This is a genomic window from Modestobacter lapidis (assembly GCF_054780755.1).
Window position 1 is genome coordinate 1 of the sequence record NZ_BAAGVS010000030.1, and the last position, 51,017, is coordinate 51,017.

Sequence of the window (51,017 nt, forward strand, 5' to 3'; positions counted from 1 at the left end):
CTCGGCCTTGAACTGCGGGCTGAACCTTCGCCGCTGCTCTGGCATGGACAGATCCTCTCAGCAGCGAGTCACTGTCCAAGATCATTGGTACACCCCAAACCGGGCCGGCCGCACGTCCATGACGACCGCCGCCTCCGGCACCACCACCTGCGCCGACCCCACCAACCCCGGGACCACCCCGGTCAGCACCGTCAACTACACCTACGACACTGCCGACCGGCTGGTGTCCGACACCGCCACCGGCGCGGCGGGATGGGTCTATGACCCCCTCGGGCGGATCACCGACGCACCCGTCGCCTCCAACCCCGGCGCCCGAGTCGCCAACGGCTTCTACGTCAACGACCTGATCCACACCCAGACCAGCGACGGCGTCGCCCGCCAGAACTGGGAGCTCGACCCGATCCAGCGCTTCAGTTCCTACACCTCCGAAACCTGGACGACCGGCGCCGACGGAACCCCGGGGTGGCAGCAGGCCGTCACCAAGATCAACCACTACGACTCCGACTCCGACTCCCCGGCCTGGATCGTCGAAGACGCCTCCCTGCCCGACGAGGTCACCCGCTACGTCGACGGCCTCGACGGCGCCCTCGCCCAGCAGACCGGCAAGACCGGCGACCGGGTGTTGCAGCTGATCGACCTGCACGGCGACGTCATGACCACCCTGCCCATCCCCGACGGGCCGACAGCCACCGCCGACTGGGGTGCGGTGCGGCACAAGGCGGCCGACGAGTTCGGCAACCCCACCGACCTCACCAGCGGCGGCAAGCTGGCCTCTACCGGCGCCGCACCGGGCAGCAACGACCGCTACGGCTGGCTCGGCGGCGCCCAACGCTCCACCGACGCCCTCGCCGGCGTCACCCTCATGGGCGTCCGGCTCTACGACCCCGCCACCGGCCGGTTCTGGTCGACCGACCCCGAACCCGGCGGCAACGCCACCGCCTACGACTACTGCTCCGCCGACCCGGTCAACTGCACCGACCTCGACGGGCGCTGGTCATGGAGCGGGGTGCTCAAGAAGGTCGCCGTCGTCGCTGAGGTCGCCTCCATCGTTCCCGGCCCCATCGGCGCCGCCTCCGCGGCCATCTCCGCCGGCGCCTACGCCGCCACCGGGCAACGCGGCAGAGCCCTGGTGATGGGCGTCACCGTAGCCGCCGCCATGGTCGGCGCGGGCGCGGCAGTCAAGGCCGGCGCCCGCGCGATCCGCGCAGCAGGATCCACCGCTGCCAAAGCCGGGCGAGCCACGGTCAAAGCCAGGAAGGCCAGTAGCTGCGCGGCGAAGAACAGCTTCGCGCCCGAGACCGGCGTGCTGCTGGCAAGCGGCGCCACGATTGCCATCAGCGCCGTACGAGTCGGGGACCTCGTCGCCGCCCATGACCCGCTCACCGGAGAACTGACCGCCCAACCCGTGCTCGACGTCATCGTCGGGCACGGCGACAAGCACCTCATCAAGGTCCACACCACACCCGCGCCGGCCAGCGCCATGGACGAGGGGCAGGTCCCCGACGACGATCCGCGGGCCGACACCTGGACCGCCACGGCCAACCACCCGATCTGGGTCGAGGACGAGGGCTGGACCGACGCCGACGACCTGGCCATCGGTGACCTCCTCATCGGCGCAACCGGCGAGTTCCGCATCGTCCAGGACATCGACGACGAGGGCCGGCTTCCCGGACAGACGGCCTACAACCTCAGCGTCGCCAACATCCACACCTTCGTCGTCGGCGACACCGGCGACGGAACGCTCGTCCACAACTGCTCTAAACCTCGGCTTACCGGCGAGTTCGCCAAATCCGTGAGTGAGGCACGCGGCATAGCCAAGCGAGTCGCGACGCGAGCTAGGGCAGATGGCCGAGACGCGACCGTGCTGCCAGTTCGCACAGGGAAGTACAACTCGGCGAAGTTGATCCGCAAGGACGTGGTGGTCGTCATTTCTCGCGTCCGGAGCAACGGACCTCGGGTGGTTGAGCAGATCCACCATGTAAGGGTCAAGAGCGGGCGAAGGCGATGAGAAGGGACCCTGTCACTCATGAAGGTCTGGAAGATCGTGGCTCGTGACGAGGTGCAGGCAGTCGCCGAGTTCATCGTTGCGGCAGAAACGAAAGCCATGGCTCGAGCGGCCTTCTTGGCAATGGGTTTGAGAGGTGCCTGGGAGCCGCCGGCCACAGTAAAACCCGTCCAGGAAGCGCTGGATAGGCCTGGAGTGGTGCTTCGGCGAGACTGGCAGGAAGGCACCTGGACTGTCGTGTAGGACTCGCCGGCGCCTGCGGCCACAGACGGCCGATCTCCGCGAGCCGGAGGACGGCGACGGCCACCGGTCGTATGCTGGCACTCGGTCCGTGTGAGTGCCAGCGCTGCCCGGCGGCGTGGCGCAGTCCGCGCACGGATCCGTCGACCCGTACGGAGGTGTCAGCCGTGGCGCACGACGACCGGCGCCTGCAGGTGCTCCGGGCCATCGTCCAGGACTTCGTCTCCACGAACGACCCGGTGGGCAGCAAGGCCCTGGCCGCCCGGTACGACCTGGGGGTCAGCCCCGCCACCATCCGCAACGACATGGCGGTGCTCGAGGAGGAGGGCTACATCACCCAGCCGCACACCAGTGCCGGCCGGGTGCCCACCGACAAGGGCTACCGCTTCTTCGTCGACCGGCTGAGTGCGGTCAAACCGCTCTCGGTGGCCGAGCGCCGGGCCATCGAGAAGTTCCTCGACGGGGCCGTCGACCTGCACGACGTGCTCGGGCGCACGGTGCGCCTGCTGGCCCAGCTGACCCGGCAGGTCGCCGTCGTCCAGTACCCGACGCTGTCGCGCAGCGCCGTCCGGCACCTGGAACTGGTGCCGCTGACGGCGCACCGGATGCTGCTGGTGCTCATCACCGACACGGGCCGGGTCGAGCAGCGGGCGGTCGAGACCCCGGTGGACACCGACACCGAGACCGTCGCCGAGCTGCGCGCGCTGCTCAACACCGCCTTCACCGGTGCCAAGCTGGCCGAGGCCAGCGGCAAGGTCGGTGATCTGGTGGAGCACGCGCCGCCACACCTGCGCGGCCTGGTGGCCGCGGTCAGCGCCACGCTGCTGGAGCTGCTGGTCGAGCCCACCGAGGACCGGCTGGTCATCGGCGGCACCGGCAACCTGGCCCGGGGCAACGCCCTGGACTTCCCCGGCAGCGTGCGCCCGCTGCTGGAGGCGCTGGAAGAACAGGTGGTCGTCCTGCGGTTGATGGCCGAGGTGGGCCCCAGCACCGTGCTGGTGAGCATCGGCGAGGAGAACGAGCACGAGGCGCTGACCGGCGCCTCGTTCGTGTCCGTGGGGTACGGCTCCGGTGACCAGGCCCTGGGGGGCCTGGGCGTCGTCGGACCGACCCGGATGGACTACGCAGGCAACATGGCCGCGGTACGAGCCGTGGCCCGCTACGTCGGCCAGTTGCTGGCCGAGAGCTGAGGACGAGATCACTTCGATGGCAACCGACTACTACGGCGTGCTGGGCCTGGCCCCGGGCTCCAGCGACAACGACATCAAGCGCGCCTACCGGCGGCTGGCCCGGGACCTGCACCCCGACGTGAACCCCGACCCCGGGGCCAAGGAGCGCTTCCAGGAGGTCAGCCGCGCCTACGAGGTGCTGACCGACCCGGAGAAGCGGCGGATCGTCGACCTGGGCGGCGACCCCTACGACACCGGACGTGGCGGCGGTGGGTTCGGCCAGGGGGCCGGCTTCGGCGGCCTGGGCGACATCATGGACGCCTTCTTCGGCGGCGCGGCGACCCGCGGGCCGCGCAGCCGGGCCCGCGCCGGCGGTGACGCGCTGATCCGTGTCGACCTCGACCTGGACGAGACCGTCTTCGGCACCGCCACGGACATCACCGTCGACACCGCGGTGCTCTGCGACACCTGCACCGGCGCCGGCACGGCCCCGGGCACGCACCCGACCACCTGCACCACCTGCGACGGCCGCGGCGAGGTGCAGAGCGTTCAGCGATCCTTCCTCGGCCAGGTCGTCGCCACCCGGCCCTGCCCCACGTGCAGCGGCACCGGCCAGGTCATCCCCGAACCGTGCGCCAAGTGCGCCGGTGACGGGCGGGTGCGGGCGCGCCGCACGATCCCGGTGAAGGTTCCCGCCGGCGTCGAGGACGGCATGCGCATCCGGCTGGCCGGCCACGGCGAGGTGGGCCCCGGTGGAGGGCCGGCCGGCGACCTCTACGTCGAGGTGCACGAGCGGCCGCACGACGTGTTCACCCGCGACGGGGAGGACCTGCACTGCCGGGTCACCCTGCCGATGACCGCCGCGGCGCTGGGCACCACCCTCAAGCTGCAGACCCTCGACGGCGTCGAGGACCTCGACATCAAGGCCGGCACCCAGTCCGGCAGCGTGCTCACCCTGCGCGCCCACGGGGCACCCCGGCTGCGCGGCACCGGCCGGGGCAACCTGATGGTGCACGTCGACGTCCAGACCCCCGGCCGGCTCGACGACCGGCAGCGCGACCTGCTGCGCGAGCTCGCGACGCTGCGCGGGGAGGAGCTGCCCGACGGCAGCGGCGCGCCCCAGGGCGGGTTGCTGTCCCGCGTCCGCGACGCGTTCAAGTGACCGGGGCGGTGCCCACGGACGCCGCCGCACCCGAGCTGGACGGCGCCCCGCTGTTCCTGGTCGACGAGGTGCCCGACACCCATGTGCTGACCGTCGCCGGGGCCGAGGGTCGGCACGCCGTCGAGGTGCTGCGGCTGACGACGGGAGAGCGGGTCCGGGTCGGCGACGGCCGCGGCCTGGTCGCCGACGGCACGGTGGTCTCCGCGGGGCCCGGCGGTCTGCAGGTGCAGGTGACGGTGCGGCACGAGGTGCCCGCCCCCACGCCATCGCTGGTGCTCGTGCAGGCGCTGCCCAAGGGCGACCGTGGGCCGCTGGCCGTCGAGCTGGCCACCGAGCTCGGCGTCGACCGGATCGTGCCGTGGACGGCGGCCCGCTGCGTCACCCGCTGGCGCGAGGATCGCACCGAGAAGGGCCTGGCCAAGTGGCGCGCAGCGGCGCGCGCGGCCAGCAAGCAGGCCCGCCGTCCCCGGCTGCCCGAGGTGACCGAGCCGATGAGCACCCGGCAGGTGTGCGGCTTCCTCGGCGACGTCGACCTGGCGCTGGTGCTGCACGAGCAGGCCCGCCGTCCCCTGGCCGGCGTCCCGGTGCCCGCCGAGGGCACCGTCGTGGTGGTGGTGGGACCCGAGGGCGGGCTCACCGACGGCGAGGTGGTCGCCTTCCTCGCCGCCGGCGCTGAGCCGGTGCGGCTGGGTGCGGAGGTGCTACGGACGTCGACCGCCGGCGCCGCCGCGCTGGCCGCGATCTCCACGAAGACGAAGTGGGTGTAGGTCGGCCCTCCGCCGAGTGAGCAGTTCGGGTCGTCGACACGGCCGGACACGCCGCGCGGAACGCCCATGACTGCCCACTCGAATCGATGGGGAGGACAGCGGGGTTACCGCAACGCCTGGCGGGCGCGGGCGCTGACCAGGTCGACGGCGAGGGTCAGCAGCACCAGCGCCACCAGCGTGGTGGCCACCGCGCCCCAGTCGAAGGTGGCCAGCTGGGTGGCCAGCAGTGCGCCCAGCCCGCCGGCGCCGAGCACCCCGACCAGCACGCTGTCCCGGATGGCCACCTCCCACCGGTACAGCGCGAACGCCAGCACCGGGCCGGTGGCCCGGGGCAGCACCCCGTACAGCCAGCCCGCGGCCGGCCCGGCGCCGAGCGCGGCCAGCGCGGCCCGGGGCCGGGGATCGAGCTCCTCGGTCGCCTCGGCCGCGAGCCGCCCCAGCACGCCGAAGCTGTAGACGCCCAGCGCCAGCGCCCCGGGCAGCACCCCGGGCAGCAGCACGAACAGCACGACCAGCGCCCACACCGGCGCCGGCACCGCGCGCAGCAGCAGCAGGCCCAGCCGCACGACGGTGCCCAGCAGCCGGCGGCCCGGGGTCATCCGGCCGGGCGGCCGTGCCGCGACCCCGGCGACCAGCACGGCGCCGACGGTGGCAACGGCGATGGCGATCACCGACATCTGCACCGTGTCGACCGCCAGCGAGGCGACCGAGGCCAGCAGGTCGGCGTCGGTGTCCGGGGGCCAGGCGGCCCCCAGCACGTAGCCGAGCTGCTCGCGGGTGCGCTCGGCGAACAGGGTGGCGGGGGTGACCGCCAGGTACCACCACGACCAGGCGACGAGCGCCAGCGAGCCCAGCACCGCCGCTGTCAGCACCCGGTCGCGGGCCAGCCGGGTGGGGGACGAGCGCGGCGCGGCCAGCCGGCGCCGGACGGCGCGGCCGGTGACGTCGGCCAGCAGGCACAGCAACGCGAGCGCGTACACGCACGACCACACCTGTTCCCAGCGCAGCGAGCTGAACGACAGCGACAGCTGGTAGCCCAGCCCGCCCGCGCCGATCAGCCCCAGCACGACGGCCGAGCGCACCGCGCACTCCAGCCGGTAGAACGAGTAGGAGAGCAGCCCGCCCGCGGCCGGGGGCAGCAACTCGTACAGGACGGCGGAGCTGCGGCCGGCTCCCGCGGCCAGCAGGGCGTCGTGCCCGCCGCGGGGCACCTCGTCGAGCAGATCGGCGAACACCTTGGCGGTGACCGCGCCGTAGGGCAGGCCGATGGCCAGCACCCCGACCCAGGGGTCCAGGCCCAGCACGTTGACCAGCAGCAGCCCCCAGACCGCCTCGTGCAGGCCGCGGGGGACGGCCAGCGCCCCGCGGGTCAGGGTCCAGCCCAGCCGGCGTCGTCCCCACGTCGTGCGGGCGACCGCCACCGCCCCCAGCGCGCCGAGCAGGACGGCGAGCGCGGCGCCCAGCGCGGCATAGGCGAGGGTCACCAGGGCGCCGGTGACGAGGACGCGGAGGAACTCGGCGTCCAGTGCGGGGGACAGCGCGGCGGAGGCGAACCGGCCGAACTGCGCGCGGCCGGCCGGGTTGACCACCTCGCCGGCGAAGAGACCGGCGCCGGCCAGCGACCAGACGACGACGGCGACCGCGCCCAGGCCCCACCCCCAGCGGGCCCGGACCCGGTGCAGCCGGGGCCGGGCAACCGGCGGGGCGTCGAGGACGGCGGTCACCGGGGCGCGCCGTAGAAGTCCGCCAGGTCGCGGACCGACAGGGCGGCGGTCGGCGCGTCGAGCACCACCCGGCCGGCGACCAGGCCGACCACCCGGGTGCAGTGCCGCAGCGCCAGCGCCGGATCGTGCAGCGAGGCGACCAGCGCGCCGCCGCGGTCGGCCGCCAGCCCGGCGAGCAGCCCGAGGACCCGGTCGGCCAGCGCGGGGTCCAGCGCGGAGGCCGGCTCGTCGGCCAGCACCAGTTCCGGTCGCTGGACCAGCAGCCGGGCGACCGCGACCCGCTGCCGCTGCCCGCCGGACAGCCGGTCGGTGCGCTCGTACACCCGGTCGGCCAGCTGCACCCGGTCGAGTGCCTCGAGCACCGCGGGCAGCCCCTGGGGACGCACCAGTGACCAGGCCGCCCGGGACGCCGGCCAGCTGCCGAGCCGGCCGGCGTTGACGTTGTGCACCACCCGGAGCTGGCCGACCAGCTCCAGCTGCTGGTGCACCGTGCCCACCCGGGAACGAAGCTGCCGCAGCGTCCGGCCGCGCAGTGCGGACGGGTCGGCGCCCAGCAGCTCGACCGTGCCGCCGGTGGGCGGCACGGCCGCGTTGGCGAGGCCGAGCAGCGTCGACTTACCGGCGCCCGACGGGCCGACCACGGCCACCCGCTCGCCGGCGTCCACCGTCAGGTGGACGCCGGCGAGGGCGGGCGTGGTGCCGTAGTGGACCGAGACGCCGGACAGCCGCAGGACGGCGGTCAGCTGATCAGCCCGAGCCGGCGGCCGATCTGCTCGATCCGGTCGTAGTTGCCTGCCTCGGTCGGGATGAAGGCTCCGGCGCCGAACAGGTCGAGGACCTCGGCGTCGGCGGGGTCGTCGGCGGACAGCCCGGTGAAGTACCCGGTCAGCCGGCCGGGCAGCTCCTCGCCCAGCCGCTCGGTCGCCTGCGGGCCCAGCAGCCAGTGGTAGTCGTAGTAGGCCGGCGTCCGGGAGTACCGCACCACCGCCGGGTCGACCGCACCCTCCTCGCTGCGTGCGGTCCACACCTGTTCGTTGAGCACGCCGGCCTGGTAGCTCCCGGAGGCGACCAGGGCGAGCGTCGCGTCGTGCGAGCCGGAGAAGCCCGGCCCGCCGGGGAAGCCCGCGGGGTCGACGCCCTGCTCCTGCAGGAAGTACGCGGGCATCAGCCGGCCGGACGTGGACGTCTCGCTGCCGTAGGTGAAGCGCAACCCGGCCAGCGGCGTGAGGTCCTCCGACGGCGGCAGGCCGGTGGCGGTGTTGACCACGAAGATCGAGTGGAAGTCGGCGTCGATGTCGCGCTGGGCGAGCGGCCGGGCGCCGGGTGTCTGCAGCCGGGCCTGGACCCCGGTGAGCCCGCCGAACCAGACGAGGTCGAGGTCGCCGGTGCGGAAGAGCGAGACGGCCGCGGCGTAGTCGGTGACCGGCTGGTAGGCAACGTCGAGGTCCAGGGCACCGGACATCGAGTCGGCGACGGTGCGGTAGAGCCGTTGCAGGACCTCGGGGTCCTGGTCGGGGATCGCGCCGATGCTCAGCCGGCCGGTGGAGCCGGACGGCGCGGCGGCGACAAGGGAGGTCCGGTCGCCGCAGGCGGCGAGCCCGGCGGCGAGGACGGCGGCACCGCCGGCGAGGAAGCCGCGCCGCGAGAGCGGGGTTCGTGCTGCTGGACCACCCGACCGGACGGTGCGACGGGTGCTCACTACGTCCTCGGGTGGGGGTGGGGACGGGACACGACAGGCCTCCAGGAGGGGTCGGGGCGACGGGACCGGGACATCGTGGCCCATCGGCCGCCGCGCCGGTCGCCTAGGGTCGGCACCGTGAGCGATTGCCTGTTCTGCCGGATGGTGACCGGGGAGATCCCGGCCGACGTGGTCCACGAGACCGGGCGCACCTTCGCCTTCCGGGACATCAATCCGCAGGCGCCCACCCACGTGCTGGTGATCCCCAAGGACCACCACGCCACCGCCGGGCTGCTCGTCGGTGCCGATCCGCAGCTGCTGGGCGAGGTCGTCGCCGCGGCGCACGCGGTGGCCATGCAGGAAGGCCTGGTGACGGCCGACGGCCCGGAGCCCGGCTACCGGCTGGTCGCCAACACCGGCCCGGCCGCCGGGCAGACCGTCCACCACGTGCACCTGCACGTGCTCGGTGGCCGCGACCTGGGCTGGCCGCCCGGCTGACGCGCCTCCGGCGGTGGTCCACGACCCGTTCGACGAGTGGTTCGCCGTTCGCCAGGCGCTCCGCGCGGGTAGACTCGGCCGGGTCACAGCCCCGTCGCAGGAAGGCAGGGTCGAGCGTACTTGCCCGACACCGCACCAGACGCCGTTCCCACCGGTACCAGCACGTCCCTGCAGAGCTCGGCACGTGCCGCCGCTCTCGGGAACGCCACCGCGGGTGCGTCTGCTCCCGCGGACGGGGCAGCCGCCGCCGTCCGCACCGCCATCACCGTCCCGGAGACCGTCTCGATGGTCGCCCTCCTCGGCTCCGGGGACGAGCTCCTCCGGCTGGTCGAGGCCGAGCTCACCGCCGACGTGCACGTGCGCGGCAACGAGATCGCGATCACCGGCCAGCCGGCCGACAACGCCTTCGCCGTCCGGGTGTTCGACGAGCTCATCGCCCTGCTGAACACCGGTCAGGCGTTGCGCCCCGACTCGGTCCGGCGGGTCGTCGGCATGCTGCGCAGCGGCGGGTCCGAGCGCCCGGCGGACGTGCTCAGCCTCGACATCCTCAGCCGCCGGGGCCGCACCATCCGGCCGAAGACGCTGAACCAGAAGCGCTACGTCGACGCGATCGACGCGCACACGGTCATCTTCGGCATCGGTCCGGCCGGCACCGGGAAGACCTACCTCGCGATGGCGAAGGCCGTGCAGGCGCTGCAGACCAAGCAGGTCAACCGGATCATCCTGACCCGGCCGGCCGTCGAGGCCGGAGAACGGCTGGGCTTCCTGCCCGGCTCGCTCTCGGACAAGATCGACCCGTACCTGCGGCCGTTGTACGACGCGCTGCACGACATGGTCGATCCCGAGTCGATCCCGCGGCTGATGGCGGCCGGCACCATCGAGGTGGCGCCGCTGGCCTACATGCGTGGCAGAACCCTCAATGACGCATTCGTCATTCTCGACGAGGCGCAGAACACCACGGCCGAGCAGATGAAGATGTTCCTGACCCGGCTGGGCTTCGGCTCCAAGATGGTGGTCACCGGCGACGTCACGCAGGTCGACCTGCCCGGTGGCGCGCAGAGCGGTCTGCGGATCGTCCGCGACATCCTCGACGGCGTCGAGGACGTGCACTTCTCCCAGCTGACCAGCACCGACGTCGTCCGGCACCGGCTGGTCGGCGACATCGTCGACGCCTACGAGCGCTGGGACGCGACCAAGCAGCCCGTCTCCGCCGCGGCGCCGGCCCGGCCCGCCCGGCCACGCCGGCAGCAGGGGAGCTGACCGTGGCCGTCGAGATCGCCAACGAGTCCGAGATCACCGTCGACGAGCAGGCCCTCGCCGGGGTCTGCCGCTACGTGCTGGGCGAGCTGGACGTCAGCCCGCTCGCGGAGCTGTCCGTGCTCTGCGTGGACGTCGACTACATGTCCAGCCTGCACGAGCGGTGGATGGGCGAGAAGGGCCCCACCGACGTGCTGGCCTTCCCGATGGACGAGCTGGACACCGCGCGCCCCGACGACCCCGATCCGGGGCCGGCGCTGCTGGGTGACGTCGTGCTGTGTCCCGCCGTCGCCGTCCGGCAGGCCCGCGCGGCCGGGCACTCGATGGGCGACGAGCTGCTGTTGCTGGCCACCCACGGCGTGCTGCACCTGCTCGGCTACGACCACATGGAACCCGCCGAGGAGAAGGAGATGTTCGGCCTGCAGCAGAAGCTGCTCGACGGCTGGCGCTCCACCCCGCGGGACAAGGTCACCGGCGAACCTGCCGGCGCGGCTCCGCCCGTCGAGGAGCCACGAACCCGATGAGCCCCACAGCGGTGGTCCTGCTGGTGATCGCCGTCTGCCTGGTCCTGCTGGCCGGTGTCTTCGCCGCGCTGGACGCCGCCCTGCAGCGGCTTTCCAAGGCCCAGGTGGACGAGATGCGCCGCGACGGCGTGAAGCGCGCCGCGGCCCTCGTGCGCGTCGTCGAGGACCGGGCACGGCATGTCTCCCTCCTCCTGCTGCTCCGGATCGCCTGCGAGATGACCGCGGCGGTCCTGGTGGCCGTGGTGCTCTTCGTGTTCTTCGACGGCATCGCTCTGGGCGTGGTCACCGCCGCCGCGGTGATGACCGTGGTCAGCTACGTGCTGATCGGTGTCGGGCCGCGCACGCTGGGCCGGCAGCACGCCTACAGCACCGCGCTGGCCGGCGCCCCGCTCATCCGGCTGCTCGGCCGCATCCTCGGGCCGCTGGCCACGCTGCTGATCCTGGTCGGCAACGCGATCACCCCCGGCCGCGGTTACCGCGACGGCCCGTTCTCCAGCGAGGTCGAGCTGCGCGAGCTGGTCGACATGGCCGAGGAGCGCGGTGTCGTCGAGGCCGGTGAGCGCAACATGATCCACTCGGTGTTCGAGCTGGGCGACACCATCGCCCGCGAGGTCATGGTGCCCCGCCCCGACGTGGTGTGGATCGAGAGCACCAAGTCGCTGCGGCAGGCGCTCGCGCTGGCGTTGCGCAGCGGCTTCAGCCGCATCCCGGTCATCGGCGAGAACGTCGACGACGTGCTCGGCATCGTCTACCTGAAGGACCTCGTCCGCCGGTCGCAGGGCACGGCCGACAACCGCGGCGGCCCGCGGGTCGACGAGCTCATGCGCCCGGCCAGCTTCGTCCCCGAGTCCAAGCCGGTCGACGAGCTGCTGCGCGAGATGCAGGCCCGGCGCACCCACATGGCCGTCGTCGTCGACGAGTACGGCGGGTTCGCGGGGCTGGTCACGATCGAGGACATCCTCGAGGAGATCGTCGGCGAGATCGACGACGAGCACGACACGGTGCAGCGGCCGCCGGTGGAGGAGCTGCCCGACGGATCGGTGCGGATCACTGCGCGGCTGCCGGTCGGCGACCTCGCCGACCTGTTCAAGGTCGAGCTGCCGGAGGACGACGACGTCGAGACGGTGGGCGGGCTGCTGGCCCGCGAGCTCGGCCGGGTGCCGATCGAGGGCTCGGCGGCGGAGGTCGGCGGCCTGCGGCTGGTCGCCGAGAGCACCGGTGGGCGGCGCAACCGGATCGACACGCTGCTGGTCTGCCGGGTGGGAGATCCCGGGTCCGAGGAGGACGGCGCCGACCGGGCTGCCCAGGACGGTGGCGACCGGGACGCCGCCGAGGAGGCGTCCGAGCACACCGGTGCCACCGCGTCCGGCGGCAGCGCGGCCGGGCGGCGGCCCGAGCACGCAGCCGTGGAAAGCTGAAGAAGGACCCTCCCGCCCCCCACCGCTCGCAAGCTCGCGGCGGGCCCCTGCGGAAGGGCCGGACCGACTGACAGGAGAGTGATCCGGTGGCTGAGGTGGACCCCGAGGACGCCAAGCTCGTCACCCTGGCCCGTTCCGCGCGCGGCCGCACCGGTGCGCCCGAGGGGGCCGCCGTTCGCGACACCGACGGCCGCACCTACCTCGCGGCCACCGTGGCGCTGCCCTCCCTCCAGCTCACCGCGCTGCAGGCCGCGGTCGCCGCCGCGGTGTCCAGCGGGGTCACCGGGTTGGAGGCCGCCGCCGTCGTCACGCCCGCCGACGCGGTGGAGGACGCCGGGCTGGCCGCCGTCCGTGATCTGACGCCGTCCGCGCCGGTCCACCTGGCCGGCCCCGACGGCACCGTCCGCACCACCACCTGAGAAAGGACCCCGTCCTCCCCACCCCTCGCACGCTCGGGGCGGTGCCCTGGACGGGGCCTAGATGACCTATTCCAAGGGGTCGTGTGCCTCAGCGACGTTCCCGCGGGAACGTCGGCGGTACCAGTTCGGCGTGCCGTGATCAGGTGAGGGGCGAGGGTGCCCAGGCTCGGCGTTGGAACCCAACGTCGAACCGCGGAGGTCCTCGTGGACGCCGATCTGGACACCCTCGCGACCGCACTCTACGTACGAGTCGATGACCTGTTGAAGGAGTTCCCGCAGCGGGCTCCGGCCCGGCCGAAGGTCGGGATCGCACCGAGAATCACCGACGCCGAGCTGATCACGTTGGCGGTGATGCAGGCACTGGCCGGCCGCCCCAGCGAGGCCCGATGGCTGCGCTACGCCTGCTCCCACCTGCGGCATCTGTTCCCCTACCTGCCCGGCCAACCCGGCTACAACAAGCGGTTACGACACCTCGCCGACACCATCGCCTGGCTGATCACGGTGCTGGCCCGCGACACCAGCCTGTTCACCGACAACGTGTGGGTCGTCGATTCCACGCCGGTGGAGTGCGCCCGCTCCCGGGAAACCGTCCGCCGCTCGGACCTGGCCGGCTGGGCCGAGTGCGGCTACTGCGCCAGCCACTCCCGGTTGTTCTGGGGCCTGCGACTGCACCTGCTGTGCACGCTGCACGGGCTGCCGGTCGGCTTCGCCCTCACCGGCGCCAAGGCCGACGAGCGCACGGTGCTGCTCGACATCCTCGACACCGACCCCACCCTGACCGCCGACCGCCGCCAGCAGGTCGTGATCGCGGACAAGAACTACTACGGCCGCGAGTTCGAAGGCATCCTCGCCGACGCGGGGTTGAACCTGCTGCGCCCGGCTCGCAAGGGCGAACCCGAGCGCCCGGGGACGCGCTTCTTCAAGCCATTACGCCAGGTCATCGAGTCGATCAACGACACCTTCAAAGGTCAACTCGACCTCGAACAACACGGTGGACACACCCCCGGCGGGGTCTGGGTCCGTGTCCTACAACGCGTCCTGGCACTGACCGCCGCCATCTGGCACAACGACCGCACCGGCGCGCCCGTCGCCCGCTGCCTCACCGCCTACGACCACTGACCCCTTGGAATAGGTCATCTAGGAGAGCGGCGAGTTCAGCGCCTCGGCGAAGGCGGCCGGGTCGCGCACCCACACGGTGAACGCCTGCTCGGTGAGCGCGTCGCTGCCCAGGTGCCGCACGGTCACCCTGGTCCGGCCGGGCCACCAGCCGCCGCGTCGCTTCGGCCGCGGCCAGCCGGCCGGTGCGGTGCCGCGCACCACGTCGGTCACCAGGACCCGCGGCACCACCCCGAAGGACGACGTCTGCCGCAGGCCGGCGATGTCGGTGGACACGCCGTGGTCGGAGGCGGTGAAGCGACCGGTGGAGCCGAGGAGCACGAGCGCGGCCAGCGCGATGGCCAGCGGCACCTCCGCGGTGGCCGCCGCCGACCCGTCGCGCCAGCCGAGGAAGCCCAGCCAGGCCGCGACGGCGAGCAGGGTCAGCCCCACGACCAGCGGGCTGGCGGGGTTGTACTGCCAGTACCGCAGCGGTGGCGGGACGATGGTCACCGACCGCCTGGGCCCGCGCCGGGCGAGGAACCCGTAGCTGGTCACCTGGCTGATGTGCCGCTCCCGGTCGCGGGCCGCCCGGACGACGAGCGGCTCACCCTGGTCACGTCGGGAGCGGGGAGGCATGCCGACCATGATCCCAGGCCGGTGCTGCGGTAACGGCCGGACCGTCGGACATGGGTGGGACACTTCCCCCGTGAGCAGCCCCGAGCACCCCTCGCACCGCAGCGGTTTCGCCGCCCTGGTCGGGCGCCCCAACGCCGGGAAGACCACGCTCACCAACGCGCTGGTCGGTGAGAAGGTCGGCATCGTCAGCAACCGGCCGCAGACCACCCGGCACGCCATCCGCGGCGTCGTGCACCGCCCGCAGGGCCAGCTGGTGCTCGTCGACACCCCCGGTCTGCACAAGCCCAAGAGCCTGCTGGGGCAGCGGCTCAACGACGTCGTCCGCGACACGCTGTCCGACGTCGACGTCATCGTCTTCTGCATCCCCGCCGACCAGCCGGTCGGCGCCGGCGACGCGTACATCGCCCGCCAGCTCGCGGCGGTCTCCACCCCGGTGGTGCTGGTGGTCACCAAGACCGACGTCGCCAGCAAGAAGGCCATCACCGCGCAGCTGATCGCCGCCAGCCAACTGGTCGAGGCCCGCGAGGTGGTGCCGGTGAGCGCGGTGGCCGGAGACCAGGTCGAGCTGCTCGGTGGCCTGCTCATCGGCATGCTCCCGGAAGGCCCGCCGCTGTACCCGGAGGAGCAGACCACCGACGAGGACGTCGAGCGGCAGATCGCCGAGCTGGTGCGGGAGGCGGCGCTGGAGAAGGTCCGCCAGGAGGTGCCGCACTCCCTGGCGGTCAGCGTCGAGGAGATCATCCGCAAGCCTGACCCGCGCGATCCGGAGGCGGTGTTCACCGAGGTGCACGCCCTGCTGCACGTCGAGCGGCCCAGCCAGAAGCCGATGCTGCTGGGCAAGGGCGGGCAGACGATCAAGGCCATCGGCAGCGAGGCCCGGGTCGGCCTGGAGGTCCTGCTCGGTGGGCGGGTGCACCTCGACCTGCACGTCACCGTGCTGGGGGAGTGGCAGGACGACCCGAAGAAGCTGAACAGGTTGGGGTATTGAGCACCACCCCGCAGTCCCTCTACCGCGACGAGGGAGTCGTGCTGCGCACCCAGAAGCTGGGTGAGGCCGACCGGATCGTCACGGTGCTCACCCGCCGCACCGGCAAGGTGCGCGCGGTGGCCAAGGGCGTCCGCCGGACGAAGAGCAAGTTCGGCGCCCGGCTGGAGCCGTTCAGCCACGTCGACCTGCAGCTCTACACCGGCCGCAACCTCGACATCGTCAGCCAGACCGAGTCGATCCGCGCCTACGGCACCGACATCGTCGGCGACTACCGGGCCTACACCGCCGGCACCGCGGTGCTCGAGACCGCCGACCGGCTGACCGTCGAGGAGAAGGAACCGTCGCTGCGGATGTTCCTGCTCGTCATCGGGGCGCTGCGCACGCTGGCCGACGGCAGCCGGCCGCCCTCGCTGGTGCTCGACGCGTTCCTACTGCGGGCGATGTCGGTGGCCGGCTGGGAGCCGGCGCTCGGCGACTGCGCGCGCTGCGGGGAGGCCGGGCCGCACCGGCACTTCTCCGTCCCGGCCGGCGGCACGGTGTGCCCCGCCTGCCGGCCCACCGGCTCGGCGATGCCCAACCCGGTCACGATCGAGCTGCTGGAGGCACTGCTGAGCGGCGACTGGGAGCACGCGGAGGCCAGCCAGGGCACCCACCGCCGCGAGGGCAGCGGTCTGGTCGCCGCGCTGCTGCAGTGGCACCTCGAACGCGGGCTGCGTTCCCTGCCGCTGGTGGACCGAACGTGAGCGGACAGGATCGTGAGCATCGCAGCGAGGAACGAGCGAGGAGCGGAGCGATCCGCGGGAGCGAACCGGTGACAGGGTGAAGCGCGAGGTCAAGCAGCCGAACCCGCACCCGTCGGGGGCCCGGCCACCGGAGATCCCGGCCGACAAGGTGCCGCAGCACGTCGCGATCGTCATGGACGGCAACGGCCGCTGGGCCAAGTCCCGTGGGCTGCCGCGCACCGCCGGGCACGAGGCGGGGGAGTCTTCGCTGTTCGACTGCGTCGAGGGCGCGATCGAGCTGGGCGTGCAGGCGATCAGCGCCTACGCCTTCTCCACCGAGAACTGGCGGCGCAGCCCGGAGGAGGTCCGCTTCCTGATGGGCTTCAACCGCGACGTCATCCGCCGCCGCCGCGACGAGATGCACGACCTGGGGGTGCGGGTGCGCTGGGCCGGGCGCCGTCCCAGGCTCTGGCGCAGCGTGATCAAGGAGCTGGAGGTCGCCGAGGAGCTGACCCGCGACAACGACGTCCTCACCCTCACCATGTGCGTGAACTACGGCGGGCGTGCGGAGATCGCCGACGCGGCAGCCGCGATCGCCCGCGAGGTGGCCGCCGGTCGGCTGAAGCCGGACAAGGTGGACGAGAAGACCGTCGCTCGGTTCCTCGACGAGCCGGACATGCCCGACGTCGACCTGTTCGTGCGCAGCTCGGGGGAGAACCGCACGAGCAACTTCCTGCTCTGGCAGTCGGCCTACGCCGAGCTGGTCTTCCTGGACACCCTGTGGCCCGACTTCGATCGCCGGCACCTGTGGGCGGCCTGCGAGGAGTACGCCTCCCGGCAGCGCCGCTTCGGCAGCGCCTGAGCACCCCGCCCGGCGCCGGCGGGGTGTCCGGCTACTTCATGGCGGCGAGCTGGATTAGGTTGCCGCAGGTGTCGTCGAGGATGGCCGTCACCACCGGCCCCATGTCGGTCGCGTCCTGGGTGAACTCCACGCCCAGCCCCTTGAGCCGCTCGACCTCGGCATACACGTCGTCGACGGCGAACTGGGTGAACGGGATGCCGTCGGCGACCAGGGCCTCCTTGAACGGGCCGGCCGCCGGGTGGCCGTCCGGCTCCAGCAGCAGCTCGACGCCGTCCGGGGCGGCGGGGGAGACCACCGTCAGCCAGCGGTACTCGCCGGCGGGCACGTCGGTCTTCTTGGTGAAGCCGAGCTTCTCGGTGTAGAAGGCCAGCGCCTTGGCCTGGTCGTCGACGAACACGCTGGTGATGTTGATGCGGATCACGGGGGGTCCCCTCGGTCGATGGGCCACCGCTCGACGATCGACCGCAACGGTCTCGTGTCGACGTGGTGGAACTTGTACCGGCCCTGCCGCCGGGTGTGCACCAGACCGGCCTGCTCGAGCACCGCGAGGTGCTGGGAGATGGCCTGCCGCGAAGAGGCCAGGCCGTACCGCATGGTCAGGCGGCCGCAAATCTCGAAGAGCGTCTGACCGTCCCGGTCGATCAGCTCGTCCAGGATGGTCCGTCGTGTCGCGTCGCCGAGCGCCTTGAACAGGTCGGCGCCCGAATCCACGGACACCGTTATAGGCAACCCGCTACTTGCCTGTCAAGAGGTGGGACCGGCCGGGCTCAGGGCGTCGGGACCCGGCAGTCGGCGCAGGTGCCGAAGATCTCCAGGGTGTGGCTGACATCGGCGAAGCCGTGCTCGCCGGCCACCCGGTCGGCCCACTGCTCGACGGTCGGACCGGCCACCTCGACCGTCCGCCCGCAACTGCGGCAGACCAGGTGGTGGTGGTGCTGGGTGCTGCAGCGGCGGTACAGCGCCTCGCCGGAGTCGGTGCGGATCGAGTCCAGCTCGCCGTCGTCGGCCAGCGCCTGCACCGCCCGGTAGACCGTGGACAGGCCCACCGTGTCACCGGCGGTGCGCAGCCGGGCGTGCACCTCCTGGGCGCTGTGGAAGCCCTCGAGCTCGTCGAAGACGGCCGCCACGGCGGCGCGCTGGCGGGTGGGGCGGACCATCACGCCATCGTGACACGGGCCGGCGACCACGCATCCTGCGGTGCATCCGGCGCCGGCCCGCCGTGCCCCGCGTGGGCCAGCGCGGCGCGCACGATGTGCGCCACGTGCCCGTCGACCAGCCGGTAGTCGACCTGCCGGTGGTGCCGGACGCCGGTCACCAGGCCGGCGCCGCGCAGCACGCGCAGGTGCTGCGAGACCAGCGGCTGCGGCACGCCGAGCGCGTCGACCAGCTGGTGCACGCAGCGGGTGCCGTGCTGGTCGAGGAGGGCGACGATCGACAGCCGCAGCGGCGCGGCCAGCGCACTGAGCAGCTCGCTGGCGGCCTGCACCTCGGCCGGCACCGACCGGCCGGCGGAGGGCGCGGCGGGCGGCATGCCACCATCGTCGGAGCGCCTGAGAACCATTGTCAACTCTGGTCCGGTCCACCCCGACCGTCGCCGGGGAGGAGATGCGGTGTTCGCCGTCACCCGATTCCGGGCCACGGAGGCCGACGTCCCCGGCCTGCTGGCCGACGCGACCACGTTGCTGGGCCTGCTGCGGCAGCGGCCCGGCTTCCGGGACGGGCAGCTGGGCCGGTCCACCGATGAGCCCGGTCTGCTCGCCCTCTGGACGGCGTGGGACGGCGTGGGCGCCTACCGGCGGGCGCTGTCGGCGAGCGAGGTCAAGATCGCCGGCGCCCCGGTCTGGCTGCACGCCGTCGACGAGCCCGGCGCCTACCTCACCGACTGAACCGGGCATCAGCGGCCGGACGGCGGGGTACCCGGCGAGCCGAACGGCCCGAGAATGTCCGGCGCGAGGAGGCAAGCCATGAGCACGAAGGTGGAGCGGTCGATCGAGGTCGACGTACCGGTACGGACCGCCTACGACCAGTGGACCCAGTTCGAGGACTTCCCGTACTTCATGGGCGGCGTGCAGGAGGTCCGGCAGCACGGTGACCAGCGGCTGCACTGGGTGGCCGAGATCGGCGGCGTCCGCCGGGAGTGGGACGCCGCCGTCCTCGAGCAGGTGCCCGACCAGAAGATCGCCTGGGCGGCCACGAGCGGGGCGACCAATGCCGGCGCCGTGCGGTTCGAACCCATCGGGGCGGGCTCGACGCTCGTCCAGCTGACCCTCGAGTACGAGCCCGAAGGCGTGGTCGAGCAGGTGGGCGACAAGCTCGGCATCGTCGAACGGCAGGTGACCTCCGACCTGAAGCGCTTCAAGGCGCTGGTCGAGGACCAGGGCTACGCCAGCGGCGCCTGGCGGGGATCGGTGACGCCGGGCATGGCCGTCGGCACCCCCGGGGTCGAGGACGCCGGGACCTCCCGGGGCGACAGCGGCAAGGCGGGTGTGTCGGGGAAGGTGGTCGCGGCCGGTGCGGCGGCCGCGGTCGCCGGGGTCGCCGCCGCCGTGGCGTCGAAGAAGAGCGGCGAGCAGGAGGAGGAGGTCGTGGTGGAGACGGCCGTCGTCCCGCCGCCGACCGCGGTCACCGACACCGTGGTCGAGCCGGCGGCCCCGGTCGCCCCGGCGGCGGACCCGGTGACCGGGGCCGCCGCCGCCCCTGTGGCCGCCCCTGTGGCCGACCCTGCGGTCGATCCGGCCGACGACCCGCTCGACGACCCGGCCCTCGTCCGACGGCCCCCGGTCTGATTCCTGCCGCCGGTGGGAGCCCGTCCTCTCCCACCGGCGGATCGGGGGCCCGGTGCGCCCGGAGGCTCCTGACGGGCGGCGACTAACGTCTCGAAGGACCTTCCTGCCCCCCGCCACTTGCAAGCTCGTGTCGGGCCCCTGCAGGAAGGCCGCCGCCGACCGCCAGCCGGATGGAGCCCCCGTGCCCAGCGACGCCCCCCAGACCACCCGTACCGCCGACCCGGCCCGCCTGGAGAAGGTGGTCAACCTCTGCAAGCGCCGGGGGTTCGTCTTCCCGTCCGGGGAGATCTACGGCGGTACGCGCTCCGCCTGGGACTACGGCCCGCTGGGCGTGGAGCTGAAGGAGAACATCAAGAAGCAGTGGTGGCGCACGGTCGTGCAGAGCCGTGACGACGTCGTCGGCCTGGACTCCTCGGTCATCCTGCCCCGTCAGGTGTGGGTCGCCTCCGGTCACGTCGGGGTGTTCACCGACCCGCTGACCGAGTGCCAGAACTGCCACAAGCGGTTCCGGGCCGACCACCTGGAGGAGGAGTTCGAGGAGAAGAAGGGCCGGGCGCCGGAGAACGGCCTGGCGGACATCGTGTGCCCCCACTGCGGGGTGAAGGGGTCCTGGACCGAGCCCCGGGACTTCAACATGATGCTGAAGACCCACCTCGGCCCGGTCGAGGACGAGTCGGGGCTGCACTACCTGCGCCCGGAGACCGCCCAGGGCATCTTCGTCAGCTTCGCCAACGTGATGGGCGCGGCCCGGAAGAAGCCGCCGTTCGGCATCGGCCAGATCGGCAAGTCCTTCCGCAACGAGATCACCCCCGGCAACTTCATCTTCCGCACCCGCGAGTTCGAGCAGATGGAGATGGAGTTCTTCGTCCAGCCCGGCACGGACGAGGAGTGGCACCAGTACTGGATCGACGAGCGCACCCGCTGGTACACCGGCCTCGGCATCTCCCGGGACAACCTGCGGCACTACGAGCACCCGAAGGAGAAGCTGAGCCACTACTCGAGCCGCACCGTCGACATCGAGTACCGCTTCGGCTTCACCGGGTCGGAGTGGGGTGAGCTCGAGGGCGTCGCCAACCGCACCGACTTCGACCTGAAGACGCACAGCGAGCACTCGGGCACCGACCTGTCCTACTTCGACCAGGCCTCCGGTGACCGCTGGGTGCCCTACGTCATCGAGCCGGCGGCCGGGCTGACCCGCTCGCTGATGGCCTTCCTGGTGGAGGCCTACACCGAGGACGAGGCGCCCAACGCCAAGGGTGGGGTCGACACCCGCACGGTGCTCAAGCTGGACCCGCGGCTGGCGCCGGTGAAGGCCGCCGTCCTGCCGCTGTCGCGCAACGCCGACCTCTCGCCGAAGGCCCGGGACCTGGCCGCCACGCTGCGCCGGAACTGGAACGTCGACTTCGACGACGCGGGCGCGATCGGCCGCCGCTACCGCCGCCAGGACGAGATCGGCACGCCGTTCTGCCTCACCGTCGACTTCGACACCCTCGACGACGACGCGGTGACCGTGCGGGAGCGGGACTCGATGAGCCAGGAGCGGATCGGGCTGGACGCCGTCCCCGGCTACCTGGCCGCCAAGCTGCCCGGTTGCTGAGGAGGGACGTGGTCGGGGGCACTCGGGTCGGCCACCTACCCTGGATGGCGTGACCACCCCCACCCTCGAGCGTGCGACGACCCCGCGGGCGCTGCAGCTGGGGCGGCTCACGGTCGACCCAGCGGTGGTGCTGGCGCCGATGGCGGGCATCACCAACCCGGCGTTCCGCACGCTGTGCCGGGAGTTCGGGGCCGGCCTCTACGTCTGCGAGATGATCACCACCCGCGCGCTGGTGGAACGCAACGAGAAGACCCTGCAGATGGTGCGCGCCACGACCGACGAGGCCGACGCCTTCAGCGTGCAGCTCTACGGCGTCGACCCGGCCACGGTGGCCCGCGCGGTGGGCATGCTCGTCGACGAGCGGGTCGCCGGCACCCGGCCGGCGCACATCGACCTCAACTTCGGCTGCCCGGTGCCCAAGGTGACCCGCAAGGGCGGCGGGTCGGCCCTGCCGTGGCGCCGCCGGCTGCTCGCCGACATCGTGCGGGCCGCCGTCGGTGCGGCCGGCGACGTCCCGGTCACCGTCAAGACCCGGGTCGGGATCGACGCCGACCACGTCACCTACCTCGAGGCCGGCCGGATCGCCCAGGACGAGGGCGCCGCGGCGATCACGCTGCACGGGCGCACCGCCGACCAGCTGTACAGCGGCACCGCCGACTGGTCGCACATCGCCCGGCTGGTCGAGGAGGTCAACATCCCGGTGCTGGGCAACGGCGACCTCTGGGAGGCCGACGACGCCCTCCGGATGGTTGCCGAGACAGGGTGCGCCGGCGTCGTCGTCGGCCGGGGCTGTCTGGGCCGGCCCTGGCTGTTCGGTGACCTGGCGGCCGCCTTCGCCGGCTCGCCGTCCCGCGCGCTGCCCGGGCTGCGGGAGGTGGCCGCGGTCATGCACCGGCACGCGACCCTGCTGTCGGCCGACCAGGGCGAGCTGCACGGCTGCACCGACTTCCGCAAGCACGTCGCCTGGTACCTGAAGGGCTTCTCGGTGGGCTCGGACGTCCGCCGGGCGCTGGCGATGGTCAGCGGCCTAGACGAGCTCGCCGAGCTGCTCGACCGCATCCCCGACCAGCCGTACCCGCTGGCGGTGCTCGGTGCGCCGCGCGGCCGCACCAGCCCGCCCCGCCCGGTCGCGCTGCCCGAGGGCTGGCTCGACGACCGGGACGACCCACGACCGCCGAAGGGCGCCGAGCTGATGGTGAGTGGCGGATGAGCACCGGCCCGTTCCTGTACGACGACGACCCTGCCCCGCTGCACACCGGGGAGCCCCGCCAGCGCAGAGGGCTGCTGGTGGCGCTGCTCGGGTCGACGGTGCTGATCGCCGTCCTGATGGTCGGCGGGATCCTGTTCTTCAAGGGGTCGGGGGAGGAGCAGTCCCGCGAGGTCGCCACCGTCTTCACCGCGGCGCTGTCGCAGGGCGACGTCGAGACGGCCTACGACCTGCTGTGCGACGACGAGCGGGCCCGGCTGCTGCCGGAGGAGCTGGCCGACGCGTACCTGCAGGAGGGCACCCCGGCGGTGGTCGGCGCTGCGGAGACCGAGCACGACGACGGCCCGGCCCAGCTGGTCGACGTCCGGTGGGGCGAGGGTGCCGGGGCGGTCACCACGGAGCTGCTCGTGGTGCCCGAGGGCGGCACCAAGGTCTGCGGCACGAGCGCCGGCTGAGCACCTGCGCGGGGACGGCGACGCACCGTCCCCAGGAGTCGGCGCCGGTGCCGTGGGTCCGTGGTACCCATGACCTGTGGTGGTGATCGGGGGACGACTGGTCGGCCGGCTCGTGGGTGCGGCGGTGACCGCCGTCGTGCTGCTGGTCGGCTCGACCGGGCTGGCCATCTGGTGGACGGCACGGCAGGACGCCCGGCCGTCGTCGGATGCGATCGTGGTGCTCGGCTCCGCCCAGTACAACGGTGTCCCGTCGTCGATCTTCGAGGCCCGGCTGGAGCACGCGCTGCGGCTGTACGAGGCCGGGGTCGCGCCGGTGGTGGTCACCGTGGGCGGCAAGGCCGCCGGTGACGCGTTCACCGAGGCGGAGGCCGGTCGCGACTACCTCGCGGCGGCGGGGGTGCCGGCCGACGCACTGCTGGCGGTGCCCGAGGGCGGCGACACGCTGGAGAGCATGCGGGCGGTCGCGGCGGCGTTCACCGAGCGGGGCTGGTCCACGGCCGTGCTGGTGACCGACCCGTGGCACGCGATGCGGGCCGAGCGGATGGCCGAGGACGCCGGGATCGACGCGACCAGCTCGCCGACCCGGCAGGGTCCGGCCGTGCAGACCCGCGCCACGCAGTTCCGTTACATCGTCCGGGAGACCGCGGCGTACCTGCTCTACCGGGCCACCGGCGAGAGCGTCGCCGGCGCCCCAGGGATCGGCTGAGGAGGAGGCGTGCTCGAGCTGGGCAGGTCCGGGGCGCACGGCACCGCGAAGGGGACGGTGCCGGTGCTCTCCGACGGCGTTGGGGTGGCCACGCTGCGCGCGTCGAGCTGGAAGGATGCCGCGACGGCCGAGGTCGGGTCGCGGTCGTGGATGTTCACCAAGCGCGGACGGGAGCTGACCGGCCGGTGGGCGGCCGAGCCGGAGGACGCCGTCCGGCTGCGCGCCCGGGAGGAGTCGTTCTGGAAGGGCGCGTGGTCGGTGGAGTTGGACGGCGTTCCGGTGGAGGTCGACACCGTGTCGAGGTGGAAGGGCACGCGCCGGTTCTCCGCCAGTGGACGCAAGCTCGCCGAGAGCGGCCGGACCCGCGGCTGGAACCCCAGGCCGACCCTCACCGCCGATCCCGCACTTCCGCTGGACTCCCAGGTCTTCCTGCTCTGGCTGGAGCTCGTGGCCATCCGGCGCAACGCTGCCGCGGCGGCGACCTGATGGCCGGGCGGGGGCGCATCCGGGCCGCGGACATCGCGCTGGTCCGGGAGCGGTCGAAGATCGACGACATCGTCGGCGAGCACCTGCAGCTCAAGCGCGCCGGCGGCGGCAGCCTCAAGGGGCTGTGCCCGTTCCACGACGAGAAGTCACCGTCGTTCCAGGTCACCCCGACGAGAAACCTGTTTCATTGTTTTGGCTGTGGGGAAGGCGGCGACGTCATCTCCTTCGTGCAGAAGATCGACCACCTGTCCTTCTCCGAGGCGGTCGAGCTGCTGGCCGGCCGGGCCGGGGTGCAGCTGCAGTACGAGGACGACGGTGGCCGCCCCACCGGCGGACCGGACCGCGCCGGCGTCGGGCAGCGCGCCCGGCTGGTCGCTGCCAACACCGCGGCCGCCGAGTTCTACGCCGCGCAGCTGATGACCCCCGAGGCGTCGCCGGCGCGGACGTTCCTGGCCGAGCGCGGCTTCGACAAGCAGGTCGCCATCGACTTCAGCTGCGGCTATGCCCCGGCCGGCTGGGATTCGCTGACCAAGCACCTGCTGGGGAAGGGCTTCACCCAGGCCGAGCTGGTCACCGGCGGCCTGGCCAAGGAGTCGTCCAGGGGCAGCCTGATCGAACGGTTCCACCGCCGGCTGCTGTGGCCGATCCGCGACATCACCGGCGACGTCATCGGCTTCGGCGCCCGCAAGCTGATGGATGACGACCCCGGCCCCAAGTACCTGAACACCCCGGAGACCCCGCTGTACAAGAAGAGCACGGTGCTCTACGGCGTCGAGCGGGCCAAGCGCGACATCGCCCGCAGGCACCAGGCCGTCGTCGTGGAGGGCTACACCGACGTGATGGCCTGCCACATCGCCGGTGTCACCACCGCGGTCGCCTCCTGCGGCACCGCGTTCGGCGCCGAGCACATCAACGTGCTCCGCCGGCTGCTGATGGACCAGGACGAGTTCCGCGGTGAGGTCGTCTACACCTTCGACGGCGACGCCGCGGGGCAGGCCGCGGCCATGAAGACCTTCGCCGAGGACCAGCGCTTCGTCGCACAGACGTTCGTCGCCGTCGAGCCCGACGGGCGTGACCCCTGCGAGCTGCGCCAGGCGCACGGGGATGCCGCCGTCCGCGACCTGGTCGCCCGGCGAACGCCGCTGATCGAGTTCGTGTTGCGGACGACGCTGGCCGGCTACGACCTGGACACCGTCGAGGGCCGGCTCGCCGCGCTGGACAAGACCGCGCCGCTGCTCGCCCAGGTTAAGGACCACGCCCTGCGGCCCGCCTACGCCCGGCGGCTGGCCGGAATGCTCGGCCTGCCCGACGAGGGCGAGGTCATCGAGCGGGTCCGGCGGCTGGCGGGGGGTGACGGTGGCGGGGAGCGTCCGCGGCCGCGGCAGCGGGCCGCCCAACGGACGCCGGACGACGCCGCCCTCGAGGTCGAGCGGGAGGCGGTGAAGGCCGCGCTGCAGTGCCCGGAGATCGCCGGGCCGCAGTTCGATGCCGTCGACGCCCACGCCTACACGAGCCCGGACTACGCGGCGGTGGCGGCGGCGATCGCCGCCGCGGGCGGAGCGGCAGGTGCCGCGGTGACCGGCCCCGCCTGGCTGGACGAGGTCTCGGCGCACTGCGCCCAGGACTCGGCGCGGGGCATGCTCACCGCGCTGGCGGTCGAGCCGCTGCGGTCGGTGGGGGAGAACGACGTCATCTACGTCAACGCGCTGATGGCCCGGCTGCAGGAGATGGCCACCGTGCGGGAGATCGCGGCGACCAAGGGCCGGCTGCAGCGGATGAACCCGGTGGAGCAGGCAGACGAGTACATGAAGCTGTTCAAGAAGCTGATGGACCTGGAGCAGTTGGCGATATCGCTGCGCAAGCGGGCCGCGGGCGGACTGACGCCGTGACGCTCATCGAACGGGTGCGGGCCCGGTTCGCTCGGCCACCGGAGCCGGTCCGGGCCGTCGTCGCCGCGTCACCGGACGCCGACGAGCGGGTGCTCGCCTGGGGGGTGCTGGCCGACGGCGGCTGGCTGGTGGCCACCTCGCGCGGGCTGCGGAGCGTGCCGGCGGACCTGGACCTGCCGGCGGCGGGGAAGGTCGCCGTCCTGCCGTGGCACGAGGTCGGGACCGCCCGGTGGGCAGCGGCCCGGGACGGCGGGACGCTGACGGTGACCCCGCTGGCCGAGGTGGAGCCGGGGGTGCAGGCGCGGCTGGCCGCCCGGAAGTACGTGCTGCGCGAGGCGGGGGAGCTGCCGAGGACACTGCGCTCTCGGGTCGACCGCACGGTGGTGCACAGCCAGCGGCACCCGCTGCCCAACGGAAGCTCGGTGCTGCTGGTCGCCCGCCGGGTGCCCGGTCAGGCGGCGCGCGAGTGGACGGTCGTGTTCGACGACGACGCCGACCGCGACGACCCGGTTGCCCGGGAGACCGCCCGGGAGCGGCTGGCGGCCGCGCTGGCCGCCGACGACCCCAGCCGCTGACGGGCGTGCCACGCCTCGGCTGCGCCGAGCGCCCACCCGTTCCGCCCGAGCAGCCACGGAACGCGTCGCATGCCGTGGCGCTCGGGCGCTCGAGTGGTCAGCGGGGGCCGGGCTCCTGGCCGGGGCGGGGGCTCGGCTCCTGGCCGAGCCGGGACTTGGCCGAGTCGACGGCGGCGTCGGCGCGGGCCTGCACCATGCCGGCGACGCTCTGCAGGCGCGGGTCTTCCTTGGCCGAGTGGTAGGTGCGGCGGATCTGCTCGTAGCGCTCCCGGCCGGCGCGGGCGCCGAGCACGTAGCCGGCGCCGAATCCGGCGAGGAAGGACAGCTTGGCCACGGGGGGACCTCCAGGGTGTCGGGCGGAGTGGTCACGCTACCGGCGGAGCGGGGCGGCGACCCGCCGAGAGACCCCTGCCCGGACCCAGCGCCCGGTGGGGTAACCTCTCTGACGCGTGCGGGTCACCCCGCCGTTCCCCCGTAGCTCAATTGGCAGAGCATGCGACTGTTAATCGCAGGGTTAGTGGTTCGAGTCCACTCGGGGGAGCTTCATCAAGGCCCTGACCAGCAAATTTGCCGGTCAGCGCCTTGCTTCTGGCGTCATTCCTGTCGGTCGGGCATCCTTTAGGCATCCAAAACGGATGAGGAGGATGCCGTGGGCCGGCCACCGTTACCGCTCGGCACGTACGGCAAGGTCCTGTTCATCGCCCAGCCCAGCGGTCAGGTCAAGGCCCGGGCGAAGTTCCGCGACTTCGACGGCCGGGTCCGGCTCGTGTCCAAGGTGGGCCCATCGCGCGCCGCCGCCGAGCGGGCGCTGAAAGCCGAACTCACCAGTCGCCAGGCGCCCGGTGGCGTCGGCGCGATCACCGCCGGAACCCGAATGGCCACGTTGGCCGAGGCGTGGATCGAGGCCGACCATGGCTGGTCGACCGGGACGCAGCGCACCTACAGGTCGGTGGTCAACAAGCAGGTCAAGCCTGCCTTCGGTCAGCTCTGCATCCGCGAAGTGACGTCCGGCGTGGTCAGCCGGGCGCTGGCCGCCATCGCCAAGAGCAGCGGACCGGGGGCGGCCAAGACAGCGCGGGCATGCCTCTCCGGGATGTTCGCGCTGGCGATCCAGGACGGCGCTGTCGCGGTCAATCCGGTCCGTGACGCCACTGCCAAGATCAGTACCGGCAAGCGAGCGCCGCGCGCACTGACTGCAGCAGAGACAGGTCGACTCGTCGAGCTGTTTCGGACCAGCGACCGCGCGACCGAGCTCGACCTGCCCGACCTCGTCGACTGGATGCTTGCCACCGGCTGCCGGATCGGCGAAGCGCTGGGTCTGCGGTACGGGACCAACGGCGACGGCAAGCCAATTCTCGACCTCGACGCTGGGACGTGGGAGGTTAACGCCACCGTCGTCCGCCTTCCAGGCGCAGGGCTGACGATCCAACCGCGGCCGAAGACCACCGCCGGTTGGCGGATCATCGCGCTGCCCGAGTTCGCTGTCCGGATGCTGGAGGACCGGCGGGCGAGTGCTCGCCGGCAGACGGACGCTCAGGTCGTCTTCCCGCCGCCGCTGACCGGCGCCCTGCGGGATCCGTCGAACGTCTCAGGAGACCTCCGCCAGTTGCTCGATTCGTTCGAGTGCGAGACCTGCGGCGGAACGGGCTATCAGCTCGACGAGGACGGCTCGTTCAGGGCGGGGGCAGGCGGGCGACGCATCCGCTGCGAGGAGGGGCCTTGGTCGTGGGTCACCTCGCACACCTTCCGCAAGACCGTCGCCACGCGCCTCGACGAGGCCGGCCTCAGCCCGCGCCAGGTAGCCGACCAGTTGGGCCATGCCAACCCGTCGATGACGCTCGACGTCTACTTCGGCCGGCAGGTCGTCAGCGCCGAGGCGGCGAAGGTGCTGGACCGCTGAGCTGCGTCGCCGTGAAGTCCTGGCACGACGGCGGGGCGGCGCTCACTCCCGCCGCTCACCCCGCTCGTTCGGCGCGCCCTGCTTCCGCCTGCTCATGTAGCCACGCGGTCACGTCGGCGCGCCGGTAGACCACGCGTCGTCCCACACGGAAGCTTTGCGGCCCGGTGCCGAGATGCCGCCAGTACCTCAGCGTGGAGACGGGCGAGCGCATGATCTGGGCAACCTCGGCCGTGGTCAGCAGGTCATCGGGGCTGTCCATGGCGCACTCCTTGGGGCTCGTGACGCGGGCCGGGTGGGTCACAGCGCAAGGTAGGCCGAGGTATCGACAGCTCATCTGGATCGCGTATCGGTAGGAGACTGCGAACCCGACACGACCGCACCGGGGCTTCTGCGCCGGCAACAATGGGACCGGCCGGGGTGCGCTCATGGTCACCGGCGCGTGCGCGCAAACTCATCTGGCACAGGTTCCAACACCAGCACGTGGTGACCAGGTCAGCCGTAGCTGGGGTCGACAGGCGTTGAGGGGTCCACCGCCACGGCGTCGAGCGCGGGGGCTGTGAGGATCGCGTCGATCGCTGCGCGGCTCCCGCCGACGTAGGTCAGATAGTTGTCGGTCTCGGTGGCGACGAACCAGGCCCGATCGGCCGGCCACCAGCGGCTCGCGCACCGCCACTCCAGTGGCGTCGGCAGCACCGGGGTGGCGGAGACCGGTCCGGCGAGCAGGTGGCAGGCCCGGTGAGGGACCCGGACGCGCATCGGCCGGTCTTTCCAGGCTTCGGTCTCCTCGAGGGCGAAGCCCTCCAGAGGCAGAAGTAGGCATCCTCCGGTGTCCCGGTGAAGCCGGAGAGGATGTCGGCGAGGGCCTCGGTCTCCCGAGCGTCGAGGCCGCCGTCGGACGGCCGACCCCAGTGGTCTGACCCGGCTACGAGGGCGTCGAAGTGTGTCTCGGCGGTGAGCGGCACGCCGGTGTGGGCGGCGATCTCCGACCACCTGTGCCGCGGCTCGCCGTGCTCGTCGTCCCGGTTGTAGTAGGAGGGAGCACACGGGCGTAGGCGGCGAACACGGACGGCACCATCGTCGCCACGGTCCAGTTACGGGTGCCGGCGGTGGACGCCAGCGCCCTCTCCACCCAGGCGGCCGGCCCCGTGTCAGCCAGCAATGACATCCCCGGCGCCCAGGCAACAGGCTCCCTCAGTTCCATCTCGTTTCCTCCCAGGAGATTGACCGCCGCAGGCCTGACCGCCGTCGGGGCGTCCCAGTTCACCGTCACTGACTCGGACCCGGCCATTGCAGTGTTGGCCGCCGTTGATGTCGTAGACCCCTACCTCCTACTCGATGTGGTGGCCGACCTTGAGTTGGGAGTCGCCCTCGACCTCGGTCTCAGCTCCCTGCCGCCAGGCCGCTGGTGAGCATGCCCGCGCTCCTCGCGGCCACCCTCTACGCCGCCCGAAGCCGCCGGCCCGGCGGCGAACAACTGATCGCCGCAGTTGAGTGGGGAATCGGCACGTATCCGACCCGGGGCACCGGACGGGTGCCTGGGTCGCCCTCAATGGGCGCGAAGGCGCCCGCATCAGGGGATGTGGAAGCAGACCCACTGTCCACAGGAACTGTCGGAGAACCGTTCCGTCGTCATTACGTCGGTGCAGCTTTACGTTATGAGCGACGCAACTGAGACCGAACAGCGAATCTGCCGATTCCCGGGCTGCCGTCGTCCGACGGCGGACTCGCAATCCGGCGTAGGCCGGCCGCCGGAGTACTGCGACGACAGCGCGCACAATCGGACCGCCGCCTGGCACGCCCGCCGCCGGCCGCGCACGGAGCAGTCCGCGGCCGGGATGGAGCAGCGGCCGATAGATGCCGCGCGACAGCGGGCAGGTGAGTTGCACGGCCAGGTCGCCGGCATGATCGAGCACTTGGATCAGCAGCTGCAGGTGTTGCTCGAGGAGCTGCGGACGGTGGCCGACCCGGAGGCCGCCGAGCTGCAGATCGAGATCGTGACGAGTGAGGCGGCCGAGCAGGTTGCGACCGCCGCGGCTCGCGCCAGCCGGGCCGAGCAAGCACAGCAGCGCGCCGAGGCCGAGCGCGCGGAGGCCGACGCCGCTGCTGAGGATGCCTCTGCGCTGAGCGCGCAGCTTCGTACCCGGCTCGAAGAGGCTCGCCAGCAGCTAACGGAGGCCGAGACCGACCGAGAGAGACTGAACGCCGAGCTGGCCGACGCCCTCGCGGCCGTCGACGCAGAGCGAGAGCAGTCCGCCGCGAAGTTGATCGATCTCGCGGAAAAGCTGACCGTCGTCGAGGCGCGGCTGGTCGAGGCACACGGCGACCGCGACGCTGCGATCCGACGAGCGGAAGCCGCGATGGCCGCGCAGTCCGAGGCAGAAGAGCGATCCCGCAACGCTGTCGAGCGGGCGGACGCCGAGTCAGCGCGCGCTGCTCGTGCCGAGGATGCGGTCGAGTCGGTACGTCGGGGCCTGGCGCAGGCTGACCGGCAAACCGCAGACCTCCGGGACGAGGCCAGCGACCTGCGCGGCAGGCTGGCGGCGATGACCGCCCAGCGGGACGCCGCCGTACACGACGCCGAGCGCGAGAAGACCCATGGCCACGAGCGAGTCGACGACCTGCGTGCCCGTCACGAGGAGGAGAACCGACGACTGCGCGAGGAGCTCGCCGAGTTGCGCGGTGAACTCAACACGGCGCGCGACGACGCCCGCGTGCAGCGCAGCAAAGCCGACCGAGCCGAAGCCCGACTCGACAACGCCGTGACAACCAAGGCGCGGCGCTCCCAGTTGCACGCGGGACGCGCACGGCGTCGAGGCGAGATCGCGGCCACAGAAACCGAAGAGACCCGTGACTGACACCGGGGCAGCGTGGCCGAGCTCGTCCTACGCGCCCTGCGCGGTGATGGAAGCGGCGATGAATCGCCCGGTTGGGACCGGCGCCCTGCTGCCGTGCCAAAGATGCTGCTCGGCGAACTCACCGCCAAGGGTTTCGGCTGGACGTCACAGTCAGAGGGTGGCCGCGAGCAGAAAGCCGGCCGCGAGGGCAGGGCCGTAGGGGAAGGTGCTCCGGCGGTCCCCGTCGCGCATCAAGGTGACCACGGCCTGCGTCACGGTGATCAAGGAGAAGGCGGCGAGGGCCAACAACAAGCCGCGATGCGTGGCGTGTCCGAGACCCAGACCACCGAGCACAGCCAGGCGGACGTCGCCGAACCCTGCTCCCGCGAACCGCCAGCACAACAGCAGGACGACCCCCGCCGCCGCAGCTGCGAGACCGCTGGTGAGCAGGCTCCGCCAGTCACCGTGCACGGCGAAACCGACGGTCAGCAGTATGCCGGTGCCGACCGCGGCCTGCCGGACGAGTGGTGTCGGGATGCGTTGGGTGACCGCGTCACAGGAGGCCGCAGCGACCAAGGCACATCCCCAGACCAGCAGCGCAGGCACCAGCCACCACGCCTCCGCACGGTGGGACGTCACGATCGCTGCGGCTCCCGCCCCGCCGCCGGCGGCGGCGCTGGCCAGCAATAGGCCCGGCCGGACAGCCTCGACCCGTGACAGCTGCGCGAGCCCGCGAGTAGTAAGCCAGGGCGTAGCGGTGGCGCCGACCAGCGCCCCCGCCGCTGAGGCGACCATCCACGTGCCGTTCATCCGCTGAGGGCCACCCTTGACCTCCACGGGAGCTTGTCCTGATCGTCGCCGGGCGACCCTGTGGATATCTGCGCCATCCCAGCTTCCGGTGCGGGAGCGTGTCAGGACCGCGCGATACACCCAGACGGGGAGGGCGAGTGACGGACTCAGCGACAAACTGTCACCCGAAAGGGTGGGAACGAGACGGTGGTCACACGTCCGCTCGACCCGGAGGGCAACCTCGGTCGACGGACGGTGACGCGATCGGGGGTGATCAGGCATGGCGGTGATGCGCGCGACGGCAGGCGTGGCCGCAGCGATCCTGGCGCTGACGGTCTCCGGCTGTTCGTCGTCCGACGCCGGCCCGAGTTCGCCGACCTCCGGGACGGCGCCTTCCCAGACGCCGAGCCCCTTGCCGACCACTCCGAGCCCCGCCGAGGAAGCGCAGGCACTGGCGGTCGCGCTCGTTCCGGACTACCTCGGGACGATCGACGATCTGTACCTCGACCCGTCGCTCCCGCTCGACGGCGTACACCAGGTCGCGGTGGCTCCGGAAGCCACGGCCCAGGCCACGGCGATCGGCAAGTTCCGCTCCCAGGGATACCGCCAGACCGGACGGTCGCAGCTGATGAGCGCGTCTGCCGTCAGCGTCGACCTCTCCAACAATCCCGCCGCTTCGCCGTCACCTGTCTTCCCGACCGTCGTCGTCACCGCCTGCGTCGACGTGGGCGAGGTGGACGCGGTCGATGATTCCGGGGCGTCCATCGTGCCGTCAGGTCGTCCGCGGTACCTCGTCCAGCAACTCACCGTGGTGAACCCGAACTATCCGGACACGTCGTCGTGGCGGGTCAGCGAGGCGCCGAACAGGCAGGCGGAGTCATGCGACGGGTAGTCCTCGTCCTGGCGGGAGTGCTGCTGTGCGTGTACGCCTCGCTGGTCCTTTCGCCAACTGCTGTCGCTGATCCGGCGACCTGCCAGCAGTACGACTCGCATGGCATCTGTGTGGTCGAAGTCGAGACGGCCGAGGATGCCCCTGGGACGGCGGCCCCACCGGCCGCGACGACACCCGACGGGGATGGCGGCACGCCTGCGGCTGTCTGCACTGTCAGCCCCTCCGGCACCGTCATTCCCTGCCAGGACGGCCAGGCATGGTGGTCACAGGACATGCAGTGCTACGTGGAGGCGATGGTCCAACAGCCTCCGAAGGACTCGCCGATCTGGGGCGGTCGCACGGATGGTGCCATCTACAGCTGCCTTTCCTACACCGGCGGTGGAGCGTTCCCCGGCACCAACGGCTTCACCTTCTGGTCGGCGACCCCGCCGACGGCTCCAGCCGCGGTCGATCCCGCGGTGCTCGCGCAACAGGCGTTGAGCACGCTGACGGTGCCGTCACCGACGACAGGCCGGTATCCGGCCGGCACCCTGCAAGGCGGGCAGCCGTTCACGGTCGTCAACGCCTACACCTGGTTCTGGACCGACCCGGGATCGTTCCGAGCGTTGACCGCGCGGGCCGACGCCGGAGGCATGTGGGCCGAGGTGAGCGTGACGCCGACAGCGCTGTCGTTCACGCCGGGCGATGGGGCTGCCACGGTGTCGTGCCCAGGTGTCTCGCCCCGGGTTTGATGGAGGCTCTCAATCCACGTGAGGATGAGAGTCATGGCGGCACCGAGGAAGTACCCCGACGAGCTGCGGGAGCGGGCGATCCGGCTGGCGGTCGACGCGCGGCGTGACCCGGCCACTCGGACCGGGGCGTTGAAGCGGATCGCCGAGCAGTTGGGCATCAACGCCGAGACGCTGCGGAATTGGGTGATCCAGACCGAAGTCGACGAAGGCCGCCGGCCCGGGACAACGACCGATGACGCCACCCGGCTGGCCGAGCTGGAACGGGAGAACCGGGAGCTGCGCCGGGCGAACGCGATCTTGAAGAGCGCGTCGGCTTTCTTCGCGGCGGAGCTCGACCCCCCCTCCCGCTGATCGTGGACTACATCGATCAGCACAAGCTCGAGCACGGGGTCGAGCCGATCTGCCGCGTCCTCACCGAGACCGGCGCGAAGATCGCCCCGAGCACCTACTACGCGCACCGCACCCGCCCGCCGTCGGCGCGGTCGGTCAGCGACGCAGCAGCCACCGCGGTGATCGAGCGCGTGCACGCCGACAACTACGGGGTCTACGGCGCGCGCAAGGTGCATGCCGAAGTGCGCCGGCAGGGCCATGCCGTGGCCCGCTGCACCGTCGAGCGGCTGATGCGCTCCGCCGGCCTGCGGGGCATCACGCGGGCCAAGGGCCCGCGGACCACGGTGCCCGGCACCGGCGCCGACACCCGCCCGGACCTGGTCGACCGGGCGTTCACCGCGACCGGCCCGGACCAGCTCTGGGTAGCGGACATCACCTACTGCCGCACCTTCTCCGGCTGGGTGTACGCCGCCTTCGTCATCGACGTCCACTCCCGCCGCGTCGTGGGCTGGCAGCTGTCCCGGTCGCTGCGCACCGACCTGGCCCTGGATGCCCTGGAGATGGGCATCTGGACCCGCCGGCGGACCGGCCGCGACCTCGGCGGCCTCATTCACCACTCGGACAAGGGCGTCCAGTACGTCGCGGTGCGCTACACCCAGCGCCTCGCCGAGGCCGGCGCCGTGGCCTCGGTCGGCTCCACCGGCGACAGCTACGACAACGCCCTCGCCGAGGCGTTCAACTCCCTGTTCAAGGCCGAACTGGTGCGCAACAAGGGACCTTGGAAGGGCATCGACGACCTCGAGATCGCCGTCGCCGAGTACATCGACTGGTTCAACCACCGACGCCTGCACGGCGAGATCGGCCTGATCCCACCGGCCGAGCACGAGGACACCTTCTACCGGCACAATCCCGTGGCGACTACCGTCGCCGCGTCAGTTCCGAGCCTCCACTAAACCCGGGGCGAGACAATCTGCATGAGCGCACCTGGGCGTGGTGGTGAGCGCCCAACCCGTCGAGGATCTCGGCCACCTCGAGTTCGCGCCGATAGCCGCCCGGTAATCATCGGACCTGAAAGCAGCGATGACGGGGGCTGGTAAGGCTGGAGCGTCACCATCGGCGAACGGTTCCTTGGCACCGGGAGCGCCGGGTGGGACTCCCGGGTCGCCACAGTTGTTGTCGGCGCGCGATGCGTTCTTCGCCGTGTACCTCCTTCCTCGTTCTCGTGTCGGCCTGTAATCGGCCGGCTGGAGGAACCCCCGGTCAGCAGCACACCACTAGTGCTTCTCCAATCCCTGCAAGCACACGGTCCCGTGGCCGTCGTCTGCCTACCGAAGAACACCCTTCATGAAGCGCGGGCGGCGCGGGTCGGTCTGCGACAGCAGCACAGAAGACAAACCCCTGGCAGGTCGTCTCCCCGCGTGGCGTTAGCATTCAACCGCCGTCGGTCACCTCGAGGAGCTGCACCTGGGTCCCGTCCCAGTGCAGCCGTCCGATCCAAGCAACCATGTTGTCCCCGGCGCCGCTGTAGGTGCTCCAGGTGACCAGCAGTTCCCGGCCAGTGATGTCTAGGCCGCTGACCGTGGCGTGCTCGTCGGGGGTGACGCTCGACATGTCGACCGAGCCGAGCAGGGTGGGACCCGGCCCCCACAACACCACAGTGTCCGGCCAGGCGACTCCGCCGGCGCTGCAGCCGACCACCGCAGCGGCGTCACCGGCCCCGTCGCCGGTGAGGTCGGCCAGCACCGGGTCGGGTGGCACCTGAAGGTCGACGTAGCCGTCGGTGGGTCCGAGGCCGGGAAGGCTGCCGTCGATAAGTCGGCCAGCCGGGTGCTCGCACAGTGAGGGAACGGGGGCTGTCTGCAGCTCGGCGCTGGTGACGCCTCGGGCGGTCGCTCCCTCGACGGAGAACTTGATGCCGTTGAAGTAGCGGATGCTGTCGACGGTCCCCACTACGCCCTGCAGGAGCTGCTGCACACCGCTGATGAGCCATTCGACAGCGCCGAGCAGGAATGCGGCGAGGCCGCCGGTGATGCCGTAGGCGATCGCCCACTGGTCCTGGAGGCAGCCAATGGCAAACTTGTACGTTCTGACGAACACGTCGGCCACGCCCGCGGCATCGGATGGGTCGGCGTGCGTGAGGTCGATGCCCTGCCGGATGCACTGGCTAGAAGTGAACAGCGTCTTCGCGGCGTTCGCGAGGGCCGACGGCGACGGCGACTTCGCCCCCGGGATCTTGCCCAGCACCATGGCGAGGGTGTCGATGCCGTACAGGAATGCAGAGGCCAGATAGGCGTTGCTGTCGATGGTGACCGTGGCAATCGGATTCTGGTTGCCCTGAGCGGTGAGGGTGATTGCCTGGCCGGGCGGGACGATGGCGATCTTGCGGCCGTGAGGCGGGGCGGCGATCTTCTCCGCGACCCAGGCGGCGATCGTCTTGTCGGCCTCGTCGGCGCTGGTCACCGAAGAGGTCCACTGGTCCGGGAACTCCACGCTGAGCGCATAACCGCGGTTGTTGGCGATCCGCAGCTGCGCAAGCCCGTCATTGACTCCGGCGCAGCTCTTCAGAATGGGAACGTCGGGGTGGTCGGTGCCGACAACGAAGCCCTCGGCCTCGAGCTGATCGACGCCCGGGCAGGTGGGCTGCTGGGCGTGGTCCTCGACATTGAAGATCTTCTTCAGCCCGGTCGTCATAGCGTTCTTGACCGGCCCGAAGTCCAGCCGGAACGGCCGCCACGAGGACAGGTGCGGCGACTGGGCGGAGACCGTCTGAGACGCGGCGTCGTAGGTCGACGGCACCGTCGTCCAGTCGCCGACGTTCTCGTCGTAGTAGGCCATCAGCGCGGCATCCGGCCCGGGATCGCCCTCGACGGCCGGAGCGGGCGGAGCGGGTAGGGTGAGGGTCACCTGCCCGGTCAGCTGGGTGCCGGTGAGGCGGAAGTCGTAGGCAACTCCGACAGGCAGGCCTGCGGCTGACGCCGGTGGTGAGGCGAGCACGCTGCCCACCAGCTCGCCGCTACCGCTGACCGCTCCGGCGGGCACGGCCACGGATGCGCCACCGGGCATCTTCAGCGTGGCTTCCGAGTTGACGTCCACCGCCACCGAGGTCCTGTCTGGATCGGCGGCCGGCGGAGGAGTCCCTGAGCTTGTACAACTGGACAGCGCCACCACGGCGACCAACGGCAGCACGAGCCACGGCCGACGAGTTCGCTGCGCTGCTTTGAACACCAGTGCCCCCCGTAGCGGCATGCCGCGCATCCAAGCACGCGGTCACCGCCCCTGGGCGGGTCATCCGCATGGGCAAAGTAGGTATGTCCGCGCAGCCCGTACCGACGACGGCTCCGCCTGCTCCTCCGGCGCGGCCTCGGTCAGCTCACCGGCCACACGGGGGCAGAGGGTGGTTGCTCCATGCCCGGCAGCCGAGGAAGAGGGCGCTTGGCGGGTAATCAGCGCCTTATCCCCGCTGATGCGGTCCACTACACCGCTCGGTGCCCACGGGTAGCTCCGCTCATGGACGGCACTCCGCCGCAGCCGGAGGGTTGGGGGCTTCCCCATTGGCCTCAACGCGGGGAACGGTAAGGCGCTCATCTTCCCAGGCCGCCCCACCCTTGCCCTTACCGCTGGATGACCCACGCCGCTCGGCTGCCAGACGACTCGTACAGCACCACAAACTGGCCCGCAGGGTTGCCCGTGTTGTCAAAGCAGACGTCACCATACGTTTTCTCGGCTGGAGCCAGACGACCCGAGCCGAGCAAGCCGGCGCCAGAGTGACCCGCGGTCTCTAGTCGCGTGACGCTGCGAGATGCCCCGGACGGATCTTGTAGAACCCAGTCGGAGTTGCTAAAGCTCAACGTATTTTCGCCGTTGTTGATGATTGTGACGGTGGTGCAGAGCATCGTGAGGTTGTCTAACGACTGAACATGACCGGGGGGCGGATAGAGTGCCGTCGCAACGAGGTCCAGCTCGCCGAGGGTGATCACGGTGGCGGGCTCAGACGCTACATCGTTGCCCGTCTTGCCCTGGAAGTCTGGGCCCGAGGACGCAGGCTCCACCGGCGCGTCACCGGCCGAGTCAGCGCCAGCGTCGCCTTCTGAGCAGGCCGATAATATGAGCGCTGCCGCCGCGCAAAAGGCAAGCGCGCTAGTCCTGATCGTGGTCATTTGGGCATTCTTATCGATGTGCGATCTGCTGTACACAGACTGACCGAGCGTCAGGCCCGGCTCGTATTGACGAGTCGGATGAGTTCCGGTACGTCAGGCGTGCGGCAGGTTGATGCTGACGTGAGTGGATCCCGGCGTGCGGAACTGAACGTGTCGGCGTTGCAGTCAGCGACAGTCGCGATGACTACGTCGGCGTAGACCTCTGAAGTGACCCCCATCGGCTGCACACCTCCAGAGTTGGCGCGAGCCAGGGAAGAAGGGCCCCGGGGGGGCCGACAGAGCAAGTACCCCGAGGAGTTCCGGCAGCGAGCATCGCAGCTGGTCCTGGACAGCAGGCGCAGCGTCCGTGACGTGGCGGGCGAGCTGGGGAACAACCACGAGAAGCTGCGCAACTGGGTCGCCGCCGAACGTCGGCAGCGGGCCGACGGTCCGGCCGCACTGAGACCGAGCGAAGAAGACCGCGGCTTTTTCAGGATCGCGCGCTCGAGTTCCAGCTCGGCGACCTTGCGTCGCAGCCGGGCGAGCTCGAACCGTTCATCGGCACTGGTGGCCCATGGGCGCCGAGCTCGCCGATGCCTATGCCATCGAGGCCGCTTGGGAAGCGTGGGTGGACCATCGCCGGGTCTATGGCGCCCGTCGACTGACTGCTGAGGTCCGCGACCGCGGGCACGTCTGGAACCGCAAGCGGGCGGCCCGGCTGATGCGCGTCGGCGGCATCGAAGCGATCCATCGCCGGCGACGGGGCAAGTACGGCCGTCGCGCCGGCTCCACCGCGACGGCCCCGGACCGGGTCCAACGCAACTTCACCGCGGCCGCGCCCAACCAGCTCTGGGTCGCCGACATAACCTATCTGCGCTCCTGGGAGGGCTCGTGGCAGCCGGAGCCCACCCATGCTGCTGGAGCGGTCTTTGCGTCGCACAACAAGGCCTTGACCTCGACCAGCAACTTCCGGATGCTTCCTGGGCCGGAAGGCGGTCACGGGGGATGGGCGGTGCTGCATGACCACGTCGCACGATTCACGCCGGTCCGGCCGGCCGTCAGCGCGCAGACCTCGGACGCGGCTTCCGCTGTTCGCGGTCCTGGCCGTGGTGGCCCTCGCAGCCATCGCCGCGGTGCTCCTGCTCACCCGGTCGTCGGAGGAGGCGTCTGTCGCGGACCCGCCGGCCGCGCCATCGTTGACCGAGGAGCAGGCCCAGCAGCTGGCCGGGCAACTGGCCGACCCTGACCCGGCGGTCGTGGCGCCGGCGATTGCGGAGGCCGTTCGCGCCGAGTATGAGGCCGCGGCAGCGCCCCTCGTACCCGCCGGCGGAACCTTGACCATTGATCCGGCCACGTTCGTCTCCGGGCTAGAGCCCGGATACGCCACCGTCCAGGCCAGCGCGTCCGGCCCGCAGGTTGGTCAGTTCCTCGTCGCCCTGGTCTATGAGAACCAGGAGTGGCACGTACTCGCGACGGTGCCCCAGTGATCGCAGCTTTGCGCCGCGGGCTGTGGGTGGCGCTGCTGGCGCTGCTGGCGGCCACCCTTCCCGGGGTGGGGGCGGCGGCGGCCGCGCTGCCCGCCGCCTCGGACGCGCTGTGCAACGACGTCGCTCCCGGCCGGCAGAACATCGGCACCCAGACCGTTGTCCTGCTCGTGCACGGCTACAACTCCGGTGTGCACGCCTGGACCGGCGGCGACGGCGCGATGATTTCCACGCTGAGCCTCATTCAGGGCGTCACCGTGCGCGCCTTCGACTATGGCGAGGTTTCCGACGAGTGGGTGACCAACCCCGACATCGGGCCACGGCTCGGTGCGACGATCTTCTGCTACGGCAACGCGTCAGCCGAGCAGGGCGGCACGGGCAAGGTCGTCATCGTCGCCCACTCCATGGGCGGCTTGGCCACCCGCTGCGCTCTGGACGAGAAATGCAGCGGATACGCGGGCAACGCCGAGCGCGTCGGCATGGTCGTCACCCTGGGCACGCCGAATGCCGGCTCTTTCCTGGAGGCCCCTGGCAGCGGCGCCCACACGGGAGTCGGCAGCGCCCTCGGCGCGCTGTGCTGGGTGGGCGAGACCGCCGGTGCTCCAGCGAAGGACGTGTGTGACCACGTTCGGGCACTGTCCACCAGCAATGCGTCGAAGGCTTTTGTGCCGGGCTCCTCCCAACTGAACGAGCTGCCGGCCTTCCCCGCCGAGCTCGAGGTGCACGCCGTCGCCGGCCAGACCACGCTCAGCGTCCGGCAGTTCTTTGGCCCACCGCTGAGCATGAAGGCCGGCGACCTGGTGGTCGGCGTGGACTCCGCAACCGTCGGCACCGACGACGTCCCACCGGTCGTCGTCGACTGCGGCACCTGGTCTTTCGTCGCCGCGCCAGTGCTCAAGGTCCCGGCTGCCGGCATCGAGCAGTTCGGGTCGTGCTGGCACGGCAGCGAGACCTCCTACATCGACTTCGTCTCCGCCACATCTCAGTTCGTCGCCGAGTACCAGCCGCCGATCCCCTCCAGCCCAATGGGGCAAACCAGCGCGACCGGCACCGAAATCATCGTGACCTGTCATGCGGACGAGAAGTTCAACAATCTGACCGTGTACGACACTGATTCCGGCAATGTGTTGGACACTGTCCAAGCGCCCCTGGACTTGGGCGGCCAATACACGACATCCGCGGGAACGGTGTCATTCGGTCAGCACGACGAAGATACCGGCGACTACTCATTTCAGAACTTCGGGCCGGACTTCGCGTCGGTCCCGGGCGTGGCCGTCTTCCCCGACGGTCGACAGGTCGCGGCCAGCGTGTCCCTCGGCGACTCGTCGCTTTCCTTCGCTGGCCCGGTGCCGGCTGCCCCGACCGGCTTTGGCGCCGCGCCACCGAGTAGGGTGCTCGATGCGCTCTACACCGCGGACGGAAGCCTATGGTGGGTCGAACTCCCTCCGGGCAACGAGTCGTACGTCGTAAAGAACGACATGGGCGAAAATCATGTTTTTCCCCTCAAGGAGGAAGGCCCCGCCGAAGAGGCCACCGGCTTTTCGCTGTACCGCGACGGCGGCTGGTATGTAACCCTTGCCAATTACAATAATAACAAGTATCGAATCGCTTCAGGTGAACTCATCGACTCGTCCGAATTCGCCCCAGCATGGTGGAACTACTACACGGGCGGGGAGGAGCTTCTGCCCGATACGCAGTACACAATCGGGCTGGGGCGGTACCGAACCGACGGCACATCCATAGCTTTCTGCGCGACCCCGCCGGGTAACACATCAAACACGCTTTTCACGGTGGCCAACACCGGCGGGGAGCCGACCGAGGTGGTGGCGAACATCGTGGACGAGGGCATCGTCTACTACGGCCCCGACCGCTGATGTACGGACCGACGCCAGGCGGGCGCACCCCGCCGCCAAGCCGCCAAGCCGCCAAGCCGCCAAGCCGCCAAGCCGCCAAGCCGCCAAGCCGCCGAGCCGCCGAGCCGCCGAGCCGCCAAGCCGCCAAGCCGCCAAGCCGCCAAGCCGCCAAGCCGCCAAGCCGCCAAGCCGCCAAGCAACTTCCTCGGTGCCGCCACGACTCGCATGCTCACGTGGATCGCGAGCCTCCATCAGGCCTGACTTTGCTCATTTGCTTAGTGCGTGACGTCCCGAACTTCGGAGCGCGTCGAGGATCGCCTGCTGGGGTGCGGGGATGGCGGGAGCGAAGGTCTGGGTGGTGCCGTTGATCGCGATGGTCGCCGAGCGCAGCGGCCGGAGTTGACGGATGAGGTTGCCGATCGCCAGCCCGGTGCGGTTCTGGGCTTCTCGGGCGACGGCGAGGGCTGCGAACACGATGGTCAGGTGGGCCTCGATCGCGTCGCGGGTGTGGTGGAACATCGGCCGGGCCCGCAGATCGGTCTTCGACATCCGGAAGGACTGCTCGACCCGCCAGAGGTCGTGGTAGCTGGCGATGACCTCGCCGGCGGGCATGATCGTCGCGGGGATGTTGGTGACGTAGCCCTTCAACCCGACTAGGGCTCGTGCCCGGGCCAGGGACCCCTCGTCCAGCGACCTGCTGCCGTTGGTCGTCTTGACGAACCTCGGGGTGCGAGCAGCGCGTTCGCCGGCGACGACCTCCCGGGCCCGGGTCTCCTGCAGAGCGAGAGTCTTGCGGTCCCGGGCTGCGCGTTTGGCCGAGTACGCCCACACCGCCCGCCACGACCGGGGATGTGCCGCGGGGTCCCACACTGGTTCGGCCCTGCGGCTGATGTCGTTCTCGCTACCCCCGCCGCTCTTGCCGCCGCTGCCTTTGCCCCTGTTGGTCATGGGGGTGATGGTGTCGATCACCTGGCCGTCAGCGAACGCATCGCCGTGCCAGTGGAAGTGCGACTCCAGATCCACTGGGGCCTTGGTCGCCCGGGAGCCGACGATGAACCGCAACTGCGCGTCATCCAGTGCGCGCAGGTTGGCCGCTGAGAGCATCCCGGCGTCGGCGACCACGACCATGTCGGCCAGGGAGTGCCGTTGCTGGAATTGCTCGATGATCGGCACAAGGGTCGCGGTCTCGGCCTTGTTGCCTTCGAAGCAGCCGATCTCCAGCGGGAACCCGTTCCGGTCGACCAGCAGACCGACCACGACCTGCGGGTCGACCCGGCGCTCCTTGGAGTAGCCGACCTTGCGCAGGTCGTCTTCTTTCTCGGCCTCGAAGTACAACGTGGTCACGTCGTACAGGCACAGCGACAGGTCCCCGCTGACGGCGGCGTGGGTGAAACAGGCGGCGGCGATCCGGTCGCGGTAGCCGTCCTTCCTGGCCCGCCGCAGAGCGCGGTTCATCGTGGCGTAGCTCGCCGGGGTCCGGCCCAGATCGCGCAGCACCCGACCGGCGTCGGCCAACGAGGCGGGCTCCACGATCCGTGCGAGAACCAGATCGGCGAACACCTCATCGGTGACCTCGGCGAAGCCCAGCGCGGTGAACACCGAGGCCAGGGCGTCGTACAGCAGCCGTGACCCGGTGCTCACGACCCGGCCGGCGCCATCACGCCCGGTCTTCACCGGGGCTGCCGTGGCCAGATCCAGGGCGCCCTGCCTGGACGGCGCGCCCACCAGCGGCACCACCTGCGGGATGGGCTCCACACCGAGGTCGAGCATCTCTTGCGCAGGGTCGGCCAGCAGCTCCCGCGCCCGTTCCATCAGTACCCCGAGCTCGGCGTCGGTGTGCGCCGAACCGACGTGGGCGACGATCCGCTGCCGACCTCCCGAGTACTCCGCGACCTGCACCGCCGTGGCCCCCGACGCGGTCCGAACCCGCCGGATGAACGCCACCCCACGACCCTAAGCCGCCCGCTTAGTGCGTGAAATACATACCAAGCCGACGCGTCCCCGCAGGTCAGCGAGCCGCTGCAGAAACGATCATGGCGACGTGAGCAAAGTCAGGAGGGCGAGCAGGCCCTCGCGCATCGAGCCGGCGATCTCGGCCATCGCCACGCTCACCCGCTCCGGGACGACGAACCCGTCGCCGGTAGGCGTGTCGATCTTGTCCTTCTGGTACTTCTTGGTCACGGCGGTCCCCTGCTCGAAGTGGTGTCTTGGCGGACGCCCAACACCTACCTCACGGCCGGTGCGGGCGGGGGACCGCCACCTCAACTTCTACGAGACCCGGGACAACCTCCCGGCGTATTCAACGCGGGCCAACGTGAGCAAACGCCTCAAGATCAAATCGCAGGGTTAGTGGTTCGAGTCCACTCGGGGGAGCTCTGACCAGGCCATATGGCTTGAAGGCTGCATGCCATGCATCATTTACTCATCGAGAACGGATGAGGCAACACCTGCTGCCGGTGCCCCGTCACCATCACCGGGCGTCGAGTGGCGTAAGCCCTGGCGGCAGGCCGTACATCTGGTCCTGGATGACGTCGATGATGGCTGGACGGTCCTGGGCCAGGGCCTCGTCCACTGCCGAGGCCAGGTCGGCATCGGTCTCCACGCGGACGCCGAAGCCCCCGAGTGAGCGAGCGAAGTCCGCGAAGTCCGGGTTGCCATAGAAGACGCCGAGATAGCGGCCGCCGTGGGTGGATCGTTGACGGTCGCGGGTGTTTCCGTACGAAAAGTTGTTCATGACGATGTTGACCAGGCCGATCTTCTCCCGGACGCAGGTCTCGAAGTCCTGGGCGACCATCCAGAAACTGCCGTCACCGCTGACGGTGACGACCCGCTGGCCCGGTCGTGCCAGCGCGATACCCATGCCGGCCGGTAGTCCCCACGCCATGGCGCCACCGGCTGATGCGTAGAGACTGCGCGCGCGGGGAAGCCGCAAGTACCGATGGGTCCACGGGGCGAAACTGGGCGCGTCCTGCAGTAGGAGCACCCCGTCCCGGGTGGCCAGCTGCTGCAGGACGCGAACCGCGGTGAGACTGCTGACGCCGATACCGGGGTCGTCGGCGGCCAGGTCCTCCGACTCAAGAGAGGACACCCTGTCGAACTCGCACCGCAGGGTGCGCAGGCGGGCCCGCCGAGACTCAGCCTGTCCGTCGCTCGGAGCCGGCGCGGCAGCGGCCAGGGATTCGGCAGCGAGCCGCGCGTCGGACACCAGTCCCACGTCGGGCACGTACACCTTGCCTAGCTCGGAGGCATCGATGTCGACGTGCACGAGGCGCGTGGTGGGGGAGAGGAGGGTCCATCTCTTCGTGGTGAACTCGGAGAACCGGCAGCCGAGGGCCAACAGGACATCGGCATCCCGCACGACTTGCTCGGTTACCTCGTGGGCGCCGTAGCCCAGAGCTCCCAGGTATGCCGGGTGGTCATGCGGGACGGTGTACTGACGCATCCAGGTAGTCACGACCGGCGCGGCGAGCCGTTCAGCGAGTCGAAGGTAGCTGCCCGGGTCACCGACGGCGCCGCCACCCAGCACGATTGCGGGCCGCTCCGCGGCGGCGAGCAGGTTGGTCGCCTCCCGCACGCCGCCGTCGGCGGGTGCCGGCGGGTGACTCCGCCGCCGCGGAGCAGGCCGCAGCTGCTCGGGGGCGGGCGCCTGCTGCACATCGAGGGGGAGGGAGACGACGACGGGCCCCGGGCGGCCGGTGACGGCGGCGCGCAGTGCCCGCTGGAGCAGTTCCGGGATGCGCTGGACCTCGTGGATCTCGACGGCCCACTTCGTCATGGGCCGGAAGGTCGCCACGACGTCCATCTCCTCGAAGGCGCCGCGTTCTGTGATGCTTCCGGGCACCTGCCCGATGAGCGCGAGGAGGGGGACGGATTCGTCGTAGGCGTTCTGGACGGCGATCGCCAGGTTGGCTGCTCCCGGCCCTCGAGAGGCCAGACAGACACCCAGTTGTCCGCCGGAACGGGACACCCCGTCGGCGAGGAATCCGGCGACCTGTTCGTGCCGGGTCACCACGAACCGGATCGCGTCCTGACGGGCGAGGCTGTCGATGAGGTCCATGACCGTCGTGCCGGGCACGCCGGCCACGAGGTCGACTCCCTCCTGCCTGAGGCATTCGATGACCAGGTCGGCGCCCGTGCGCCGATGCGGTCCGCCGGAAGCCGTGGACCGAGCCGGGCCCGACACGGAACTCCTTTTCGTCGGGCCCGGCCTCTCGGCACCGACGGCTGGGACACCGGCGCGGAGTTCCCCAGGCATTACGTGGCGGGGTTCCAGTAGGCGAACCCGAGACCGGTGACCGCGTGGTGCAGGGGGACGTAGTCCACCACGTGAGCGGGGAGACCGGCGAAGGCCCCCGCCACCACGATCCAGGAGCGGATCTCTCCGGTGCCACCCCGAAGCGTGTCGGAGTCGAAGCCGAACAGTCTGGTCAGCTCGTCGCCTCGTCCCTCCGCGATCCGGTCGAGTACCCAGTTGTCCAGCCGCTGGTCGATCCAGCCTGCTCGTGGCCCCATTGGGTCGTGCGAGAGGCCGCCGGAACCGAAGACGGCGATGCGCTCGGGCCTGCCGTCCGCGATGTCCCGGATGGCTGCGCCCAGGTCGTAGCAGCGCTGACCGGAGGGAAGAGGGTCGTGATAGGCGTTGAGGAAGATCGGGATCACGGGGATGCCTGCGTCGGCCACTCCGAGGAAGTGCGCGGGACGGGTGAACGCGTGCCCGATGCCGTCCGGGCGGCTGAGTGGCCGGAGTTCTGTCATCACTGCCGGGTCGAAGCCGCGTTGGATGAGACCGGCGGCAAAGTGGGAAGCGAGCTCACTGTGACACTTGAGGTCCACGCGGCGGTCGACGCCGGGTTGGTCACGGAACCGGGGAAGCGTGCTTCCGCTTACCTCGCTGCCGCAGAAGACGGCGAGTGTTGGGTTGAACGCCGGTCCGAATACCTCATTCTGGTCGTCACCGACGATGACCAACGCGTCCGGCCGCGCGGCTTCCAGTGTCTGGCGCAGCACGGCGACGCCAGCGTCGATCCGCTGCCGGGCGACCGCATTCGTCTCAGGTGTCTCCGCAGCGGCGGCCTGGGGCTGCGGCACGACGCCGGTCGCCATTTCGTACGCCGTGGGCCACAAGTCGGCCGGGAGGAGCATGGCAGGCGCGTGCGACGACGCGACTCCGAGAACGAGCATCAGTTTCCTCCGATGGTAGGGACGCTCACGTAGACGTTCCCGTTCGTGACCGTGACCTCGTAGGTCTGGACCGGGAAGAGTGCGGGAAGCGACCGAGGCTTGCCGGTGGCGAGGTCGAACCGGGCCCAGTGCAGCGGGCACTCCACCTGGCAGTCCTTCACCTCACCCTCAGCGAGGGAGGCCGTGGCGTGGCTGCAGGTGTCGCTCAGCGCGTAGAACCGGCCCTCGTCGTTGAACACCGCCACGGGCTCGGGCAGGTCGGGAAGCTCGATGCGGATGCCCTCACCTACGGGAACGTCCTCCACCGCGCACATGTAGACCTGGCCCATCGATGACACTGCCAACCTTCAACTCCCCACCGGTTCAGGCGTCCACGCGGCGACGGCCATCACCATCATTGCTCCAAGACAAATGGCCGGTATTCCATGAATTCCGCGGGACTGTCGCCGAGTGCGCCAATGGGGGTGATCGAGGTGCAGCTCAATCCCGCACTGTTCTCGGAGGTCCGCATCGGTCACGCTCGGCGAGCTTGGGGACCACGGCGCCTTCCCGGTTTCCCGGCAACGGTCGAAGTGGAGTCGACTGTCCCGTGCGACCAGGGCCCCGGTAGGCGTACCAGGAGTACCCGCCCGTGAAGTGCGACGGCCCGTCGCAGGCATAGATCGCCGTCCGCGCGCGCCTGAGCCACCGCTAAGCATGAGCGCTAACCGTTCACCCCCGCCGCCCTGGACGTAGTGGGTTCTGACGTCGTCCTCCGTCTCGGCCATGGCCCAGGCCTGCGGCACCAGCACGAACCGCGACCGCCACGGGCCTCCGGCCGCGGCACGGCGCACACTCGTCACGCCGCTGCGAGGAATTCGAGTGCGATACGGTTGAATTCCGCTTCGTGCTCGATCTGCGCCCAGTGGCCGCAGTTGCGGAACACGTGCAGACGCGAGTCGGGGATGTCTCGCAGCAGCTGCAGGCCGATCTCCAGCGGGTTCACCCGGTCCTCCCGACCCCAGACGATGAGTGTCTTCGCCGCGATCCTGGAGAACTCGTCGGTCTGGTCGCGCCACGGCGCCGTGGAGCGAGCTGCGGCATTCCGATGCGATTCCTTGCGTGCCGCCTGCACCCTTTCCTCGAGCGCCCCAGACGTCATGAGGCTGGGGTCGAACAGCATGGTGTTGACCAGCGCCTGCATCGTCTCGACGTTCGGGTCTCTGCCGGCCTCGGCGAGCCGCCGGTGCCCTTCGGTGGGCTGCGGCGCGATCACGGTGCGCGTCTTGCCGGCCGCTCCAATAAGGATTAGCCGTTCCGTCCGCTCGGGGTAGTCGACGGCGAAGGCCATCGCCGTGGTGCCACCCATGGAGTTGCCGACGAAGCTGGCCTTCTCGATGCCGAGTGTGTCCATCAGATTGCGCAACGCCCGCGCCCGCACCGTCGTGGCAGGTTCGCTCTCAAACACCACCGGGTCCGACCCACCAAAGCCCAGCATGTCGACCAGCAGCGTCCGATGCCGCTCAGCGAACCGCCCGATGTTGCCACTGAAGTTCGACCACGCCGTCGCACCTGGACCGCCGCCGTGAAGCATGATGACCGCCGGGCCCTGCCCGTCCTCGTGGTAGTGGAGGCGGTAGGGCCCGGCCTGTGCGTAGCTGCCCGTGCCCTCCTCGCCGAGAGTGGCCACAGCCTGTGTCATGGACTTCCCTTTCCGACAGATTTTCGGTGATTGAGGATCAGAAGAAGATGGCGATGCCGCGGGGCAGCACCGTCGCGTCGAGGTGCACCTCGCGCCGCGCGATCTTCCAGCCGCCGTCGACGCGTCGTAGGCGGTCCCAGCGTCGGCCGGCCCACCACGCTTCATCGCGCAGCTTCCGGGCCTGGCGGACGGTGAACGCGCTCCGCACGTTGACCTCGTCGGGGTTGTCCGTCTCGTCCGCGACCACGTTGCTGATCAGGTGACAGGTCATCGACACCGGGGTCTCCACGTGGGAGTAGCCGGTGGCGTCCTTACGGACCCGCACAGTCAGCATCTGCTTGTCGTCCTTGATCATGGGATGTCCAGCCGGCGCGACGTCCCCCTGCAGGTACTCGCGGAGGGGGACGAGGTACTCGGCGTCCTCAGTGAAGAGGTCCAGCCAGTCCTCGAGGCGATGCTCGTCCAGGATGTGCGCCTCGCGGTAGAGGAAGTCCTCGAGCTCCCCCTTCAGCGCCCAGTCGACTGCCATGGTCAGCTCCGTTCCATCATCTCGAGCCAGAACCGGTAGAACCGGCGCTGATTGCCCTCACTCGGGGTGGGACCGAGGTTTCCGGGCAGGCCCTTCGGGCCTTCCTCCTCGTGACCGAACTGCAGGCCGTAGTGAAACGGGCGGTCCCAGTTGCGCCGGGCGCGCCCCGCCTCGACCATCCGCTCGAAGTTCTCGACGTCATCCGGTGCGATCACTCCGGCCATGTGCTGGCCCTGGTACACGCGCTGAACCGCCAGATCCTTGACTGCTTGCGGCGCGTCCCGCTCCACCATGGTCCACTGCCAGCACTCGTGTTCGACGGGCCCACGCGGGTGGAACGACTGGAAATGCCGCCCGATCATGGGGGAGAAAAAGCCCATCAACCCCAGGTTGGGAAACAGTCCTCCATGCATGAAGCTATACGGCTTCAGCTCCCGGTCCTTCGCAATCTCGAGAAGCTGACGCTGCCGGTATTCCACCCACTCGACCGCCTCCGGTCCCAGTTCCTGAGCCTCTGCCAGGTCCCGCTTGTACAGCGCATCGTTGCCGGCCACGACCATGCCCATGCCTAGCGGCGCACTCCGTCCGGATCCGGCGAATCCCTCGTACATCGGCGGGTCTGTGGTGCCGGGATAGGTGATGATCGGGATCCTGATCCCTTTCCCCATAAAGTCCTGCACCATCGCAAGCCAGGAGATGTGGGTGGCCGCGTATACGTGATAGGAATCCCCGATGAAGTTCTCGGAGACGAGCTTCCAGTTCCCGGGCGAGCGGTACCGGTGCCACCCAGGCAGCATCTCCAACCCACCGACGGGCCCCCCGAGGACGAAGTTCTCCAGCCACCAGCGCACGTCCTCGCCGAGCCACTCGTCGAGTGCGGGTGCCGCAGGATCGAAGGACGCGAAGAGCAATCCGTGGAAGTTCGCGACGTGCGCGACCTCTTCCAGCCCCAAGGCCACCTTGTCCAGTTCTCCCCGGTAGACCATCTGCTCCAGCGGTGCCCCGGTCAGTGTGCCGTCGAGGCCGAAGCTCCAACCGTGGTAGGAGCAGGTGAATCCCTTCACGTTGCCGCGGTCGAAGAGGCACACCTGGTTGCCCCGGTGGGAGCACTTGTTCACCAGGACCCGGATCTGTCCTCCGGCGTCCCTCACCACGATGACGGGCACCTCGCCCATGTAGTTGGTGATGTAGTCGCCGGGCTTGCGAACCATGTCCTCGTGGCCGACGACGAGCCATGCGCGATTGAAGACGCGCTCGGCTTCCATTCGGTACAGGTCTTCGTCGAAGTGGATCGCTGACGCGACCCGCCCGTTTCGCCAGTCGACGATGTCCCGCAGTTCACCGACGTTCGACATGGTGGATCCCTCCTGTGGGAAATGCAGACGTCACACTGTGCGAATGGCGTCCTGAATCCGTTCTCGGCCGCCGCGCCGTGACCGAGGAGCCGTTGTCCGGTCTTCTGGGGGTCATTTCCTTGGCCTGGGCATGGTCTGTGCGCTCCTATCCGAATGGTTCATGGCCGGACGGGCGGCACCGCGACATCCCGGACGCCCCTGTGGTACGGAGCAGGACGTTATGACGAGCGTCTCAGTGTTGTCCATAGCATTATTCGGATTGAAGCTATGCCCCTCAGGTATTGATCAGGAGCGGACCGACGGCGTCCATCAGGGCTCCGGAGCGGTTCCCGGCTCGGGCCCACACGGAAGGGGGCCGGTCAAGTCCCCGGGCGTGGTGTGTGACGGCTACCGCGTGATCTTCATGTCTGGTCAGGCGCTGAGCGTCGGGATGGTCGGCTGCGTGGTCACCTCC

The 51,017-nt window shown here is 70.8% G+C and carries 55 protein-coding genes, 1 tRNA gene, 1 pseudogene and 1 other annotated feature; of the genes and pseudogenes, 35 read left to right on the forward strand and 22 right to left on the reverse strand.

Annotation, left to right across the window (positions count from 1 at the left end):
* The first annotated feature begins 118 nt into the window (after window positions 1-118).
* The 5 genes from ACYVG5_RS19705 (at window position 119) to ACYVG5_RS19725 (ending at window position 5,343) form a co-directional block, all read left to right on the forward strand.
* On the forward strand, window positions 119-2,008 hold the full coding sequence (locus ACYVG5_RS19705; protein ID WP_222050353.1) for a polymorphic toxin-type HINT domain-containing protein: 1,890 nt from the start codon (window positions 119-121) through the stop codon (window positions 2,006-2,008).
* An 18-nt stretch (window positions 2,009-2,026) separates the two neighbouring features.
* Window positions 2,027-2,248: a hypothetical protein gene (locus ACYVG5_RS19710; protein WP_222050354.1), complete on the forward strand. Its 222-nt coding sequence runs from the start codon at window positions 2,027-2,029 to the stop codon at window positions 2,246-2,248.
* A gap of 164 nt (window positions 2,249-2,412) precedes the next feature.
* Complete coding sequence (hrcA, locus tag ACYVG5_RS19715; protein WP_222050355.1) at window positions 2,413-3,435, forward strand: heat-inducible transcriptional repressor HrcA; 1,023 nt, start codon at window positions 2,413-2,415, stop codon at window positions 3,433-3,435.
* Window positions 3,436-3,451: 16 nt separating this feature from the next.
* Window positions 3,452-4,576 (forward strand): molecular chaperone DnaJ, encoded by a 1,125-nt coding sequence (gene dnaJ, locus ACYVG5_RS19720; RefSeq protein WP_222050356.1) that lies wholly within the window; start codon window positions 3,452-3,454, stop codon window positions 4,574-4,576.
* Window positions 4,577-4,584: 8 nt separating this feature from the next.
* Entirely contained in the window at window positions 4,585-5,343 is a 759-nt protein-coding gene (locus tag ACYVG5_RS19725) for a 16S rRNA (uracil(1498)-N(3))-methyltransferase (protein WP_460683468.1), read from the forward strand.
* A 104-nt stretch (window positions 5,344-5,447) separates the two neighbouring features.
* Here the strand turns inward: ACYVG5_RS19725 and ACYVG5_RS19730 are convergent, their stop codons facing one another.
* From ACYVG5_RS19730 to ACYVG5_RS19740, 3 genes are read right to left on the reverse strand one after another with little or no spacing between them, the layout of a single operon-like run.
* Window positions 5,448-7,067 carry a PhnE/PtxC family ABC transporter permease gene (locus ACYVG5_RS19730; RefSeq protein WP_222050358.1) on the reverse strand — a complete coding sequence of 540 codons (1,620 nt, stop codon included), beginning with the start codon at window positions 7,065-7,067 and terminating at the stop codon, window positions 5,448-5,450.
* The gene (locus ACYVG5_RS19735) at window positions 7,064-7,810 is read right to left on the reverse strand and encodes an ATP-binding cassette domain-containing protein (protein ID WP_222050399.1); all 747 of its coding nucleotides are present in this window, start codon (window positions 7,808-7,810) and stop codon (window positions 7,064-7,066) included. The genes ACYVG5_RS19730 and ACYVG5_RS19735 overlap by 4 nt, the downstream gene beginning before the upstream one ends.
* The gene (locus ACYVG5_RS19740; protein WP_460683469.1) at window positions 7,807-8,766 is read right to left on the reverse strand and encodes a putative selenate ABC transporter substrate-binding protein; all 960 of its coding nucleotides are present in this window, start codon (window positions 8,764-8,766) and stop codon (window positions 7,807-7,809) included. Before ACYVG5_RS19740 ends, ACYVG5_RS19735 begins: the two co-directional genes overlap by 4 nt.
* Before the next feature lie 117 nt (window positions 8,767-8,883).
* Between ACYVG5_RS19740 and ACYVG5_RS19745 the strand changes: the two genes are divergently transcribed.
* From ACYVG5_RS19745 to ACYVG5_RS19770, 6 genes are all read left to right on the forward strand, one after another.
* A complete protein-coding gene (locus ACYVG5_RS19745) occupies window positions 8,884-9,243 on the forward strand; it encodes an HIT domain-containing protein (protein ID WP_222050360.1) in 360 nt (119 codons plus the stop codon).
* Between the two features lie 120 nt (window positions 9,244-9,363).
* On the forward strand, window positions 9,364-10,503 hold the full coding sequence (locus ACYVG5_RS19750) for a PhoH family protein (RefSeq protein WP_246631014.1): 1,140 nt from the start codon (window positions 9,364-9,366) through the stop codon (window positions 10,501-10,503).
* Window positions 10,504-10,505: 2 nt separating this feature from the next.
* A complete protein-coding gene (gene ybeY / locus ACYVG5_RS19755; RefSeq protein ID WP_222050361.1) occupies window positions 10,506-11,024 on the forward strand; it encodes an rRNA maturation RNase YbeY in 519 nt (172 codons plus the stop codon).
* Window positions 11,021-12,442, forward strand: a complete 1,422-nt coding sequence (locus ACYVG5_RS19760) for a hemolysin family protein (RefSeq protein WP_222050362.1) — start codon at window positions 11,021-11,023, stop codon at window positions 12,440-12,442. Before ybeY ends, ACYVG5_RS19760 begins: the two co-directional genes overlap by 4 nt.
* Before the next feature lie 86 nt (window positions 12,443-12,528).
* The gene (locus ACYVG5_RS19765) at window positions 12,529-12,861 is read left to right on the forward strand and encodes a cytidine deaminase (RefSeq protein WP_222050363.1); all 333 of its coding nucleotides are present in this window, start codon (window positions 12,529-12,531) and stop codon (window positions 12,859-12,861) included.
* A 204-nt stretch (window positions 12,862-13,065) separates the two neighbouring features.
* Window positions 13,066-13,980 carry an IS982 family transposase gene (locus ACYVG5_RS19770; protein ID WP_222050364.1) on the forward strand — a complete coding sequence of 305 codons (915 nt, stop codon included), beginning with the start codon at window positions 13,066-13,068 and terminating at the stop codon, window positions 13,978-13,980.
* A gap of 18 nt (window positions 13,981-13,998) precedes the next feature.
* Here the strand turns inward: ACYVG5_RS19770 and ACYVG5_RS19775 are convergent, their stop codons facing one another.
* Window positions 13,999-14,595, reverse strand: coding sequence for a hypothetical protein (locus tag ACYVG5_RS19775; protein WP_460683470.1), 597 nt, complete (start codon window positions 14,593-14,595; stop codon window positions 13,999-14,001).
* Window positions 14,596-14,665: 70 nt separating this feature from the next.
* Between ACYVG5_RS19775 and era the strand changes: the two genes are divergently transcribed.
* The 3 genes from era to ACYVG5_RS19790 all read left to right on the forward strand — a co-directional run bounded on the left by era (window position 14,666) and on the right by ACYVG5_RS19790 (window position 17,167).
* Window positions 14,666-15,583, forward strand: coding sequence for a GTPase Era (gene era / locus ACYVG5_RS19780; RefSeq protein ID WP_222050366.1), 918 nt, complete (start codon window positions 14,666-14,668; stop codon window positions 15,581-15,583).
* The gene (gene recO / locus ACYVG5_RS19785; RefSeq protein ID WP_222050367.1) at window positions 15,580-16,326 is read left to right on the forward strand and encodes a DNA repair protein RecO; all 747 of its coding nucleotides are present in this window, start codon (window positions 15,580-15,582) and stop codon (window positions 16,324-16,326) included. The genes era and recO overlap by 4 nt, the downstream gene beginning before the upstream one ends.
* A 76-nt stretch (window positions 16,327-16,402) precedes the next feature.
* Complete coding sequence (locus ACYVG5_RS19790; protein WP_222050368.1) at window positions 16,403-17,167, forward strand: isoprenyl transferase; 765 nt, start codon at window positions 16,403-16,405, stop codon at window positions 17,165-17,167.
* A 31-nt stretch (window positions 17,168-17,198) separates the two neighbouring features.
* On the opposite strand, the gene ACYVG5_RS19795 is transcribed toward ACYVG5_RS19790, so the two are convergent.
* From ACYVG5_RS19795 to ACYVG5_RS19810, 4 genes are read right to left on the reverse strand one after another with little or no spacing between them, the layout of a single operon-like run.
* A complete protein-coding gene (locus ACYVG5_RS19795) occupies window positions 17,199-17,588 on the reverse strand; it encodes a VOC family protein (RefSeq protein ID WP_460683471.1) in 390 nt (129 codons plus the stop codon).
* Window positions 17,585-17,884: an ArsR/SmtB family transcription factor gene (locus ACYVG5_RS19800; RefSeq protein WP_460683472.1), complete on the reverse strand. Its 300-nt coding sequence runs from the start codon at window positions 17,882-17,884 to the stop codon at window positions 17,585-17,587. The genes ACYVG5_RS19795 and ACYVG5_RS19800 overlap by 4 nt, the downstream gene beginning before the upstream one ends.
* Before the next feature lie 50 nt (window positions 17,885-17,934).
* Window positions 17,935-18,324, reverse strand: coding sequence for a Fur family transcriptional regulator (locus ACYVG5_RS19805; protein ID WP_222050369.1), 390 nt, complete (start codon window positions 18,322-18,324; stop codon window positions 17,935-17,937).
* Window positions 18,324-18,698: an ArsR/SmtB family transcription factor gene (locus ACYVG5_RS19810; protein ID WP_222050370.1), complete on the reverse strand. Its 375-nt coding sequence runs from the start codon at window positions 18,696-18,698 to the stop codon at window positions 18,324-18,326. The genes ACYVG5_RS19805 and ACYVG5_RS19810 overlap by 1 nt, the downstream gene beginning before the upstream one ends.
* Before the next feature lie 79 nt (window positions 18,699-18,777).
* Between ACYVG5_RS19810 and ACYVG5_RS19815 the strand changes: the two genes are divergently transcribed.
* From ACYVG5_RS19815 to ACYVG5_RS19855, 9 genes are all read left to right on the forward strand, one after another.
* Complete coding sequence (locus ACYVG5_RS19815; RefSeq protein ID WP_222050371.1) at window positions 18,778-19,053, forward strand: antibiotic biosynthesis monooxygenase family protein; 276 nt, start codon at window positions 18,778-18,780, stop codon at window positions 19,051-19,053.
* Between the two features lie 78 nt (window positions 19,054-19,131).
* Window positions 19,132-19,953 carry an SRPBCC family protein gene (locus tag ACYVG5_RS19820; RefSeq protein ID WP_222050372.1) on the forward strand — a complete coding sequence of 274 codons (822 nt, stop codon included), beginning with the start codon at window positions 19,132-19,134 and terminating at the stop codon, window positions 19,951-19,953.
* Between the two features lie 181 nt (window positions 19,954-20,134).
* Entirely contained in the window at window positions 20,135-21,550 is a 1,416-nt protein-coding gene (locus ACYVG5_RS19825; protein ID WP_460683473.1) for a glycine--tRNA ligase, read from the forward strand.
* 49 nt (window positions 21,551-21,599) lie between these two features.
* The gene (gene dusB / locus ACYVG5_RS19830; protein ID WP_222050373.1) at window positions 21,600-22,760 is read left to right on the forward strand and encodes a tRNA dihydrouridine synthase DusB; all 1,161 of its coding nucleotides are present in this window, start codon (window positions 21,600-21,602) and stop codon (window positions 22,758-22,760) included.
* Window positions 22,757-23,212, forward strand: coding sequence for a hypothetical protein (locus ACYVG5_RS19835; protein WP_222050374.1), 456 nt, complete (start codon window positions 22,757-22,759; stop codon window positions 23,210-23,212). Before dusB ends, ACYVG5_RS19835 begins: the two co-directional genes overlap by 4 nt.
* A gap of 82 nt (window positions 23,213-23,294) precedes the next feature.
* Complete coding sequence (locus tag ACYVG5_RS19840) at window positions 23,295-23,918, forward strand: YdcF family protein (RefSeq protein WP_222050375.1); 624 nt, start codon at window positions 23,295-23,297, stop codon at window positions 23,916-23,918.
* Window positions 23,919-23,927: 9 nt separating this feature from the next.
* Window positions 23,928-24,404: a hypothetical protein gene (locus ACYVG5_RS19845; protein WP_222050376.1), complete on the forward strand. Its 477-nt coding sequence runs from the start codon at window positions 23,928-23,930 to the stop codon at window positions 24,402-24,404.
* The gene (gene dnaG / locus ACYVG5_RS19850; protein ID WP_222050377.1) at window positions 24,404-26,293 is read left to right on the forward strand and encodes a DNA primase; all 1,890 of its coding nucleotides are present in this window, start codon (window positions 24,404-24,406) and stop codon (window positions 26,291-26,293) included. Before ACYVG5_RS19845 ends, dnaG begins: the two co-directional genes overlap by 1 nt.
* Complete coding sequence (locus tag ACYVG5_RS19855; RefSeq protein WP_222050378.1) at window positions 26,290-26,868, forward strand: phage holin family protein; 579 nt, start codon at window positions 26,290-26,292, stop codon at window positions 26,866-26,868. Before dnaG ends, ACYVG5_RS19855 begins: the two co-directional genes overlap by 4 nt.
* Before the next feature lie 97 nt (window positions 26,869-26,965).
* Here ACYVG5_RS19855 and ACYVG5_RS19860 read toward each other — a convergent pair whose 3' ends face one another.
* Window positions 26,966-27,202, reverse strand: a complete 237-nt coding sequence (locus ACYVG5_RS19860; RefSeq protein ID WP_222050379.1) for a hypothetical protein — start codon at window positions 27,200-27,202, stop codon at window positions 26,966-26,968.
* A 134-nt stretch (window positions 27,203-27,336) separates the two neighbouring features.
* Between ACYVG5_RS19860 and ACYVG5_RS19865 the strand changes: the two genes are divergently transcribed.
* Window positions 27,337-27,409: transfer RNA gene (locus tag ACYVG5_RS19865), tRNA-Asn, on the forward strand.
* 108 nt (window positions 27,410-27,517) lie between these two features.
* Window positions 27,518-28,768: a tyrosine-type recombinase/integrase gene (locus tag ACYVG5_RS19870; RefSeq protein WP_222050380.1), complete on the forward strand. Its 1,251-nt coding sequence runs from the start codon at window positions 27,518-27,520 to the stop codon at window positions 28,766-28,768.
* A gap of 55 nt (window positions 28,769-28,823) precedes the next feature.
* Here ACYVG5_RS19870 and ACYVG5_RS19875 read toward each other — a convergent pair whose 3' ends face one another.
* Both ACYVG5_RS19875 and ACYVG5_RS19880 read right to left on the reverse strand, forming a co-directional pair.
* Window positions 28,824-29,027 (reverse strand): helix-turn-helix domain-containing protein, encoded by a 204-nt coding sequence (locus ACYVG5_RS19875; protein ID WP_222050381.1) that lies wholly within the window; start codon window positions 29,025-29,027, stop codon window positions 28,824-28,826.
* 233 nt (window positions 29,028-29,260) lie between these two features.
* A complete protein-coding gene (locus ACYVG5_RS19880) occupies window positions 29,261-29,524 on the reverse strand; it encodes a hypothetical protein (protein WP_222050382.1) in 264 nt (87 codons plus the stop codon).
* Between the two features lie 350 nt (window positions 29,525-29,874).
* Between ACYVG5_RS19880 and ACYVG5_RS19885 the strand changes: the two genes are divergently transcribed.
* Together ACYVG5_RS19885 and ACYVG5_RS19890 are read left to right on the forward strand one after the other, a co-directional pair.
* Window positions 29,875-30,177, forward strand: coding sequence for a hypothetical protein (locus tag ACYVG5_RS19885; protein ID WP_222050383.1), 303 nt, complete (start codon window positions 29,875-29,877; stop codon window positions 30,175-30,177).
* A 168-nt stretch (window positions 30,178-30,345) separates the two neighbouring features.
* Window positions 30,346-31,623, forward strand: a complete 1,278-nt coding sequence (locus ACYVG5_RS19890) for a coiled-coil domain-containing protein (RefSeq protein ID WP_222050384.1) — start codon at window positions 30,346-30,348, stop codon at window positions 31,621-31,623.
* A 150-nt stretch (window positions 31,624-31,773) separates the two neighbouring features.
* Here the strand turns inward: ACYVG5_RS19890 and ACYVG5_RS19895 are convergent, their stop codons facing one another.
* Window positions 31,774-32,439 carry a prepilin peptidase gene (locus ACYVG5_RS19895; protein WP_222050385.1) on the reverse strand — a complete coding sequence of 222 codons (666 nt, stop codon included), beginning with the start codon at window positions 32,437-32,439 and terminating at the stop codon, window positions 31,774-31,776.
* 232 nt (window positions 32,440-32,671) lie between these two features.
* Here ACYVG5_RS19895 and ACYVG5_RS19900 point away from each other — a divergent pair, with 232 nt between their 5' ends.
* The 3 genes from ACYVG5_RS19900 to ACYVG5_RS19910 all read left to right on the forward strand — a co-directional run bounded on the left by ACYVG5_RS19900 (window position 32,672) and on the right by ACYVG5_RS19910 (window position 35,297).
* Complete coding sequence (locus ACYVG5_RS19900) at window positions 32,672-33,283, forward strand: hypothetical protein (RefSeq protein WP_460683474.1); 612 nt, start codon at window positions 32,672-32,674, stop codon at window positions 33,281-33,283.
* Between the two features lie 29 nt (window positions 33,284-33,312).
* Window positions 33,313-34,014: a hypothetical protein gene (locus ACYVG5_RS19905; RefSeq protein ID WP_222050386.1), complete on the forward strand. Its 702-nt coding sequence runs from the start codon at window positions 33,313-33,315 to the stop codon at window positions 34,012-34,014.
* A gap of 33 nt (window positions 34,015-34,047) precedes the next feature.
* Window positions 34,048-35,297 (forward strand): IS3 family transposase gene (locus ACYVG5_RS19910; RefSeq protein ID WP_246631016.1). Its coding sequence is split into 2 segments (ribosomal slippage): window positions 34,048-34,327 and window positions 34,327-35,297, totalling 1,251 coding nucleotides; the frame shifts between segments, so codons are not numbered across the junction.
* Window positions 34,326-34,454, forward strand: a sequence feature (AL1L pseudoknot). (Overlaps the previous gene by 129 nt.)
* Before the next feature lie 478 nt (window positions 35,298-35,775).
* Here the strand turns inward: ACYVG5_RS19910 and ACYVG5_RS19915 are convergent.
* Both ACYVG5_RS19915 and ACYVG5_RS19920 read right to left on the reverse strand, forming a co-directional pair.
* Window positions 35,776-37,443 carry a hypothetical protein gene (locus ACYVG5_RS19915; RefSeq protein ID WP_222050387.1) on the reverse strand — a complete coding sequence of 556 codons (1,668 nt, stop codon included), beginning with the start codon at window positions 37,441-37,443 and terminating at the stop codon, window positions 35,776-35,778.
* 512 nt (window positions 37,444-37,955) lie between these two features.
* On the reverse strand, window positions 37,956-38,501 hold the full coding sequence (locus tag ACYVG5_RS19920; RefSeq protein ID WP_460683475.1) for a DUF4352 domain-containing protein: 546 nt from the start codon (window positions 38,499-38,501) through the stop codon (window positions 37,956-37,958).
* 207 nt (window positions 38,502-38,708) lie between these two features.
* Between ACYVG5_RS19920 and ACYVG5_RS19925 the strand changes: the two genes are divergently transcribed.
* The 4 genes and pseudogenes from ACYVG5_RS19925 (at window position 38,709) to ACYVG5_RS19940 (ending at window position 41,838) form a co-directional block, all read left to right on the forward strand.
* Window positions 38,709-39,152, forward strand: a complete 444-nt coding sequence (locus tag ACYVG5_RS19925; RefSeq protein WP_222050389.1) for a transposase — start codon at window positions 38,709-38,711, stop codon at window positions 39,150-39,152.
* Window positions 39,085-39,231: pseudogene (locus tag ACYVG5_RS19930) on the forward strand (IS3 family transposase); the annotation flags it as partial. The gene ACYVG5_RS19925 and the pseudogene ACYVG5_RS19930, both read left to right, overlap by 68 nt.
* A 355-nt stretch (window positions 39,232-39,586) precedes the next feature.
* Window positions 39,587-39,967, forward strand: a complete 381-nt coding sequence (locus ACYVG5_RS19935; protein WP_460683478.1) for a hypothetical protein — start codon at window positions 39,587-39,589, stop codon at window positions 39,965-39,967.
* Entirely contained in the window at window positions 39,964-41,838 is a 1,875-nt protein-coding gene (locus ACYVG5_RS19940; protein ID WP_222050392.1) for an esterase/lipase family protein, read from the forward strand. The genes ACYVG5_RS19935 and ACYVG5_RS19940 overlap by 4 nt, the downstream gene beginning before the upstream one ends.
* Before the next feature lie 246 nt (window positions 41,839-42,084).
* Here ACYVG5_RS19940 and ACYVG5_RS19945 read toward each other — a convergent pair whose 3' ends face one another.
* From ACYVG5_RS19945 to ACYVG5_RS19980, 8 genes are all read right to left on the reverse strand, one after another.
* Complete coding sequence (locus ACYVG5_RS19945) at window positions 42,085-43,761, reverse strand: IS1634 family transposase (protein ID WP_222050393.1); 1,677 nt, start codon at window positions 43,759-43,761, stop codon at window positions 42,085-42,087.
* An 87-nt stretch (window positions 43,762-43,848) separates the two neighbouring features.
* Window positions 43,849-43,998, reverse strand: a complete 150-nt coding sequence (locus ACYVG5_RS19950) for a hypothetical protein (protein ID WP_222050406.1) — start codon at window positions 43,996-43,998, stop codon at window positions 43,849-43,851.
* Window positions 43,999-44,287: 289 nt separating this feature from the next.
* On the reverse strand, window positions 44,288-46,072 hold the full coding sequence (locus ACYVG5_RS19955; RefSeq protein WP_246631018.1) for a thiamine pyrophosphate-binding protein: 1,785 nt from the start codon (window positions 46,070-46,072) through the stop codon (window positions 44,288-44,290).
* The gene (locus ACYVG5_RS19960) at window positions 46,072-46,998 is read right to left on the reverse strand and encodes a DODA-type extradiol aromatic ring-opening family dioxygenase (protein WP_222050395.1); all 927 of its coding nucleotides are present in this window, start codon (window positions 46,996-46,998) and stop codon (window positions 46,072-46,074) included. The genes ACYVG5_RS19955 and ACYVG5_RS19960 overlap by 1 nt, the downstream gene beginning before the upstream one ends.
* Entirely contained in the window at window positions 46,998-47,336 is a 339-nt protein-coding gene (locus tag ACYVG5_RS19965; RefSeq protein ID WP_460683477.1) for a bifunctional 3-phenylpropionate/cinnamic acid dioxygenase ferredoxin subunit, read from the reverse strand. The genes ACYVG5_RS19960 and ACYVG5_RS19965 overlap by 1 nt, the downstream gene beginning before the upstream one ends.
* A 500-nt stretch (window positions 47,337-47,836) precedes the next feature.
* Window positions 47,837-48,679, reverse strand: coding sequence for an alpha/beta fold hydrolase (locus ACYVG5_RS19970; RefSeq protein ID WP_222050396.1), 843 nt, complete (start codon window positions 48,677-48,679; stop codon window positions 47,837-47,839).
* Window positions 48,680-48,716: 37 nt separating this feature from the next.
* Window positions 48,717-49,208 carry an aromatic-ring-hydroxylating dioxygenase subunit beta gene (locus ACYVG5_RS19975; RefSeq protein WP_222050397.1) on the reverse strand — a complete coding sequence of 164 codons (492 nt, stop codon included), beginning with the start codon at window positions 49,206-49,208 and terminating at the stop codon, window positions 48,717-48,719.
* 2 nt (window positions 49,209-49,210) lie between these two features.
* Window positions 49,211-50,563 carry an aromatic ring-hydroxylating oxygenase subunit alpha gene (locus ACYVG5_RS19980; RefSeq protein WP_222050398.1) on the reverse strand — a complete coding sequence of 451 codons (1,353 nt, stop codon included), beginning with the start codon at window positions 50,561-50,563 and terminating at the stop codon, window positions 49,211-49,213.
* A gap of 220 nt (window positions 50,564-50,783) precedes the next feature.
* Between ACYVG5_RS19980 and ACYVG5_RS19985 the strand changes: the two genes are divergently transcribed.
* Window positions 50,784-51,017: hypothetical protein (locus ACYVG5_RS19985; protein WP_460683476.1), on the forward strand; the 234-nt coding region annotated here is incomplete at its 3' end.

Excerpts from the sequence above, each read along its gene's own strand:
- ACYVG5_RS19975 (WP_222050397.1), bottom strand. The coding sequence starts at position 49,208 with ATGGCAGTCGACTGGGCGCTGAAGGGGGAGCTCGAGGACTTCCTCTAC.
- ACYVG5_RS19775 (WP_460683470.1), bottom strand. The coding sequence starts at position 14,595 with ATGCCTCCCCGCTCCCGACGTGACCAGGGTGAGCCGCTCGTCGTCCGG.
- ACYVG5_RS19805 (WP_222050369.1), bottom strand. The coding sequence starts at position 18,324 with ATGGTCCGCCCCACCCGCCAGCGCGCCGCCGTGGCGGCCGTCTTCGAC.
- ACYVG5_RS19920 (WP_460683475.1), bottom strand. The coding sequence starts at position 38,501 with ATGACCACGATCAGGACTAGCGCGCTTGCCTTTTGCGCGGCGGCAGCG.
- ACYVG5_RS19710 (WP_222050354.1), top strand. The coding sequence starts at position 2,027 with ATGAAGGTCTGGAAGATCGTGGCTCGTGACGAGGTGCAGGCAGTCGCC.
- ACYVG5_RS19970 (WP_222050396.1), bottom strand. The coding sequence starts at position 48,679 with ATGACACAGGCTGTGGCCACTCTCGGCGAGGAGGGCACGGGCAGCTAC.
- ACYVG5_RS19760 (WP_222050362.1), top strand. The coding sequence starts at position 11,021 with ATGAGCCCCACAGCGGTGGTCCTGCTGGTGATCGCCGTCTGCCTGGTC.
- ACYVG5_RS19900 (WP_460683474.1), top strand. The coding sequence starts at position 32,672 with ATGGCGGTGATGCGCGCGACGGCAGGCGTGGCCGCAGCGATCCTGGCG.
- ACYVG5_RS19810 (WP_222050370.1), bottom strand. The coding sequence starts at position 18,698 with ATGCCGCCCGCCGCGCCCTCCGCCGGCCGGTCGGTGCCGGCCGAGGTG.
- dnaJ (WP_222050356.1), top strand. The coding sequence starts at position 3,452 with ATGGCAACCGACTACTACGGCGTGCTGGGCCTGGCCCCGGGCTCCAGC.
- ACYVG5_RS19980 (WP_222050398.1), bottom strand. The coding sequence starts at position 50,563 with ATGTCGAACGTCGGTGAACTGCGGGACATCGTCGACTGGCGAAACGGG.
- ACYVG5_RS19875 (WP_222050381.1), bottom strand. The coding sequence starts at position 29,027 with ATGGACAGCCCCGATGACCTGCTGACCACGGCCGAGGTTGCCCAGATC.
- ACYVG5_RS19835 (WP_222050374.1), top strand. The coding sequence starts at position 22,757 with ATGAGCACCGGCCCGTTCCTGTACGACGACGACCCTGCCCCGCTGCAC.
- dnaG (WP_222050377.1), top strand. The coding sequence starts at position 24,404 with ATGGCCGGGCGGGGGCGCATCCGGGCCGCGGACATCGCGCTGGTCCGG.
- ACYVG5_RS19960 (WP_222050395.1), bottom strand. The coding sequence starts at position 46,998 with ATGCTCGTTCTCGGAGTCGCGTCGTCGCACGCGCCTGCCATGCTCCTC.
- ACYVG5_RS19955 (WP_246631018.1), bottom strand. The coding sequence starts at position 46,072 with ATGCCTGGGGAACTCCGCGCCGGTGTCCCAGCCGTCGGTGCCGAGAGG.
- ACYVG5_RS19890 (WP_222050384.1), top strand. The coding sequence starts at position 30,346 with ATGTGGAAGCAGACCCACTGTCCACAGGAACTGTCGGAGAACCGTTCC.
- ACYVG5_RS19880 (WP_222050382.1), bottom strand. The coding sequence starts at position 29,524 with ATGCGCGTCCGGGTCCCTCACCGGGCCTGCCACCTGCTCGCCGGACCG.
- ACYVG5_RS19820 (WP_222050372.1), top strand. The coding sequence starts at position 19,132 with ATGAGCACGAAGGTGGAGCGGTCGATCGAGGTCGACGTACCGGTACGG.
- ACYVG5_RS19705 (WP_222050353.1), top strand. The coding sequence starts at position 119 with ATGACGACCGCCGCCTCCGGCACCACCACCTGCGCCGACCCCACCAAC.